54 protein-coding genes and 1 pseudogene (2 of these 55 cut by a window edge) are annotated in these 56,890 nt (G+C 57.8%); 13 read left to right on the top strand and 42 right to left on the bottom strand.

The annotated features are described in order from the left end of the window. From nuoJ to lrhA, 10 genes are all read right to left on the bottom strand, one after another. On the bottom strand, window positions 1-385 hold the 5' portion of the coding sequence (gene nuoJ / locus FS690_RS00555) for an NADH-quinone oxidoreductase subunit J (RefSeq protein ID WP_039385563.1). 167 nt of this gene lie to the left of the window's left edge; only the first 385 of its 552 coding nucleotides appear in the window; its start codon is at window positions 383-385; the stop codon falls past the left edge of the window. Window positions 386-395: 10 nt separating this feature from the next. Then, window positions 396-938, bottom strand: coding sequence for an NADH-quinone oxidoreductase subunit NuoI (gene nuoI, locus FS690_RS00550; protein ID WP_039385566.1), 543 nt, complete (start codon window positions 936-938; stop codon window positions 396-398). Window positions 939-949: 11 nt separating this feature from the next. Beyond that, window positions 950-1,927 (bottom strand): NADH-quinone oxidoreductase subunit NuoH, encoded by a 978-nt coding sequence (nuoH, locus tag FS690_RS00545; protein WP_039385568.1) that lies wholly within the window; start codon window positions 1,925-1,927, stop codon window positions 950-952. Beyond that, the gene (gene nuoG / locus FS690_RS00540; protein WP_145338919.1) at window positions 1,924-4,647 is read right to left on the bottom strand and encodes an NADH-quinone oxidoreductase subunit NuoG; all 2,724 of its coding nucleotides are present in this window, start codon (window positions 4,645-4,647) and stop codon (window positions 1,924-1,926) included. The genes nuoH and nuoG overlap by 4 nt, the downstream gene beginning before the upstream one ends. 112 nt (window positions 4,648-4,759) lie before the next feature. Next, window positions 4,760-6,100 (bottom strand): NADH-quinone oxidoreductase subunit NuoF, encoded by a 1,341-nt coding sequence (nuoF, locus tag FS690_RS00535; protein ID WP_039385572.1) that lies wholly within the window; start codon window positions 6,098-6,100, stop codon window positions 4,760-4,762. Further along, a complete protein-coding gene (gene nuoE, locus FS690_RS00530; RefSeq protein WP_039379025.1) occupies window positions 6,100-6,615 on the bottom strand; it encodes an NADH-quinone oxidoreductase subunit NuoE in 516 nt (171 codons plus the stop codon). Before nuoE ends, nuoF begins: the two co-directional genes overlap by 1 nt. A gap of 2 nt (window positions 6,616-6,617) precedes the next feature. After that, entirely contained in the window at window positions 6,618-8,417 is a 1,800-nt protein-coding gene (gene nuoC, locus FS690_RS00525; protein WP_039379028.1) for an NADH-quinone oxidoreductase subunit C/D, read from the bottom strand. 116 nt (window positions 8,418-8,533) lie between these two features. Further along, a complete protein-coding gene (locus tag FS690_RS00520; protein WP_039379030.1) occupies window positions 8,534-9,211 on the bottom strand; it encodes an NADH-quinone oxidoreductase subunit B family protein in 678 nt (225 codons plus the stop codon). A gap of 15 nt (window positions 9,212-9,226) precedes the next feature. Continuing rightward, window positions 9,227-9,670: an NADH-quinone oxidoreductase subunit A gene (locus FS690_RS00515; protein ID WP_039379033.1), complete on the bottom strand. Its 444-nt coding sequence runs from the start codon at window positions 9,668-9,670 to the stop codon at window positions 9,227-9,229. Window positions 9,671-10,318: 648 nt separating this feature from the next. After that, window positions 10,319-11,242, bottom strand: a complete 924-nt coding sequence (gene lrhA, locus FS690_RS00510) for a transcriptional regulator LrhA (RefSeq protein WP_039379035.1) — start codon at window positions 11,240-11,242, stop codon at window positions 10,319-10,321. A gap of 960 nt (window positions 11,243-12,202) precedes the next feature. On the opposite strand from lrhA, the gene FS690_RS00505 reads away from it, so the two are divergent. After that, entirely contained in the window at window positions 12,203-13,420 is a 1,218-nt protein-coding gene (locus FS690_RS00505; RefSeq protein ID WP_039379037.1) for a pyridoxal phosphate-dependent aminotransferase, read from the top strand. A 120-nt stretch (window positions 13,421-13,540) separates the two neighbouring features. Beyond that, window positions 13,541-14,140: a 5'-deoxynucleotidase gene (gene yfbR, locus FS690_RS00500; protein WP_039379039.1), complete on the top strand. Its 600-nt coding sequence runs from the start codon at window positions 13,541-13,543 to the stop codon at window positions 14,138-14,140. Between the two features lie 15 nt (window positions 14,141-14,155). On the opposite strand, the gene FS690_RS00495 is transcribed toward yfbR, so the two are convergent. The 3 genes from FS690_RS00495 to FS690_RS00485 are packed head-to-tail and all read right to left on the bottom strand — an operon-like array spanning window position 14,156 to window position 15,555. Next, window positions 14,156-14,815 (bottom strand): sugar phosphatase, encoded by a 660-nt coding sequence (locus FS690_RS00495; protein ID WP_071668057.1) that lies wholly within the window; start codon window positions 14,813-14,815, stop codon window positions 14,156-14,158. A gap of 28 nt (window positions 14,816-14,843) precedes the next feature. Further along, on the bottom strand, window positions 14,844-15,296 hold the full coding sequence (gene yfbV / locus FS690_RS00490; protein WP_039379043.1) for a terminus macrodomain insulation protein YfbV: 453 nt from the start codon (window positions 15,294-15,296) through the stop codon (window positions 14,844-14,846). Further along, complete coding sequence (locus tag FS690_RS00485; RefSeq protein ID WP_145338918.1) at window positions 15,286-15,555, bottom strand: hypothetical protein; 270 nt, start codon at window positions 15,553-15,555, stop codon at window positions 15,286-15,288. The genes yfbV and FS690_RS00485 overlap by 11 nt, the downstream gene beginning before the upstream one ends. Window positions 15,556-15,634: 79 nt before the next feature. Here FS690_RS00485 and ackA point away from each other — a divergent pair, with 79 nt between their 5' ends. Together ackA and pta are read left to right on the top strand one after the other, a co-directional pair. After that, on the top strand, window positions 15,635-16,837 hold the full coding sequence (gene ackA, locus FS690_RS00480; protein WP_094111120.1) for an acetate kinase: 1,203 nt from the start codon (window positions 15,635-15,637) through the stop codon (window positions 16,835-16,837). 69 nt (window positions 16,838-16,906) lie between these two features. Next, window positions 16,907-19,051: a phosphate acetyltransferase gene (gene pta, locus FS690_RS00475; RefSeq protein WP_169713301.1), complete on the top strand. Its 2,145-nt coding sequence runs from the start codon at window positions 16,907-16,909 to the stop codon at window positions 19,049-19,051. Window positions 19,052-19,129: 78 nt separating this feature from the next. Here pta and yfcD read toward each other — a convergent pair whose 3' ends face one another. Next, window positions 19,130-19,675 carry an NUDIX hydrolase YfcD gene (yfcD, locus tag FS690_RS00470; RefSeq protein ID WP_039379079.1) on the bottom strand — a complete coding sequence of 182 codons (546 nt, stop codon included), beginning with the start codon at window positions 19,673-19,675 and terminating at the stop codon, window positions 19,130-19,132. A 328-nt stretch (window positions 19,676-20,003) separates the two neighbouring features. Here yfcD and FS690_RS00465 point away from each other — a divergent pair, with 328 nt between their 5' ends. Next, window positions 20,004-20,915, top strand: a complete 912-nt coding sequence (locus FS690_RS00465) for a TIGR01777 family oxidoreductase (protein WP_039379083.1) — start codon at window positions 20,004-20,006, stop codon at window positions 20,913-20,915. 13 nt (window positions 20,916-20,928) lie between these two features. Here FS690_RS00465 and FS690_RS00460 read toward each other — a convergent pair. The 4 genes and pseudogenes from FS690_RS00460 to dalD form a co-directional block, all read right to left on the bottom strand. After that, window positions 20,929-21,162 (bottom strand): annotated as a pseudogene (locus tag FS690_RS00460) (SDR family oxidoreductase); the annotation flags it as partial. Window positions 21,163-21,397: 235 nt separating this feature from the next. Next, window positions 21,398-22,678 carry an MFS transporter gene (locus FS690_RS00455; protein WP_145338917.1) on the bottom strand — a complete coding sequence of 427 codons (1,281 nt, stop codon included), beginning with the start codon at window positions 22,676-22,678 and terminating at the stop codon, window positions 21,398-21,400. A 27-nt stretch (window positions 22,679-22,705) separates the two neighbouring features. Continuing rightward, entirely contained in the window at window positions 22,706-24,175 is a 1,470-nt protein-coding gene (xylB, locus tag FS690_RS00450; RefSeq protein WP_145338916.1) for a xylulokinase, read from the bottom strand. A gap of 10 nt (window positions 24,176-24,185) precedes the next feature. Then, a complete protein-coding gene (gene dalD, locus FS690_RS00445; RefSeq protein WP_145338915.1) occupies window positions 24,186-25,580 on the bottom strand; it encodes a D-arabinitol 4-dehydrogenase in 1,395 nt (464 codons plus the stop codon). 196 nt (window positions 25,581-25,776) lie between these two features. Here dalD and FS690_RS00440 point away from each other — a divergent pair, with 196 nt between their 5' ends. After that, complete coding sequence (locus FS690_RS00440) at window positions 25,777-26,724, top strand: sugar-binding transcriptional regulator (RefSeq protein ID WP_104085232.1); 948 nt, start codon at window positions 25,777-25,779, stop codon at window positions 26,722-26,724. A gap of 103 nt (window positions 26,725-26,827) precedes the next feature. On the opposite strand, the gene hisP is transcribed toward FS690_RS00440, so the two are convergent. The 15 genes from hisP to FS690_RS00365 all read right to left on the bottom strand — a co-directional run bounded on the left by hisP (window position 26,828) and on the right by FS690_RS00365 (window position 41,078). After that, complete coding sequence (hisP, locus tag FS690_RS00435; RefSeq protein WP_039379092.1) at window positions 26,828-27,601, bottom strand: histidine ABC transporter ATP-binding protein HisP; 774 nt, start codon at window positions 27,599-27,601, stop codon at window positions 26,828-26,830. 8 nt (window positions 27,602-27,609) lie between these two features. Continuing rightward, window positions 27,610-28,326 (bottom strand): ABC transporter permease, encoded by a 717-nt coding sequence (locus tag FS690_RS00430; RefSeq protein ID WP_039379094.1) that lies wholly within the window; start codon window positions 28,324-28,326, stop codon window positions 27,610-27,612. Continuing rightward, window positions 28,323-29,009 carry a histidine ABC transporter permease HisQ gene (locus FS690_RS00425; protein WP_039379095.1) on the bottom strand — a complete coding sequence of 229 codons (687 nt, stop codon included), beginning with the start codon at window positions 29,007-29,009 and terminating at the stop codon, window positions 28,323-28,325. The genes FS690_RS00430 and FS690_RS00425 overlap by 4 nt, the downstream gene beginning before the upstream one ends. 196 nt (window positions 29,010-29,205) lie before the next feature. After that, window positions 29,206-29,988 carry a lysine/arginine/ornithine ABC transporter substrate-binding protein ArgT gene (argT, locus tag FS690_RS00420; RefSeq protein ID WP_039379096.1) on the bottom strand — a complete coding sequence of 261 codons (783 nt, stop codon included), beginning with the start codon at window positions 29,986-29,988 and terminating at the stop codon, window positions 29,206-29,208. Between the two features lie 274 nt (window positions 29,989-30,262). Beyond that, entirely contained in the window at window positions 30,263-30,832 is a 570-nt protein-coding gene (locus FS690_RS00415) for a UbiX family flavin prenyltransferase (protein ID WP_039379099.1), read from the bottom strand. A 136-nt stretch (window positions 30,833-30,968) separates the two neighbouring features. Continuing rightward, complete coding sequence (purF, locus tag FS690_RS00410) at window positions 30,969-32,486, bottom strand: amidophosphoribosyltransferase (RefSeq protein ID WP_094111116.1); 1,518 nt, start codon at window positions 32,484-32,486, stop codon at window positions 30,969-30,971. Between the two features lie 36 nt (window positions 32,487-32,522). Continuing rightward, window positions 32,523-33,008, bottom strand: a complete 486-nt coding sequence (gene cvpA, locus FS690_RS00405) for a colicin V production protein (protein ID WP_039379104.1) — start codon at window positions 33,006-33,008, stop codon at window positions 32,523-32,525. A gap of 249 nt (window positions 33,009-33,257) precedes the next feature. Next, window positions 33,258-34,019: a cell division protein DedD gene (dedD, locus tag FS690_RS00400; RefSeq protein WP_145338914.1), complete on the bottom strand. Its 762-nt coding sequence runs from the start codon at window positions 34,017-34,019 to the stop codon at window positions 33,258-33,260. Continuing rightward, the gene (gene folC / locus FS690_RS00395) at window positions 34,009-35,277 is read right to left on the bottom strand and encodes a bifunctional tetrahydrofolate synthase/dihydrofolate synthase (protein WP_039379108.1); all 1,269 of its coding nucleotides are present in this window, start codon (window positions 35,275-35,277) and stop codon (window positions 34,009-34,011) included. The genes dedD and folC overlap by 11 nt, the downstream gene beginning before the upstream one ends. A gap of 171 nt (window positions 35,278-35,448) precedes the next feature. Then, window positions 35,449-36,357, bottom strand: coding sequence for an acetyl-CoA carboxylase, carboxyltransferase subunit beta (accD, locus tag FS690_RS00390; RefSeq protein ID WP_039379111.1), 909 nt, complete (start codon window positions 36,355-36,357; stop codon window positions 35,449-35,451). A gap of 132 nt (window positions 36,358-36,489) precedes the next feature. Then, a complete protein-coding gene (locus FS690_RS00385; protein ID WP_145338913.1) occupies window positions 36,490-37,152 on the bottom strand; it encodes a DedA family protein in 663 nt (220 codons plus the stop codon). A gap of 34 nt (window positions 37,153-37,186) precedes the next feature. After that, the gene (truA, locus tag FS690_RS00380; protein ID WP_145338912.1) at window positions 37,187-37,993 is read right to left on the bottom strand and encodes a tRNA pseudouridine(38-40) synthase TruA; all 807 of its coding nucleotides are present in this window, start codon (window positions 37,991-37,993) and stop codon (window positions 37,187-37,189) included. Further along, window positions 37,993-39,003, bottom strand: coding sequence for an aspartate-semialdehyde dehydrogenase (locus FS690_RS00375; protein ID WP_145338911.1), 1,011 nt, complete (start codon window positions 39,001-39,003; stop codon window positions 37,993-37,995). The genes truA and FS690_RS00375 overlap by 1 nt, the downstream gene beginning before the upstream one ends. A 92-nt stretch (window positions 39,004-39,095) precedes the next feature. Then, a complete protein-coding gene (pdxB, locus tag FS690_RS00370; RefSeq protein ID WP_104085236.1) occupies window positions 39,096-40,247 on the bottom strand; it encodes a 4-phosphoerythronate dehydrogenase PdxB in 1,152 nt (383 codons plus the stop codon). 57 nt (window positions 40,248-40,304) lie between these two features. Continuing rightward, window positions 40,305-41,078 carry a helix-turn-helix domain-containing protein gene (locus FS690_RS00365; RefSeq protein ID WP_104085237.1) on the bottom strand — a complete coding sequence of 258 codons (774 nt, stop codon included), beginning with the start codon at window positions 41,076-41,078 and terminating at the stop codon, window positions 40,305-40,307. A gap of 93 nt (window positions 41,079-41,171) precedes the next feature. On the opposite strand from FS690_RS00365, the gene FS690_RS00360 reads away from it, so the two are divergent. Continuing rightward, complete coding sequence (locus FS690_RS00360) at window positions 41,172-42,062, top strand: DMT family transporter (protein WP_145338910.1); 891 nt, start codon at window positions 41,172-41,174, stop codon at window positions 42,060-42,062. Here the strand turns inward: FS690_RS00360 and FS690_RS00355 are convergent. After that, window positions 42,049-43,425 (bottom strand): sensor histidine kinase, encoded by a 1,377-nt coding sequence (locus FS690_RS00355; RefSeq protein WP_104085239.1) that lies wholly within the window; start codon window positions 43,423-43,425, stop codon window positions 42,049-42,051. The two genes, FS690_RS00360 and FS690_RS00355, sit on opposite strands and share 14 nt — an antisense overlap. Continuing rightward, a complete protein-coding gene (gene tctD, locus FS690_RS00350; RefSeq protein ID WP_145338909.1) occupies window positions 43,416-44,087 on the bottom strand; it encodes a transcriptional regulator TctD in 672 nt (223 codons plus the stop codon). The genes FS690_RS00355 and tctD overlap by 10 nt, the downstream gene beginning before the upstream one ends. 120 nt (window positions 44,088-44,207) lie before the next feature. On the opposite strand from tctD, the gene FS690_RS00345 reads away from it, so the two are divergent. The 4 genes from FS690_RS00345 (at window position 44,208) to flk (ending at window position 48,300) form a co-directional block, all read left to right on the top strand. Further along, complete coding sequence (locus FS690_RS00345; RefSeq protein ID WP_039379130.1) at window positions 44,208-45,185, top strand: tripartite tricarboxylate transporter substrate binding protein; 978 nt, start codon at window positions 44,208-44,210, stop codon at window positions 45,183-45,185. Window positions 45,186-45,196: 11 nt separating this feature from the next. Further along, complete coding sequence (locus tag FS690_RS00340) at window positions 45,197-45,628, top strand: tripartite tricarboxylate transporter TctB family protein (protein ID WP_039379131.1); 432 nt, start codon at window positions 45,197-45,199, stop codon at window positions 45,626-45,628. A 12-nt stretch (window positions 45,629-45,640) separates the two neighbouring features. Then, window positions 45,641-47,149, top strand: a complete 1,509-nt coding sequence (locus FS690_RS00335; RefSeq protein WP_108569495.1) for a tripartite tricarboxylate transporter permease — start codon at window positions 45,641-45,643, stop codon at window positions 47,147-47,149. A 119-nt stretch (window positions 47,150-47,268) separates the two neighbouring features. Beyond that, window positions 47,269-48,300 carry a flagella biosynthesis regulator Flk gene (gene flk, locus FS690_RS00330; protein WP_108569494.1) on the top strand — a complete coding sequence of 344 codons (1,032 nt, stop codon included), beginning with the start codon at window positions 47,269-47,271 and terminating at the stop codon, window positions 48,298-48,300. A 1-nt stretch (window position 48,301) separates the two neighbouring features. Here flk and FS690_RS00325 read toward each other — a convergent pair whose 3' ends face one another. Continuing rightward, window positions 48,302-48,745: a rhodanese-like domain-containing protein gene (locus FS690_RS00325; RefSeq protein WP_108569493.1), complete on the bottom strand. Its 444-nt coding sequence runs from the start codon at window positions 48,743-48,745 to the stop codon at window positions 48,302-48,304. A gap of 86 nt (window positions 48,746-48,831) precedes the next feature. Between FS690_RS00325 and FS690_RS00320 the strand changes: the two genes are divergently transcribed. Next, window positions 48,832-50,268 carry a PLP-dependent aminotransferase family protein gene (locus FS690_RS00320; protein ID WP_145338908.1) on the top strand — a complete coding sequence of 479 codons (1,437 nt, stop codon included), beginning with the start codon at window positions 48,832-48,834 and terminating at the stop codon, window positions 50,266-50,268. Here the strand turns inward: FS690_RS00320 and FS690_RS00315 are convergent. Beyond that, window positions 50,231-51,403, bottom strand: coding sequence for an arabinose transporter (locus tag FS690_RS00315; RefSeq protein ID WP_145338907.1), 1,173 nt, complete (start codon window positions 51,401-51,403; stop codon window positions 50,231-50,233). The genes FS690_RS00320 and FS690_RS00315 overlap by 38 nt on opposite strands. A 175-nt stretch (window positions 51,404-51,578) precedes the next feature. After that, window positions 51,579-52,799, bottom strand: a complete 1,221-nt coding sequence (gene fabB / locus FS690_RS00310; RefSeq protein WP_104085244.1) for a beta-ketoacyl-ACP synthase I — start codon at window positions 52,797-52,799, stop codon at window positions 51,579-51,581. A gap of 156 nt (window positions 52,800-52,955) precedes the next feature. Here fabB and mnmC point away from each other — a divergent pair, with 156 nt between their 5' ends. Continuing rightward, window positions 52,956-54,968 (top strand): bifunctional tRNA (5-methylaminomethyl-2-thiouridine)(34)-methyltransferase MnmD/FAD-dependent 5-carboxymethylaminomethyl-2-thiouridine(34) oxidoreductase MnmC, encoded by a 2,013-nt coding sequence (gene mnmC, locus FS690_RS00305; RefSeq protein ID WP_145338906.1) that lies wholly within the window; start codon window positions 52,956-52,958, stop codon window positions 54,966-54,968. Between the two features lie 28 nt (window positions 54,969-54,996). On the opposite strand, the gene FS690_RS00300 is transcribed toward mnmC, so the two are convergent. From FS690_RS00300 to mepA, 4 genes are all read right to left on the bottom strand, one after another. Next, a complete protein-coding gene (locus FS690_RS00300) occupies window positions 54,997-55,278 on the bottom strand; it encodes a YfcL family protein (RefSeq protein WP_039379145.1) in 282 nt (93 codons plus the stop codon). A gap of 30 nt (window positions 55,279-55,308) precedes the next feature. Then, window positions 55,309-55,854: an elongation factor P hydroxylase gene (locus tag FS690_RS00295; RefSeq protein ID WP_039379147.1), complete on the bottom strand. Its 546-nt coding sequence runs from the start codon at window positions 55,852-55,854 to the stop codon at window positions 55,309-55,311. 64 nt (window positions 55,855-55,918) lie between these two features. Beyond that, entirely contained in the window at window positions 55,919-56,716 is a 798-nt protein-coding gene (locus tag FS690_RS00290; RefSeq protein WP_039379149.1) for a sulfite exporter TauE/SafE family protein, read from the bottom strand. A gap of 70 nt (window positions 56,717-56,786) precedes the next feature. Then, window positions 56,787-56,890: the end of a penicillin-insensitive murein endopeptidase gene (gene mepA, locus FS690_RS00285; RefSeq protein ID WP_145339313.1), read on the bottom strand. Its footprint extends 721 nt past the window's final position; 104 of the gene's 825 nt are visible here — the last part of the coding sequence; the start codon falls outside the window, past its right edge — the gene reads right to left on this strand; it ends in the stop codon at window positions 56,787-56,789.

Raw genomic sequence — 56,890 nt, 5'->3', positions numbered from 1 at the left:
CCGCTTTTGCATCGATAACCGTGCCATCAATACCCTGATCGGTGGCGGTGAGAATAGCGTAAACCATCACCACCAGCAGCAGCGCTGAAACGATGCCGGGTCCCACCCAGAGCGAGGGCTTAAGCCACTCGCGTTCCTGCTCCTGCTGCTGCTTGCCGAGATTAAGCATCATCACCACAAACACAAACAGCACCATAATGGCACCGGCGTATACGATAATTTCCAGCGCGCCTGCAAAGTAGGCACCCATGGCAAAAAACGCGCCGGCAATCGACAGCAGCGAAACAATCAGGTACAGCAGCGCGTGTACCGGGTTCGTATGCGTGATAACGCGCAGCGTCGTCAGCACCGCCACCAGTCCGCAAAGATAAAACGCAAATTCCATACCTGGCTCCTTAAGGTAGTAACCCTTTGACGTCGATCGGTTTGGCTTCGTTTTCCGCGTCGCCCTTCTCTTTTCCGTCGATCGCCATACCCGCCATACGATAGAAGTTGTATTCCGGGTATTTGCCGGGTCCCGAGATCAGCAGATCCTGCTTCTCATACACCAGGTCCTGACGCTTAAACTCACCCAGCTCAAAATCAGGGGTCAGCTGAATCGCAGTGGTCGGACAGGCTTCTTCACACAGGCCACAAAAAATGCAGCGTGAAAAGTTGATGCGAAAGAATTCCGGATACCAGCGGCCATCCTGCGTCTCTGCTTTCTGCAGCGAGATACAGCCGACCGGGCAGGCTACTGCGCAGAGGTTACAGGCAACGCAGCGCTCTTCACCGTCAGGATCGCGCGTCAGCACAATGCGACCACGATAGCGCGGCGGCAGATAGACCGGCTCTTCCGGATACATCTGCGTTTCGCGTTTGGCAAAGGCGTGCATGCCGATCATCCAGATACTGCGCACTGTCGTGCCGAAGCCAACGACAATATCTTTTAATGTCATCTCAATACCCCTTACTGCGCGTTGTACAGAATCACTGCGGCGGTCGCCAGCAGGTTCAACAGCGTCAACGGCAGACAAACTTTCCAGCCGAACGACAGCACCTGGTCATAGCGTGGACGCGGCAGCGCAGCACGGATCAGGATAAACATCACCATGAAGAACGCCGTTTTCAGGGCGAACCAGATGAATGGCGGCAGGAAAGGTCCATGCCAGCCGCCAAAGAACAGCGTGACAATCAGCGCGGAAACCGTGGTAATGGCGACATATTCACCCACAAAGAACAGACCGAACTTCATACCGGCATATTCAATATGGTAACCGTCAGCCAGCTCCTGTTCCGCTTCCGGCTGGTCAAACGGATGACGGTGACACACCGCTACCCCGGCAATACAGAAGGTCACAAAGCCAAAGAACTGCGGAATGATGTTCCAGAGGTGCGTCTGGTTTTCAACAATCGCATTCAGGTTAAACGATCCCGCCTGCGCCACTACGCCCATCAGCGACAGGCCAAGAAACACCTCATAGCTCAGCGTCTGCGCAGAGGCACGCATCGCACCCAGCAGCGAGTATTTGTTGTTACTCGACCAGCCGGCAAACAGCACGGCGTAGACGGCCAGACCCGCCATCATCAGGAAGAACAGCAGACCGATGTTCAGATCCGTGACCATCCAGGTGGGTGAAACCGGTACAATCGCAAAAGCCAGCAGCAGCGATACAAAAGCAATAACCGGTGCCAGAGTAAAGATGAAGCGGTCGGTAAACGGCGGTACCCAGTCCTCTTTAAAGAACATTTTGATCATATCCGCCGCCAGCTGGAGTGAACCGCCCCAGCCGACACGGTTAGGTCCGTAGCGGTTCTGCCATAAGCCGAGCAAACGACGCTCGGCAAAGCTCATGAACGCCCCGCAGGCTACCACGACCAGCAAAATTACAATCGCCTTAACCACCTGCAGAATGATGTCGATAACGTCCGATGTCAGCCAGCTCATTGCGCAGCCTCCTGCAGTTGATCAATTTGCGCATGCGCAAGGAACGGCGGCACACCCGGCATGCCGAGCGGCAGACCAATCTGACCCGGCTGCAGGAAAGCGGAGAAGCGTACCGGCAGGCGCAGTGTTTCGCCGGCGCAAACCAGCTCTGCGGCAGCGCCGTGATTGACGCCAAGCTTCTCTGCATCCGTTGGGTTAATCACCAGCTCAGCCGGCACCATACGCTTCTGGAACGTCGGAGAGCGCTGCGTCATCTCTTCACTGCCAAACAGCCGGTAGTAAGGCGCAACGCGGAAATGGCTGCCGCTGGCAAACCGCTCCGGCACGTTGCTAAACCACGGCAGTGAGCCTTCGCCCGCTTCAAACAGCCGGACACCCGGATCGCCATTCCGCAGTTTGCCGCCAACTTCATCCTGGAATTTGTTCCACGCCTGCGGTGAGTTCCAGCCCGGCGCCCAGGCAAAGGGGATCTGCGAGCGCGGTGCTTCAGGCTGGTTGTTCCCTTCCATTGAGAAGGCAAACATAGTGTCTTTATCCTGCGGCTGACGTGGCTCATGTACGCTGATATTGGCGCGGGCGGCAGTACGACCGCTGGCGCGATGCGGTGAACGCGCCAGCTTCTGACCGCGAATGCGGAAGCTGGCATCCGGTGCCGCATCTTTGATGCCTTTCAGCTGCGGCAGCGCAATAATCGCCGCATCAATCACGTGATCCAGCTGCGTCCAGTCGATATGACGGCTCTCCAGCGCGCTGTGCAGCGAATGCAGCCAGCGCCAGCTTTCCAGCATCACAATGCTGTTGTCATAGTAAGCGGGATCGTAAACCTGGAAGAAGCGCTGCGCGCGACCTTCATGGTTGATTGAGGTGCCGTCACTTTCAGCGAAGCTGGCCGCGGAGAGCACCATACCGGCTTTCTCCAGCGTTGCGGTCCGCTGGTGGTCAACCACAATTACGCCTGATGCCTTTTGCAGCGCAGCGTCGACGCGGTCTTTCGGCGCGTGGCGATAGAGATCGTTCTCCAGCACTACCAGCGCATCCGCTTCGCCGTTTGTCAGCTGCTCCAGTGCCGCATCCAGCGAGTGACCGCCCATCATGCCCAGGCCCATGCTGTTAGCCGCGCCGGCCAGCAGGGTGATCCCTACGTCGGCACCGCGGGCTTTCAGCGCTTTCGCCACGTTTGCAGCCGCCTCAATCATCGCGGTCGTGCCGGAGTGGGTGCCGGAGATAATCAGCGGCTTTTTCGCCCCTGCCAGCGCCTGCACTACCACATCAATTTTGCTGCTGAGTGACTTGTCGATATCACTCACCGCGGGTGCGCTCTCATCCAGCGCGCTGGCGATGGCAAACCCGAGGCGCGCCTGATCTTCTACCGGGGCGCGATAGCTCCACGCCGCAATATCATCCAGACGGGTTTCATCGACGTTAGTGACAAACAGCGGATGTTTCGCATGCTGACCGATATTCAGGATGGCGGCGATCTGCCAGTCTGCAACTTTCTGCGCGGCTGCCATCTCGCGTGCTTTGCCTTTTACGGCCTGGCGCACTGACAGCGCGACGCGCGCGCCCACCTGCGTCAGATCTTCGCCCAGCACCAGCACGGCATCGTAGCTCTCCATTTCGCGCAGTGAAGGCGTATAGATACCGCTGTTCTGCAGCACGTTCAGCATCAGTTCAACGCGCGCCTGCTCTCCTGCCGGCATGCCGGTTGAGAAGTTGCCGGCACCCACCAGCTCACGCAGGGCAAAGTTACTCTCGATGCTGGCGCGGGGTGAGCCGATACCGATCACGCGTTTCGCCTGACGCAGCATGTCAGCCGCAGCGTTAACCGCCTGCTCTGCGTTCAGCGTAATCGTATCGCTGCCGCGCAGCTGATGCGGGTGACGCGGACGATCTTTGCGGTTGACATAGCCATAGCCAAAACGACCGCGATCGCAGAGGAAGTAGTGGTTTACTGTACCGTTATAACGGTTTTCGATACGACGCAGCTCGCCATAGCGCTCGCCGGGACTGGTGTTACAGCCGACGCTGCACTGCTGGCAGATGCTGGGCGCAAACTGCATATCCCATTTACGGTTATAGCGCTCGGAGTGCGTTTTATCGGTGAAGACGCCGGTGGGGCAGATCTCAACCAGGTTACCCGAAAACTCGCTCTCCAGCGTGCCATCTTCCGGACGACCAAAATAGACGTTATCGTGTGCGCCATAAACGCCCAGATCTTTGCCGTCAGCATAATCTTTGTAATAGCGAACGCAGCGATAGCAGGCGATACAGCGGTTCATCTCATGGGAGATAAACGGACCGAGATCCTGATTCTGGTGCGTGCGCTTGGTAAAGCGATAACGACGGAAGCTGTGGCCCGTCATTACCGTCATATCCTGCAGATGACAGTTACCACCCTCTTCGCAGACCGGGCAGTCGTGCGGATGGTTGGTCATCAGCCACTCTACGACGCTTTCACGAAACTCTTTCGCTTCGCCATCATCAATAGAGATAAAAGTGCCATCCGATGCCGGTGTCATGCAGGACATAACGAGGCGGCCGCGGGTATCTTCGGCATTCTGGAATTGCTTCACCGCACACTGGCGGCAGGCGCCTACGCTGCCGAGCGCCGGATGCCAGCAAAAATAGGGAATATCAAGGCCCAGAGAGAGACACGCCTGTAGCAGGTTGTCCGCTCCGTTCACATCATATTCTTTACCGTCTACATGGATTGTAGCCATAGTGAACATGCTTCCGTAAGGCTCGTCCGGGGACGAGCGTTAAACATCAAATTCTGTTATCCCGCTTTTCAGCCGGACTGGCGTCTGGCGCCTTCCGTCTACGGTGGTCTGCTTACCAGCGCGTTTTCAGCAGGTTAGGCTGAATACCGCCGATAGAACGGGTATTGCCAAACACCTGCGGCGCAATGCCGGCTTCAAACTCTTCACGGAAATATTTAATTGCGCTCTGCAGAGGCTCAACCGCGCCTGGTGCATGCGCACAGAAGGTTTTACCCGGGCCCAGCTGACGGCAAAGCTGCAGCAGCGTTTCGATATCACCCGGCTGCCCCTGCTTCTGCTCCAGCGCGCGCAGGATCTTGACGCTCCACGGCAGGCCGTCGCGGCACGGCGTACACCATCCGCACGACTCACGGGCAAAAAACTCTTCCAGGTTACGCACCAGCGACACCATATTGATCTCGTGATCTACCGCCATCGCCAGCGCCGTACCCAGACGGCTGCCCGCTTTACCGATGCTGGCAAACTCCATTGGCAGATCGAGATGCTGGTCGGTCAGAAAATCGGTTCCGGCACCGCCTGGCTGCCACGCCTTAAACTTCAGGCCATCGCGCATACCGCCGGCATAATCTTCCAGAATCTCGCGGGCGGTGATGCCAAACGGCAGTTCCCAGACGCCAGGGTTTTTAACGCGGCCGGAGAAGCCCATCATTTTGGTGCCGGCATCTTCACTTTTAGACAGCCCTTTGTACCACTCCACGCCGTTCAGGAAGATAGCTGGCACGTTGGAGAGGGTCTCAACGTTGTTAACGCAGGTTGGCTTGCCCCAGACGCCGGCGCTGGCCGGGAACGGTGGCTTTGAGCGCGGGTTAGCACGACGCCCTTCCAGCGAGTTGATCAGCGCCGTCTCTTCACCGCAGATATAGCGGCCCGCGCCGGTGTGAACAAACAGTTCAAAATCAAAACCGGTGCCGAGAATATTTTTACCGAGATAGCCCGCTTCTGTAGCTTCGGCGATGGCGCGACGCAGGTTCTCTGCTGCTTCAACATATTCACCGCGCAGGAAGATGTAGCCGCGATAAGCTTTTAGCGCGAAAGCACTGATCAGCATGCCTTCCACCAACTGATGTGGCAGCTGCTCCATCAGCAGGCGGTCTTTATAGGTGCCTGGCTCCATCTCATCCGCGTTACACAGCAGATAACGGATATTCATGGACTCATCTTTTGGCATCAGACTCCACTTCAGGCCGGTGCTGAAGCCCGCACCGCCGCGCCCTTTCAGGCCAGAGTCTTTGACCGCCGTAACGATTTCATCCTGGCTCATGCCGTTCAGCGCTTTTTCGGCGCCAGCGTAGCCATTTTTGCTGCGGTACTCTTCCAGCCAGACCGGCTGTTTGTCGTCGCGCAGACGCCAGGTCAGCGGATGCGTTTCCGCAGCACGAATAATGGGTTTCATCATTGATACTGCTCCAGTAGCGAGGCGATACCTTCCGGCGTCAGGTGAACGTGCGTATCGTCATTCACCATCATGGTCGGCCCCTTATCGCAGTTGCCGAGGCAGCAGGTAGGCAGCAGCGTAAAGCGGCCGTCTGCCGTTGTCTGGCCGGGTTTAATATGAAGATTCTGTTCCAGCGCTGCCTGAATGCCCTGATAACCGGTAATGTGGCACACCACGCTGTCGCAGTAGCGGATCACGTGACGGCCAACAGGCGTACGGTAAATCTGGCTGTAGAACGTTGCCACGCCTTCGACATCGCTGGCCGGAATACCCAGCACATTAGCAATTGCGTGAATAGCGCCATCCGGCACCCAGCCCCGCTGTTTTTGCACGATCTTCAGCGCTTCAATTGAGGCTGCGCGCGCATCCTCGTAGTGATGTTTTTCATGCTCAATAGCGTGGTGCTCGGCCTCGCTCAGCACAAAGACCTCATTCGGGTCGATGGTTTGAATGGCAATTTTTTGATCGTGCATAATTAGCGGTCCACGTCTGACATAACAAAATCGATACTACCGAGGTAGACGATGAGATCGGATACCAGGCTGCCGCGGATCACTGACGGGATCTGCTGCAGGTGCGGGAAGCTTGGCGTGCGCACGCGGGTGCGGTAGCTCATGGTGCTGCCGTCGCTGGTCAGGTAGTAGCTGTTGATCCCTTTCGTCGCCTCAATCATCTGGAACGATTCATTGGCGGGCATCACCGGTCCCCAGGAGACCTGCAGGAAGTGGGTGATCAGGGTTTCAATGTGCTGCAGCGTACGCTCTTTCGGCGGCGGCGTGGTCAGCGGATGGTCCGCTTTGAACGGCCCTTCCGGCATATTGTTCAGGCACTGCTCCAGAATACGCAGCGACTGCCACATCTCTTCCATTTTCAGCTGTACGCGGGTGTAAGCATCGCTGATGCCTGCGCCAACCGGAATTTCAAAATCGAAGTTTTCGTAGCCTGAATAAGGACGCCACTTACGCACGTCAAAGTCGAGACCGGTTGCACGCAGACCCGCACCGGTTGTGCCCCACGCCAGCGCTTCATCCATATTGTAAGCGGCTACGCCCTGTGAGCGTCCCATCAGCACGGTGTTGCGCAGTGCCGCTTTGTCATACTCTTTCAGGCGTTTTGGCATCCAGTCGAGGAACTCACGCAGCAGACGCTCCCAGCCTTTCGGCAGATCGTGCGCCACACCACCGATACGGAACCAGGCGGGATGCATGCGGAAACCGGTAATCGCTTCCACGACATCATAAATTTTCTGACGATCGGTAAACGCAAAGAACACCGGCGTCATTGCGCCAACGTCCTGAATAAAGGTTGAGATGTAGAGCAGGTGGCTGTTGATACGGAACAGCTCAGAGAGCATCACGCGAATGACGTTAACGCGGTCTGGTACCGTGATCCCGGCCAGTTTCTCTACGGCGAGTACGTAAGGCATTTCATTAACACAGCCGCCCAGATACTCGATACGATCGGTATAGGGGATATAGCTGTGCCAGGACTGCCGCTCGCCCATCTTCTCGGCACCGCGATGGTGATAGCCAACGTCAGGTACGCAGTCGACAATCTCTTCACCGTCGAGCTGCAGGATGATACGGAAAGCACCGTGCGCAGAGGGGTGGTTCGGGCCAAGGTTAAGGAACATAAAGTCCTCATTGGCCGTGCTGCGTTTCATGCCCCACTCTTCTGGTTTGAACGTCAGCGACTCCATCTCCAGATCTTCTTTCTGCTTAGTCAGCGTAAAGGGATCGAACTCAGTCGCGCGCGCCGGATAATCTTTACGCAGCGGGTGCCCTTCCCAGGTCTGCGGCATCATAATGCGCGTCAGATGAGGATGCCCCTGGAACGTAATGCCAAACATCTCCCAGGTCTCGCGCTCATACCAGTTGGCGTTGGCGAAGATAGTGGTGATGGTTGGCACATTCAGATCGTTTTCAGATAACGCCACCTTGAGCATAATGTCGCGGTTACGTTCAATAGAAAGCAGATGATAGAAAACGGAAAAATCCGCAGCAGGCAGGCCTGCGCGGTGGGTACGTAAACGCTCATCAAAGCCATGCAGGTCATACAGCATGACATAGGGCTTAGGCAGCTTGCGCAGAAACGTTACAATTTCCAGCAGCTGTTCGCGCTTTACCCAGACTACAGGAATGCCGGTGCGGGTTGCCTGAACAGTAAAGGCGTCCGGCCCAAAACGATTACGCAGCTCGCCGATCACCGGGTCATCCAGGTGCTCACGGGTTTGCCATGCTGGCTGAGCGAGATCTTGCGTGGTCAAATCTGTCATACGTTACTCACCATTCCGGCCTGTTATCAGGCACTCAAAAGAAGGCGTCAGGATGGCGGCACACACTACGTTGTCATTTTCTGCTGTGGCCGTTACTCCATCCGTGTACGGGATACTTACACTTCGTCCGGGGTTCTCAGGTTAGTGACGGCAATGCGCTCGCCACGTTTCCTTTCACGTTCAGACTGCATGTTGGCGCGATATACACCCTGGTCACCGACTACCCATGAGAGTGGACGGCGCTCTTTACCGATCGACTCACGCAGCAGCAGCAGCGCCTGCATATAGGCTTCCGGACGCGGCGGGCAGCCCGGAATGTAAACATCCACCGGCAGAAATTTATCCACACCCTGTACGACAGAATAGATGTCATACATCCCGCCTGAGTTAGCGCAGGCACCCATAGAGATCACCCATTTAGGTTCCAGCATCTGATCGTACAAACGCTGAATAACGGGTGCCATTTTGGTAAAAGGCGTACCGGCAATAACCATAAAGTCAGCCTGGCGCGGCGAGGCGCGCATAACTTCAGCGCCAAAGCGTGCCACGTCATGCACCGCAGTAAATGACGTGGTCATTTCTACGTAGCAGCAGGAGAGGCCAAAGTTATAGGGCCAGAGAGAGTTCTTACGACCCCAGTTCACCATGTCATGCAGAGCGTGTTCCAGCTTGCCCATATAAACGCTACGGTGAACGTGCTGTTCCAGAGGATCGGTAACAATCTCCTGTTTCTGCAGAGGATAGCGATCGCCATCCCCGCCGTTCGGGTCTACGCGTGTCAGCGTGTAGTCCATCTTATTGCCTCGCTTTTACTGCTTATGAGGGTTGGTGTGACTGTGGCTGACCGGGCTTGATTTGACCACTACGCGACGACGCGCAGGAGCCCAATCCAGCGCGCCGATGCGAACCAGATAAACCAGGCCTGCCAGGAGCACCAAAATGAAAATTGCGGCTTCGACAAAGCCGACCCAGCCGCTTTCGCGAATGGAGGTCGACCAGGCGTATAAATAGAGGGCTTCCACGTCGAAAATAACGAAAAACATGGCAACCAGATAGAATTTTGCAGAGAGGCGGATGTGGGTATCGCCAACCGATTCAATACCAGACTCAAACGGGGTGTTTTTGTAACGCGCTTTAGCACGTCCACCAAGCAGCCAGCCGCCGGTTAACATAAAGGCACAAAGGCCAAATGCGATCACAATAAATACAATAAACGCCCAGTGATGAGCGATGACTTCGGTGGTTGTTGACATACGCTTTGCTTACTCATCAAAAGTGGCGATGGCATCCTGCACTGTTGCAGCAAACACACCACATCGATTCAAGGGAAGGATAAAAACCTTATAAACGTTGCTGTCTTTCCTGATTAGGCAGCAATTTTATGGGGTTTTTTACTCCTTTCTATAACCTTTTGTCAACTTTGACAAAAGTATCCAAACATTATTTTACACCCGCATCATATTATTAACATATACCCTCATCAGCGCCAGCTAAATCGCTTCAGTTTGTGCGGTTAATTTCAGTGCAGCGGGGTTTTACATGCATGGATCGTGCGTTTAACACTCACATTTTGACAGGTCTTCCGCAGATTTCCCTCTCCCTGACAGGGTTATTTTTTTGATCCAGAACACACTTCTGCGTTTTTAGCTCTAAAAAGCAGCGCATATGGCAGGATCGGTTAGAGCAAAGAAGGCATTTTTTGATAAAAAATTTCTAAAATGACGGGAACTGAAACAACTGCTCGTTTTTCGGAAAGCCTGATAATTATCGGCCATAAAAATGCTTATCTGGCCCCGGATAACAGGCAAAAAAAAAGCCTTAGTCGCAGTTACGCCGACTAAGGCTTTTTTATAGCAATTATACAGCGCGTAACGCGCGTATTACTGCAGTGTCGCTACGGCTTACTCTTCATCATCCAGCAGCAGTGAGCTATCCGGATTTGCACTGAGATTGTAAGGATCGTTCGTCGATTGCATGGCGTTGAAAATGGCCAGCGCCAGTTCATTATCGCTGTCAGCGTTACGGCACAGCAGGTATTGCGTATCCGGTAACACTGGCAAACCTTCGGCTGCGCCCATTACGCGCAACTCAGGACTCATCATTTCAACCGGACGTGCCGTTACGCCCAGACCGGCTTTAACGGCCGCGCGCACTGCTGCCAGCGTTGATGCCACGTAAGAGATACGCCATGGAATACCCGCTTCGTTCAGATGGTCTATCGCCATATCGCGATACGGGCTTGGTTCATCCAGCAGTACCAGAGGAATCGCTTCGCCGCGCTGGAAAATATAGTCAGCGGCACAGTACCAGAGCGTTGGTGAAGTACGCAGTACCTGATGCGTGAAGTTACCCGGGCTGGACGTGGTCACAACCAGATCGACTTCTCCCTGGTTCAGCATCTCCATCATAAACGGGTTACGTTTTACACGTACATCGATGGCGAGCTTTGGATAGACTGACGTCACCCGGTTCAGCAGGAAAGGCAGAATGGTATCTGACGTGTCATCAGAGGCTCCGATAGTCAGAACGCCCTGAATATTGCTGTACATGAGTGAGGTGCAGGCTTCGTCGTTAAAACGCAGGATTTTCCTGGCATAGCCAAGCAGCTGGATACCGTGCTCCGTCAGAAGTTTGTTACGTCCATGTCGGGCAAACAGCTCTTTACCTACCAGTTGCTCCAGACGTTGCATCTGCTGGCTTACCGCTGACTGGGTTCTGCACACGGCCGCCGCCGCCGCTGCAAACGTATTCAGGTCTGCAACAGCAACAAATGTACGCAGCAGATCGAGGTCGAGATTCAGTATCGGACGATTTGCATTAGTCATGATTTTTTTCTTCACTTTATAAGATTTTTAGAACTACTACCCTGGTGTATTGCCACAAAATCAAAGAGATAAGTGGCAATGGTGCTTACTGACAATCTCCAGAGGAGATCGTCTTAAAACCGAGTTCAGGCGGGTAATGACGAGCGTACGTTCTCTGGCAGCAGAGAGGCGGCGTCATTAGAGACAGAACAACTTCAGGGCCAAAGACAAGAGTCGTACCGGTGCTGGAAGCTGTGTAGTTGCCTGGTTGCCTGCATAAAAGGTTGCAGAGCAAAAAAAGAGATAACACGTTGTTATGTCGAAACGAAGCCATAAAGTGCTTCAAATAATAAATTATACTTAATCATTTTTACGCTTTAAAGGGAAATGTTTTCGTGCAAAACATCAAATTTTTTGCTTAATAAGCCCGTTTAGTCCCTCCGGCAACGCCAGGGTCAAATTTTGACCATCTGGTTTGTAAACTTATTTGGAGCGATAAAGTTACAGAAAAACGCTCATTGCCCGCCAGTATTGCGATCGTACCCGTTGCTATTCGCGCAATTTCTATGCTGAGACTGCGCATAAGAATGCAGATATTGCCGCTGCGCCATGCATGAGTTAACGCCAGCTGAATAAAACAGCATCATTTAGCAAGATACGCTTAACTATTTCATTGCGCAGCTAATCATTAGTATGGAAAGCATAACCCGGTTTTCTTATGACAGAGGGGCAGCTGGCGTAGCCGTTACAGGCAAATCGCATCGCTATTTACCAAAATAATAGTCTTGTAAATTAACCACAGGCAGTCATAAAACCCAATTTAACCGGCATATCACCATAATTACGCTACCCACACCGGGAATCTGTCTCAATCACGCCAAAAGCCGCTGCCACCCTTCTTTTGTTATCGGGAGAGGAGTAAATTGGGCAGGTTTTAACTGGGTGGCGGGTTAAAGGACTCTGCCCGAAAAGGCGGCAACGATGAATTTCCAAATTGATAAATCCGGTAAGCTGGAAAATGTCTGTTACGACATTCGCGGACCGGTACTAAAAGAAGCAAAGCGACTTGAAGAAGAAGGCAACAAGGTTCTCAAGCTGAATATTGGCAACCCAGCGCCGTTTGGTTTTGAAGCACCTGATGAAATTCTGGTCGACGTTATACGTAATCTGCCTGGCGCGCAGGGATACTGCGACTCCAAGGGGCTCTACTCTGCTCGTAAAGCCATTATGCAGCACTATCAGGCGCGTGATATGCGCGACGTTACCGTTGAAGATATCTATATCGGCAATGGGGTATCAGAGCTGATCGTGCAGGCGATGCAGGCGCTGCTCAATAGCGGCGATGAGATGCTGGTGCCGGCACCGGATTACCCACTGTGGACGGCAGCCGTTTCACTCTCCAGCGGCAAAGCTGTCCATTACCGATGCGATGAGTCAGCCGGCTGGTTTCCGGATCTGGATGATATCCGTAGCAAAATCACACCGCGCACGCGTGGAATTGTGATTATCAACCCCAATAACCCGACCGGCGCGGTTTACAGTAAAGAGCTGCTGCTGGAGGTGGTAGAAATAGCGCGTCAGCATAACCTGATCATCTTTGCTGATGAAATCTATGACAAAATCCTCTACGACGATGCGCAGCATCACTCCATTGCGGCGCTGGCACCCGATCTTCTGACGGTGACCTTTAACGGTTTGTCTAAAACCTATCGCGTGGCCGGTTTTCGTCAGGGCTGGATGGTGCTAAACGGGCCGAAAAAGCACGCCAAAGGCTATATTGAAGGCCTGGAAATGCTCGCCTCTATGCGCCTGTGTGCCAACGTGCCCGCTCAGCATGCGATTCAGACCGCGCTGGGAGGCTACCAGAGCATCAGCGAGTTTATCGCCCCTGGCGGACGGCTCTACGAGCAGCGCCAGCGCGCCTGGGAGCTGATTAACGATATTCCCGGCGTAAGCTGCGTTAAACCGCAGGGCGCGCTTTACATGTTCCCGCGCATCGATCCGAAAAAATTTAATATTTATGACGATCAGAAGATGGTGCTCGACTTCCTGCTGCAGGAAAAAGTGCTGCTGGTACAGGGCTCCGCCTTTAACTGGCCACATCCGGATCACGTGCGCATTGTTACTCTGCCGCGGGTAGACGATCTGGAGATGGCGATCGGCAAGTTTGGACGTTTTCTGCAGGGTTACCGGCAGTAAGTCACCTTCTGCTGCAGCCAGCCAGGCGCTTAACCTGTCATGTATCTGGCTGCAGTCAGGTATATACTGTATGCATTCCGGGGAGGGGTTTCCTCCCCGCTGTGCTGACAGGATGCTGTAATGACTCAAAGCCACTTTTTCGCTCACCTCTCCCGCCTGAAACTCATCAATCGCTGGCCGCTGATGCGCAATGTGCGTACAGAAAATGTCTCTGAACACAGCCTGCAGGTCGCGATGGTGGCGCATGCGCTGGCAGTGATCAAAAATCTGAAATTTGCAGGTGAACTCAATCCCGATCGTATTGCAATGCTGGCGCTCTATCATGATGCCAGTGAAGTGCTGACCGGCGATCTGCCAACGCCGGTTAAGTATTACAACGCGCAAATTGCGCATGAATACAAAAAGATTGAGAAAATTGCCCAGCAAAAGCTGATTGAAATGCTGCCGCCCGAATTGCAGGAAGCGTATCGGCCGCTGATTGATGAACACCACTATAGCGCGGCCGAACAGGCTGTGGTGAAACAGGCTGACGCTCTCTGCGCCTATCTGAAATGCCTTGAGGAGCTCTCTGCCGGCAACCATGAATTTTCACTGGCTAAAACACGGCTGGAGAAGACCCTGACCGAGCGGCGTTCACCTGAAATGGATTATTTTATGGAGGTGTTCGTCCCGAGCTTTACTCTGTCGCTTGATGAGATTTCACAGGAGACCCCGCTCTGAGCGAGCGGGTATCATTCAGGCGCGCAGGCTCAGCGAAAAGGCGCCGGTGTCGTTCTGCGTAATTTTCAGCGTGCTCAGATCGGGCAGATTAAACAGAACCTGGTTCAGACCAGGCGTATCTGCCGCTGGATCGATGGCGATCACTGCGCTGCCGGCCGCAAGGCCTGCCGCAATACCTGCGGGCGCATCTTCTACCACCACACATTCAGACGGATGCAGGCCCAGACGCTCAGCACCCAGTAAATAGGGTTCCGGATCGGGCTTGCCGCGCCGGATATCGTTAGCCGTAATAAACACCGCTGGCAAAGGGAGCTCAGCTGCGCGATGCCGGGCGTGGGCTACCGGCACCGAACCGGAGGTGACAATCGCCCAGGGGATGTTCTGTTCATTAAGCTGCGTCAGCAGCGCGCGCGCGCCGGCTATCTCCCGTATGCCCTGCGTATCCCGGGCTTCCTGCTGCTCCAGCCAGTGAAATTCCGCCTGGATGGCGGCCTCACTCTCGCCGCGCATGAAATGGCGCAGTGAATCGATAGCGGGTTTGCCGTGAATATAATCGAGTACCACCTCAGCGCTGAGCGCATGACGCTCGCCCCACTGCGTCCAGCAGCGGTTTACTGCCGGCAGTGAATCCACCAGCGTGCCATCCAGGTCAAACAGAAATCCTTTAAAATTCACCTGCTGCTCCTTATCCGATTGTGCAGAATTAAAGATCGTCCAGAAAGGTGCGATCCAGCTGTCTGAACGCCCGTTTAAGTACATCAGCCAGCGCCTGATAGGTGGGCTTTCCCTCTACCGGTGCAATCGCCTGCCCCGCCTCTTCCAGTTTGCTGCGGACTTCGTTGAACCACTGCAGCAGCGCAGGCGGCAGCGGCGTACCGGCTCGTTTACCCAGCCACCACAATCCCTGCATCGGCAGGCTGCAGGCAAACAGCGCGGTGGCGATGGCTGGCCCCAGCTGCCCGCCCAGCGCTATCTGCCACGTCAGGGTAAATACGGCCAGCGGCGGCATAAAACGGATGGCAAAGCGGGTCGCCGTAACGACCCGGTTTTCCGGAAACACTGGCGCCAGACGTTTATCCGCAGGCCAGGTTTTCATGTAGTGTTGTCCGCGCTGAAATAAGCCAAACCAGCCCGGATTACCTGCGTCATTCGCCATTATGCACCTCAACTAATACTGCATTATTTAAAATAAATTTGTAACTACACAACTTTACGTGACATCCTTCAAAACATTTTGTTTTTGCAGGTGACAGTGGGTATTCTGACGCCGTTTTCAGTAACATTACCGGAAGCTGCCGCCTGATTAAAGCACAGCCAGAGCCAGGTATTGCTACAACGCTTTCAAAAATTTGCGTAAAATTACCGAATTTTTTTGCGTGTCGTTTTCTTTTTAGCTGGCGCATGATGTTAATCATAAATCGCCCCGCTCTCATGGGCTACGCTGTTAGTCTGATTGCGTTATTTTTAGCCACTATTTAACAAATAGGTACTTCCATGTCGACGAAGTTAGTACTGGTTCTGAACTGCGGCAGTTCTTCTCTTAAATTTGCTATCCTCAATCCAGCTACCGGCGATGAGTACCTGTCGGGACTGGCTGAATGTTTCCACCTGCCGGAAGCGCGGATTAAATGGAAGCTGGAAGGCAGCAAGCAGGAAGCCCCATTGGGTGCGGGCGCAGCCCACAGCGAAGCGCTGAACTTCATCGTTAAATCTATTCTGGCACAAAAACCAGAGCTTTCGGCACAAATCGCTGCAATCGGCCACCGTATCGTACATGGCGGTGAGCGACTGACCCAGTCCGTCATCATTGATGAGGCGGTCATTCAGGGTATTAAAGATGCCTCTTCTTTTGCACCGCTGCACAATCCGGCGCATTTAATCGGCATTGATGAAGCCATGAAAAATTTCCCGCATCTCTCTGATAAGAATGTGGCGGTTTTTGATACGGCTTTCCATCAGACAATGCCTGAAGAATCGTATCTCTACGCCCTGCCTTATCATCTCTATCGCGAGCATGGCGTACGCCGCTACGGCGCTCACGGCACCAGCCACTACTATGTGACGCAGGAAGCGGCAAAAATGCTGAACAAGCCAGTCAGCGAGCTGAACATCATCACCTGTCATCTTGGTAACGGCGGCTCCGTGTCTGCTATTCGTAACGGCCAGTGCGTTGATACCTCGATGGGCCTGACGCCGCTGGAAGGGTTAGTTATGGGCACCCGCAGCGGCGACATCGATCCGGCCATTGTTTTCTTCCTGCATGACGCTCTGGGTATGAGCGTTGATGCCATCAACAAGCTGCTGACCAAAGAGTCGGGACTGCTGGGTCTGACGGAAGTGACCAGCGACTGCCGCTATGTTGAAGATAATTATGCAACCAAAGAAGATGCAAAACGTGCGATGGATGTCTTCTGCCACCGGCTGGCCAAATATATCGGCAGCTATACGGCGCTCATGGATGGCCGTCTGGATGCCGTCATCTTTACCGGCGGTATTGGCGAAAATGCGGCTCTGGTACGTGAGCTGGCGCTGGGCAAACTGGGCCTGCTGGGCTTTGACCTTGACCATGAGCGCAATCTGGCTGCCCGTTTTGGCAAATCCGGTTTTATCAATAAAGAGGGTACCCGCCCTGCACTCGTCATCCCGACCAATGAAGAGCTGGTGATCGCGCAGGATGCCGCGCGCCTGACGGCCTGATCCCTTTCTCCGTCGGCTCAGGCTGACGGAGCGTTTTTTGACACCCTGTAACACCGCGAGGTTTTTAACGTGTCACGTACAATTATGCTTATCCCTACCGGCACCAGCGTCGGCCTGACCAGCGTCAGCCTTGGCGTAATCCGCGCAATGGAGCGCAAAGGCGTACGCCTGAGCGTCTTCAAGCCGATTGCACAGCCGCGCGCCGGGGGCGACCGACCGGACCAGACAACCACCATTATCCGCAAAAACTCCGCCATTCCTGCTGCTGAACCGCTGCAGATGTCGCGCGTTGAGTCACTGCTGGGTTCAAACCAGCAGGATGTGCTGATGGAGGAGATCATTGCCAACTACCACGCTACGGCCAGAGAAGCAGAGGTGGTGCTGGTCGAGGGTCTGGTACCGACACGCAAGCATCAGTTCGCTTCGGCGCTCAACTACGAGATCGCCAAGACGCTCAATGCAGAGATTGTTTTTGTAATGGCGCTGGGCAATGACTCCCCTGCTCAGTTGAAAGAGCGTATTGAGCTAAGCCAGAGCAGCTTTGGCGGCAGTAAAAACAAAAACATCACGGGCGTTATTATTAACAAACTGAATGCGCCGGTTGATGAGCAGGGGCGTACCCGCCCCGATCTCTCAGAGATCTTCGATGACTCCTCTAAAGCCAGCGTAGCCAACATCGATCCGAAACAGCTGTTTGCCAACAGCCCGCTGCCGGTGCTGGGCTGTGTGCCGTGGAGCTTTGACCTGATCGCCACGCGCGCTATCGATATGTGCCGCCACCTCAACGCGGAAATCATCAACGAAGGTGAAATCGAGACGCGCCGCGTTAAATCTGTGACCTTCTGCGCACGCAGCATCCCGCACATGCTGGAGCATTTCCGTCCCGGCTCGCTGCTGGTGACCTCGGCCGATCGCCCTGACGTGCTGGTTGCTGCCTGTCTGGCAGCGATGAACGGTATTGAAATTGGTGCCATTCTGCTGACCGGTGGCTATCAGATCGAAGCGCCTATTGCCCGTCTGTGCGAGCGCGCTTTCCAGACCGGCCTGCCGGTGTTTATGGTGAAAACCAACACCTGGCAGACGTCGCTGAGCCTGCAGAGCTTCAACCTGGAAGTACCGGCTGACGATACGCAGCGTATTGAAAAAGTGCAGGAGTATGTTGCCGGCTTTATCAACGCCGACTGGGTTGAGTCGCTGACCGCCACTTCCGAACGCAGTCGTCGCCTGTCGCCTCCTGCTTTCCGCTATCAGTTGACCGAACTTGCACGTAAAGCGGGCAAACGCATTGTCCTGCCGGAAGGCGACGAACCGCGCACGGTTAAAGCGGCGGCAATCTGCGCCGAACGCGGCATTGCCACCTGCGTCCTGCTGGGGGATCCGGATGAGATCCAGCGCGTGGCGGCGGCTCAGGGCGTGGAGCTGGGCACCGGCATTGAGATTGTCGATCCGAAAGTTGTGCGCGGAAACTATGTGCCGCGCCTGGTTGAGCTGCGCAAAAGCAAAGGCATGACGGAAGTCGTGGCGGAGGAGCAGCTGGAAGACAATGTGGTGCTGGGTACCATGATGCTGGAGAGCGGAGAAGTGGATGGCCTGGTCTCTGGCGCGGTGCACACCACTGCCAATACCATTCGTCCGCCGCTGCAGCTGATCAAAACTGCGCCCGGCAGCTCGCTGGTTTCATCCGTGTTCTTTATGCTGCTGCCGGAACAGGTACTGGTTTACGGCGACTGCGCCATCAACCCCGATCCTAACCCGGAGCAGCTGGCTGAAATCGCGATTCAGTCTGCAGATTCCGCCAGCGCCTTTGGTATCGATCCGCGCGTAGCGATGATCTCTTACTCAACCGGCAACTCCGGTGCGGGCAGCGACGTTGAGAAAGTGCGCGAAGCCACCCGCATTGCGCAGGAGAAGCGCCCCGATCTGGTTATTGATGGTCCGCTGCAATATGACGCGGCCATTATGGAAGATGTTGCCAGGTCCAAAGCGCCCAATTCGGCGGTTGCCGGACGCGCCACGGTCTTTATCTTCCCGGATCTCAATACCGGTAACACTACGTACAAAGCGGTGCAGCGCTCTGCCGATCTGATCTCTATCGGCCCGATGCTGCAGGGCATGCGTAAACCGGTCAATGACCTGTCACGCGGCGCGCTGGTCGATGATATCGTCTACACCATCGCCCTGACGGCCATTCAGTCGCAGCAGGCGGAAGGATAAGCTCTCCTCCCCTGCTCAGGTATAAAAAAAGCATGCGCCAGGCGCATGCTTTTTTTTCGCGTCGTGCAGATACAGCGGTCAGCTTTCGCTGTTCTGCTTGCTGCGTGCTGCATCGCTATTACGGCTCAGCCACAGCGAGAGCGCTTTCAGTGAATCGTCGGTAAACTCATCGCAGCGCGCCGTGATCTCTTCTGGCGTCATCCAGAAAATCTCATCAACTTCACTCTCCTGCATCGCAAACGGACCGTGAGAAACACAGCTGAACAGCCCGCCCCAGACGCGGCAGTGCTGATCTTCAAAGTAGAATTTGCCGTGTTCAGCGAAGGGTACTGCCGCGATCCCCAGCTCCTCTTCCGCTTCGCGCCGTGCAGATTCGAGCATCTCTTCACCGCTCTGCACCACGCCACCCGCGGTGGCATCCAGCATACCGGGCATGAAATCTTTGGTTTCTGTGCGACGCTGTACCAGGATCTTGCCCATACCATCATGAACCACGATATAGGTGGCGCGATGGCGCAGACACTGTGCCCGCATCTGTGCCCGGCTGGCCTGCGCAATCACTTCGTTCTCTTCGCTGACGATATCCACCCACTCAATAGCGTCATCTGCCGTTTGATCCACCATCCGTAACCCTTTTGACGTTTCAGCGTGCGCGGCACGCGTCGGTTTTTTTATTGCTTTATCAGAATGCGCGTAAGGTAAAGCGTTCTTATCACTGTCGCAAGCGCTTAGCGTGCTTTGCCCGATCCCGCCAGCCTCAGCATAAGCAGCCGGGGTGCCACATCTTTACCGGCTTTTTTCACCTAAGGCAATAATCTGCTGGTCGGATCTTTGCCTCTCCGGCAGCGTCAGGGCCGCTTTTTCCCTCACGCTGCAGGCGCTGTCACACTCACTCTCCGCTTCTCTTCTATGCTCAATGCTGAGCAGATAATAATTTACAGGGAGGCTCACGATGCAATTACTGATTACCGGCGGCACCGGGTTGATTGGCCGCCACCTGATCCCGCGACTGCTGCAGCTCGGGCATCAGGTGAATGTAGTGACGCGTGACGTGGCAGCCGCGCGGGAAAAACTCGATGAGCGCGTCAGGCTCTGGTCCGGACTCGATCAGCAGTCCGACCTTAATGGCATAGAGGGCATTATAAATCTGGCTGGCGAACCTATCGCTGATAAGCGCTGGAGCGCCAGCCAGAAGCAGCAGCTGTGCGAAAGCCGCTGGCAAATCACTGAACAGCTGGTTTCACTGATCCACGCCAGCAGTACTCCTCCCGCGTTTCTAATCTCTGGTTCAGCTACTGGCTTCTATGGCGACAGCGGCGAGGTCATTGTGACCGAAGAGGATCCCGGTCAGGATGAATTTACCCATACGCTGTGCGCGCGCTGGGAACAGCTGGCGCTCAAGGCCGAGAGCGAGCAAACCCGGGTCTGCCTGCTGCGTACCGGCGTTGTGCTGGCGCGTGAGGGCGGTGCGCTGGAAAAGATGAAACTGCCTTTTCGTCTTGGCGTGGGCGGGCCGATTGGCAGCGGCAAACAGTATCTGCCGTGGATCCATATTGATGACATGATCGATGCCATCATCTGGCTGATGGATCACCCGTCGCTGCGCGGTCCGTTCAACATGGTTGCCCCCTATCCGGTGCGTAACGAACAGTTTGCCGCGACGCTGGGACAGGTCATGCACCGGCCCGCTTTTATGCGCACGCCGGCGGCCGCCATCAAACTGATGATGGGTGAATCAGCAGTGCTGGTGCTGGGCGGTCAGCATGTGCTGCCCAAACGGCTGGAGGCGTCCGGCTTTACCTTTCGCTGGTATGATTTACAGCAGGCGCTGCAGGATGTGGCGGGATCACCGCCCCGTCCATAACCATCGAAGCGGCTCAGGCCTGCTTCGGCTGGCTATTCGACGCCGTCAGACCTCCGTCGACCGGCAGGTTAACGCCGGTGATATAACGCGCGTCATCGCTGGCGATAAAAGCAGTTGCGCTAGCGGTATCTTACGGCTCACCAGCGCGGCGCTGCAGAATGCGATCATAGAAGCGTTAATGCAGCGCCTCATCTCTTTTTATCTCTTCGGTAAGATCGGTGAGAGCAAAGCCAGGGCAAACGGCGTTGTTAACCAGCATATCGACGCGCCCATATTGCCGCTGCGGCACCCATGCCGGCTCCGGTGATCACCACCACTTACTCTGCAAAGCGCGACATCTTTCCTCCGGGTTATTTCGCGGTTGACACGGCTAAGCCTGACAGCCAGTACGCTGAGTTCAAGCGAAGCCTGCAGATTTAACGTGCCGCTTAGCTGAGGCAATAACCTGCGGATATTCAAATAGTGCACTTTTTCGTACAGTCTCAACTGCGCTGCTGCGCGATACGTGATTTCACTGCGGATGCTTCCCGGGTGTGTCCCGGTTGCGGCACGCGAATAATAAACGTCAGCACGCCGGCAAACACATACAGCCCGGTGTACGCCCATACCACGCCGACGATATCGAAGAACGGCAACATAACTGAAGCAATCGCCGGTGCCACAAAGTTGCTGAGGCCTGCCGACAGATTGTAAATCGAAACGGCTGCGCCTTTATGATGCGGTTCAAGCGTCGGGAACACGGCGGTCATTGGCACAAATGCCGCGACAAAAATCCCCAGCATCACCGCCGGAATCAGCGCGACCCAGAAATTGTGGCCGGCATACAGCGGCAGGTAGTAAAACGCCAGGCTGGAGATCGCCATACCGAGGCAGCCATACCAGCGCACCTGGCGGATCCAGCCAATTTTCTCGCCGATGATGCCCCAGAAGATGTTGGTGAAAATGGTGACAAAAAAGAACACTGCCCAAATCTGCAACCATTCAGAGATGGTAAAGCCGAGACGATCAACAAACAGCAGCGGCATGATAATCGCAAAACCAAACAACGATAGCGTATTGATGATGCGAATCAGACAGGCGTAAAACACGTGCTGGTTGGTGAACAGAATGGTCACTGCGCGTGACATTTCGGTCATTTTGTCACGCAGCGGCAGATTCACACGCGAACGGTCCACCGGCACATTGCGCAGGCTGAAAAAGGCCAGTATGCCGCCTGCCGCTACCCAGCCAATCGCCAGCCACAGCGTGCCGGTTTCACCCAGCATCGGGATAGTCAGGCTGGGCAGATAGCTGCCGACCACGCCAATGCCGACCGAATACATCGCCCAGAACCATCCGGTGGCGGCAGCCAGTTTCTCGCGCGGCAGTACCTGCACCAGCATCATCATGAAGGAGTAGATGAACAGCGGATAAGCCAGCCCGCGAATGCCGTAAAACAGCACCATCAGCGGATAATTACGCAGGCCAAGACCGAGCGACATAAACAGCGTGTGCATCACTATCCATAGCACAAAGCCAATCAGCATTGCACGTTGCGGGGTAATCAACTCCGCAACCACGCCGGACGCCCAGGCCGCCAGCGCCGCCGCCAGTCCGTAAAAGGTAAACACCAGCGCCGACTGGCCTGGCGTGAAGCCCATGTCAGTAATATGGCGGGAGAGAAACGCCATTTCGAAGCCGTCGCCCGCCATAAAAATGGCAATCGCGAGGAAGCCCCGGAACATTTTTTTCGGTAAGCCAAACCAGTAATCGTTCGCGTGCATCACCATCTTCCTCTGTTCAGTAAGCCATCAGGCAGGCAGCAGCGCGCGTGCCTGCTGTTGTTGAGCGTAGAGTTCGCGGAACAGGCGCAGGCGCTGCTGCAGCACCGCACCGCGTGCCGCATCGGGCTGGTAACGCGCCTGAACCGGCGGTTTCAGGCATACCTGCTGCTCGTTGCCGCCGGCACTGAGCCAGGCCAGACGCGCGGCCCCGAGAGCGCCCGAGGCGCTGGCTGGATGAGTGACGATCGGCAGCTGCAGCACATCCGCAATCAGCTGTGCCCACAGCGTGCTGCGCGCGCCGCCGCCGGTCAGGCTGCACTGGGTAATTTGTCGCTGCGCATCGCCCAGCACCGCCAGTCCGTCCGCCAGGCCAAACGCTACGCCTTCAATCACCGCATAGCCCAGCAGCGCACGCGGCGTTTCGTGGCGCAGATTGAAGAAAGCGCCTGAGGCATCAGGATCGTTGTGCGGTGTGCGTTCACCCGAGAGATAGGGCAAAAACAGCGGTGCGCGGCGGCACTGCTCCGTGCTCAGTTCTGCCATCTCTGCCATTAGCTGGTTCTCGCTCACCGATAACAGCTGGCACAGCCAGCGCAGACAGCTGGCAGCACTTAGCATCACGCTCATCTGATGCCAGCGCCCCGGCAGCGCGTGGCAAAAAGCGTGCACGCCGGATTGTGGATCGGCCTGCAGGCGGTCGTTAACCACGAAGATCACGCCGGATGTGCCGAGTGAGATAAACGCATCGCCGGGATTAACCGCGCCAACGCCTACCGCAGAGGCCGCGTTATCACCGCCGCCGCCTGCCACGCTTACCGTAGCGGACAAGCTCCAGGCGCGGGCAACATCTTCACGCAGTGTGCCGCTGACGGCACTTCCCTCCACCAGCGTGGGCAGTTGCGCGCGCGTCAGTCCGCTTATCGCCAGCAGTTCATCTGACCAGTCGCGCTGTGCCACATCCAGCCACAGCGTGCCCGCCGCATCGGACGGCTCGCTGACGAATGCTCCGGTGAGCCGCCAGCGCAGATAATCTTTCGGCAGCAGCACTTTCGCGATGCGCCGGAAGATTGCGGGTTCATGCTCAGCCACCCAGTGCAGTTTGGGGGCGGTAAAGCCCGGCATGATCATGTTACCGCTGATGTGCATCATCTGCGGATGTCGGGTGCGCAGCGTCTCGCACTCGGCGGCGCTGCGCGTGTCGTTCCACAGTATGCACGGGCGCAATACCTGGCCTTCGGCATCCAGCAGCACTGCGCCGTGCATCTGGCCGGAGAGACCAATGGCGCGGATGGCGTGCCAGGCATCCGGCACCTGTTGTCGCAGTGCGGCCAGCACCTGTTCGCACGCCTGCCACCAGCTTTCCGGATCCTGCTCAGCCCAGTGCGGATGTGGACGCTGCACGCTAAGCGTGGCATGGCTGGAAGCCACAATGTCGCCCTGCGCGTTGACGATCAGCGCTTTGAGTTCGGAGGTGCCAATATCAATGCCGAGATACATCACACGCTCCTTATACCGCTGCCAGCATCTGTTCAGGCTGTTTCAGCCAGCGCTGCAGATCCGCCACCGTACGGTGCATCAGCGTGTGAAATGCCGCATCATCCGCCAGTTCAGCAAACAGCGCTTTGTCGCGGATAAACACGTCCAGCGCATCGGCGGCCGCAAATTGCTGACGCAATGCCTCTGCCTGCAACGCGCCATCCTGATAGGTATAAGGCAGATCGTCAGCGGCCCAGCGCTGCAGAAACAGGAAGAACAGCGCCGGCAATACCGCCGTGGCGGCGGGTTCCACGCCGCGCTGCCAGGTCTCCCGCAGCGTCGGCGTTACCATGCCAGGGATTTTTGACAGGCCATCCGCGCCGACGCGCTGGTTGGTGTCTTTAATGTACGGATTACCGAAGCGCGCCAGTACCACATCGCGGTAATCGGCGAGATCGAGCGGACACGGCGTGAGCGACGGAATAACATCCTGAGTGATGTAGTCGTGCGCCAGCTGATAAATCGCCGGCTGGCGCGTGCTGTCGTCAATGTAGTTCAGTCCGGTAAGCGTGCCCGCCCAGGCAATCGCCGCGTGCGTGGCGTTGAGAATGCGGATTTTCGCCTCTTCCCACGGTAACACCGTGTCCACCAGCTCAACGCCCACTCTCTCCAGCGCCGGGCGACCGGCGATGAAATTGTCTTCGATTACCCATTGAATGAAGGATTCAGCCATCACGGCCGCGCCATCCTCCTTACCGGTAGCGGCCCTGACGCGTTCCGCTACATCAGCTGTCGGGCGCGGTGTGATGCGGTCTACCATGGTGTCAGGCGACGTGGTGTTATCACGCACCCAGGCCGCCAGCGCGATATCGCCTTTCGCCGCCAGGAAGGAGAGAAAGCCGTGGCGGAAACGCTCTCCGTTGTGGCGCAGGTTATCGCAGCTCAGCAGCGTAACCGCTGCGCCGCCGCTGGCCATACGCTGCTGCAGAATCCGCGTCAGCGCGCCGTACAGCGTGCGGATTTCACCGTGAATATCGGCCTGTACGTCCGGCTGCGCCAGGTCCAGCTCATGCTCTGGCGTCAGGTAGTAACCGGCTTCGGTCACGGTGAAGCTGATCACGCGGGTGTGCGCTTCTGCGCCCTGGGCGACCAGCGCACTGATGTCACTGTCCCACGGCAGGATTTTGCGCAGCGAGGTGATGGTTTCATACGCGCGCTCGCCCTCTGGCGTGACAGTCTCCAGCACATATTCACCGTTCTGCGCCTGCAGCTGATTAAGCAGTGCTGCTGCATCATTGCGGATGTTGCCCAGCGCAATGCTCCAGCTCTCATCACCCTGCTCACGTAGCTTGTGCAGATACCACGCCTGATGGGCACGGTGGAAGGAGCCTGCACCGATGTGCATCCATACCAAATTCGTTGTCATAATCGCCTCAAAGTAAACTTTTGCCACTGCGAAGGGCATTTGCCCGATGCGACGTAGCATAGTCGGCGGCTAACATTTGGTTCTGCGAGATGCATCACAATTAATACATTTGCTCTCATTTAGGGCTTTTGCCCGATTAGCGCTTGCGTCTGATTCCGCGATAAACTGACGCTTCAGTTTTCGACGGAAGCGCGTGATGAGCAGAGAAGAGAAAAAACAGGAGCTGGCGGCGCGAGCGGCATGGATGTATTACGTCGCTGGCGTAACACAGCAGGAGATTGCGCGCGCGCTCGGCTTATCGCGTCAGGTGGCGCAGCGGCTGGTGTCCAGCGCACGGGAAATGGGCATGGTCAGCGTCAAAATCGATCATCCGGTTACCCACTGTCTGCAACTGGCGCACGAGGTGCAGACGAAATTTGGTCTTGAGCTGTGTCGGGTGGTGCCTTCTGCCCGCCTGGAGGATGACGCTATTCAGCAGATGCTGGCCGTTGAAGGGGCCTCAGTGATGAGCCAGTTTATCAGCGAGGAGCAGCCGCAGGTGTTCGGCATTGGATCCGGCAAAACGCTGCGTTCGATGATCGACGCGCTGCCGTGGATTGAACGACCACAGCATCAGTGCGTGTCGATGATTGGTGCGATTGCGCGCGATGATTCCGGTACGCGTTACGACGTGCCGCTAAAGATGGCTGAGAAAATGCAGGGCAAATATTTTTTTATCCCCGCGCCGCTCTATGCCGACACGCCAGAAGACAAAACCATGTGGGTGCAGCATCAGGTCTATCAGCGCGTGACGCAGCGTGCCCTGCAGGCAGACGTTGCGTTTGTTGGCATTGGTGAAGTGCAGCCGGGCTGTCCGCTAAATGCCGAAGGCTTTATTACCGATGTGCAGGTCAGAGAGCTTAACACGCGTGGCGTGGTGGGTGAGATGCTTGGCCATTTCTTTAATCAGCAGGGCGAGCGGGTGTGGGGCGAAACCGATGCGCTGCTCACCAGCGTGCTGCTGGAGAGCCAGACGCAGCGGAAGATTATCGGCTTTGCCGGCAGCGCACGGAAATATCCGGCCATTCGCGCCGCGCTATTGGGTGGGTGGATCTCCGGGCTAGTGACCGACGAAGACACGGCGCTGAAGTTGCTTGGCGGGTGATTAAAACGCTTCTGCAATACGTAGCGGCGCGATTTATCGCGCCGGGTTAATCGCAAAATGGCAAACAAGCGCGCCATGAATTGCGCCGTTACGGCTCAGCAGCCTATTTTAACGAGCCTTTCAGGAACTGCTGCAGGCGCGGACTCTTTGGATTGCCAAACAGCTCATCGGGCGTCCCCTCTTCCTCAATTTTTCCCTGATGCAGGAAAATCACATGGTTTGAGACGTGGCGGGCAAATTCCATCTCGTGCGTGACCACGACCATGGTTTTTCCCTCTTCCGCCAGCTTCTGCATAATACGCAGGACTTCGCCTACCAGCTCGGGATCGAGCGCTGAGGTCGGTTCATCAAACAGCAGCACTTCCGGTTCCATTGCCAGCGCACGGGCAATGGAGACGCGCTGCTGCTGGCCGCCAGAGAGATGTACCGGATATTTTGCCCGCGCGCGCGCATCAATCCCGACTTTATCCAGATATTTGATCGCCCGTTCGCGCGCTTCCGCCTTGCTCAGACCGAGCACCTGAATGGGTGCTTCCGTCACGTTATCCAGCACCGTCATATGACTCCAGAGGTTGAAGTGCTGAAACACCATGGTGAGGCGCGTGCGCAGCGAGCGCAGCTGCTCCTTGTTCGCCACTTTCAGCTGGCCGTCGGTATCGCGCACCAGCGCAATCTGTTCGTTATTAACGGCGATAGCCCCTTCGCTCGGCTTTTCGAGGAAGTTAATGCAGCGTAAAAACGTACTTTTCCCGGAGCCGGAAGAGCCAATGATGCTAATCACATCGCCGGCATTGGCGCGCAGTGAGACGCCTTTCAGAACTTCATGTTCACCGTAACGTTTGTGCAGTTCGGCAACCTGTAATTTATTTTCAGCCATAGTGATACTCAGTGCGACGAAGAGGGTTTCACATGTGCCAGAAAGCGGCGCTCCGCAAGGCGGAACAGACTAATCAGCACATAAGAGATAATCAGATAGAGCACGGCAGCGAGCCCAAACGCGGTAAACGGCTGATAGGTAGCCGAGTTAATATCACGCGCGATTTTCAGCAGATCCGGCACGGTCGCAGTAAACGCCAGCGCGGTGGAGTGCAGCATCAGGATCACTTCATTGCTGTATGCGGGCAGCGCGGTACGCAGCGCGGAGGGCAAAATGATGCAGCGGTAAAGCTTTACGGTTGAAAAACCGTAGGCGCGCGCCGCTTCAATTTCGCCATGTGGCACAGCGCGGATGGCGCCCGCAAAGATTTCAGTGGTGTAGGCGCAGGTATTCAGCGTAAATGCCAGCAGCGTACAGTTCAGACCGCTGCGAAAAAAGGCGTTCAGCAGCTCAGATCCTTTCACCACTTCCAGCGTATACATGCCGGAGTAGAACACCAGCAGCTGGACGTAGAGCGGCGTGCCGCGAAACACATAGGTAAACAGCCAGACCGGGGTTGAGATAAACCGGTTGGGTGATACGCGGGCGATGGCCAGGATCACAGCCAGACAGCCGCCGAGCACGACCGAAAGAATAAGCAGCCACAGCGTGATCGCTACGCCGGTGAAGCGATAGCCATCGGTCCAGAGCAGTTGTTTCCAGTACTCCTGAATAATCTCAATCATAATTCTGCCCTTTTTACCCCGACCGAGTAGCGGCGCTCAAGCCACCACAGCACGCCATTAGAAAGCGTGGTAAACACCAGATAGATCACCCCTGCCACAATGGCAAAGTAGAACGGCTGCCAGGTACTCTTGCCCGCCAGCTGCGTCGCTTTGACCACATCCTCCAGCCCCAGCAGCGACACCAGTGCGGTAGCCTTGAGGATCACCTGCCAGTTGTTTCCGATGCCGGGCAGCGCAAAACGCATCATGGCCGGAAACAGAATGCGCCGGAACGTCTGCGAGCCGGTAAAACCAAAGGCGGTAGCGGCTTCAATCTGTCCCTTCGGCACCGCCAGAAACGCGCCGCGAAAGGTTTCAGTAAAATAGGCGCCGTAGATAAACCCGAGGGTAATGATACCGGCCACCATCGGGTCGATATCAAACTGCGCCAGGCCCAGCGCGTCAGTTACCGCGTTGAGCGCAATCTGCAGCCCGTAAAAGATCAGCAGCATCAGCACCAGATCGGGCACGCCGCGGATCAGGGTGGTGTACCCCTCCGCAATGATGGCCAGCGGCCGGCTGCGCGACAGTTTGGCACCCGCCCCGAGCAGGCCGAGGATAACCGCCAGCAGCACGGCGCTCAGCGCCAGCTCCAGCGTCACCAGCGTGCCTTTGAGAATGACTTCAGAATAGCCGTACAACATGATTTCGATCCTGTCGTGAGAGGAAAATAACACACGCTGCCCGGGAAATAGCGGACAGTCCTGACCAGGGATATGAATCACGGAAGGATAGCGGCAAGCGTATGAACCCCGGGAGTTTACATAAGTAAGCGCCCGGAGTGAATAGTTATGGCCCCGGTTCCTGTCACTCAACCCGCAGTATCAGGAAACAGGTCGATCAGTCACCGTAGACGTTGAAATCGAAATATTTTTTCGCAATCTTGTCGTAGGTGCCATCTTTGCGCATCTCATTAAACGCCTTATCGATGGCGGCTTTAAGATCGCTGTCATCTTTGCGCAGGCCCATGCCGGTGCCTACACCAAAGATTTTGTCATCTTTCACCGCCGGGCCAGCAAACGCATAGTTTTTGCCTACCGGCTGCTTCAGAAAGCCTTCGCTCGCCTGCACTTCATCCTGGAAAGCGGCATCAATGCGTCCGGCGTTCAGGTCCTGATAGACCAGATCCTGATTTGCATAAGGCGTCACGGTAACGCCCTTCGGCCGCCAGTATTGATTCGCATAGGTTTCCTGCGTGGTACCCTGCAGCAGACCGATATTTTTGCCCTTCAGTGATTCAATCGTTGGCTGCAGCGGAGAGCCTTTTGCCGCCACCAGACGGGCGTTAGCCGCATAGAGTTTTTCCGAGAAGCCAATCTCCTCCTGACGCTTTTCGGTGATAGAGAGCGACGAAATAATGGCATCAATTTTTTTCGCTTTCAGCGACGGAATAAGCGCATCGAAATCACTTTCCACATAGGTACATTTGGCCTGAATGCGTTTGCAAATCTCATTGGCAAGGTCGATATCAAACCCCACCAGCTGGCCCTGGGCATTTTTTGACTCAAACGGCGGGTAAGTTGGATCGGTCCCGATACGCAGCGACTGCGGTACTGCGGCAAAAACGCTGGCGGTGCCGGTCATTGCCAGCAGCAGGGATAGAGCCAGAACTCGCTTTTTCATAGTTTACCCTCAAGTGACGTGCTTATTGTTATGTGGTGTGATGTGTGTTTTGCGCTGAATGGATTGCAGTTTTCATGCCAGGTCTCAGAGCTGGCGATGCAGCATGCAGGCGCGCTAACGAGAGCGTCGTAACGGGACGCAGAGAGTTCGTTATGAAGGGAATATAACAGCGGGATGCAGAAGAAAAAGCGAGTTTGCTAACTTTTAGTGCAGATTATGCACGAAGAGTGATCGACACCGCGAATTTGCACATCCATTGTGCAGCGCGCAACGTTTATGCGCCATTCCAGCGCATGAACAGATCTTCCGGTAGCGTGATATCAAACTGATCCACCACGCGATTAACCGTCTGGTCGACCAAATCCTCAATACGCTGCGGCCGGTGATAGAAAGCCGGCACCGGCGGCATGATCATCGCGCCCAGTTCAGCCGCCGTGGTCATCATACGCAGATGACCGACGTGCAGCGGGGTTTCGCGTACGCAGAGCACCAGGCGGCGCTGCTCTTTCAGCACGACGTCAGCGGCGCGCGTCAGCAGGCTGTCGCTGTAGCTGTGTACAATGCCGGAGAGCGTTTTCATTGAGCACGGCAGGATCACCATACCCAGTGTTTTAAATGAGCCAGAAGAGATGCTTGCCCCGATATCCCGCACGTCATGCACCACGCTGGCAAGCGCCTGCACATCCCGCACGCTGTAGTCAGTTTCCAGCGCCAGCGTCTGGCGCGCTGCCGGGCTCATCACCAGATGGGTTTCCACTTCCGGCACCGATTGCAGCACCTGCAGCAGCCGCACGCCGTAAATTGCGCCGCTGGCGCCGGAAAGACCCACGATGAGACGTTTCATAACTCTGCCTTACTCTGTTCAGAATCGGCAATGATAGCCTGCCACAGGCAAAAATGCGCTGGCGCCCGGTGAAAAAGCGCAAAACAGACGGGGCAGACTTTCGCCTGCCCCGCGGGAGTGCCGGATAAAAGCTCAATCAGCCTTCGTTATGGATCTCCAGCCCTTCCACTTCGTTCTGACGCTGCAGCGCTTTGGCGTCGTCGTTACGCAGCGACTGCAGATACTCGAGGTATTGCTGATCCACATCCTTAGTGACGTAAACGCCGTTGAAGACGGAGCACTCAAACTGCTCAATGTCCGGATTCTCTTCGCGTACCGCTTCGATCAGATCGTTCAGATCCTGGAAGATCAGCGCATCCGCCTTAATCAGCTTGCGGATCTCCTCCACCTCACGGCCATGGGCAATCAGCTCGGTAGCGCTTGGCATGTCGATGCCATAGACGTTTGGAAAGCGGATCTCCGGTGCAGCCGACGCGAGATAAACCCGTTTAGCACCCGCCTCGCGCGCCATCTCGATAATCTGTTCAGAGGTCGTACCGCGCACGATAGAGTCATCCACCAGCAGCACATTTTTATCGCGGAACTCTGCACGGTTGGCGTTGAGCTTACGGCGAACGGCGCTGCGGCGCAGATGCTGGCCCGGCATGATAAAGGTGCGGCCCACATAGCGGTTTTTCACAAATCCCTGCCGGTAGGGCTTGTTCAGGATGCGCGCAATCTCCAGCGCGGTATCGGTCGAGGTTTCCGGAATCGGAATCACCACGTCGATATCGAGATCTTCCCACTCCCGGGCAATTTTTTCCCCGAGCTTGGTGCCCATGCGCACGCGCGCGCTATAGACGGAAATCTTATCCAGGAAAGAGTCCGGGCGGGCAAAATAGACATATTCAAACAGGCAGGGATTACTTTTCGGGTCCTCTGAACACTGGCGGGTCGAAAGCTGGCCCTGTTCAGTGATATAGACCGCTTCACCCGGCGCAACGTCACGAATGAACTCAAATCCCAGCGTATCCAGCGCCACGCTCTCCGAGGCAACCATATACTCTGTGCGGCCATCCTGCATGTCGCGCTTGCCGAGCACCAGTGGACGAATCCCGTTCGGATCGCGAAACGCCACCATACCGTGTCCGATAATCATCGCCACCACGGCATAAGCGCCACGCACCTGCTGATGCACTGCCGCTACCGCGGCAAAAATGGTTTCCGCATCGAGCGGATAGTGCTGAAAGCGATCCAGCTCCTGCGCAAAAATGTTGAGCAGGATCTCTGAATCGGAGGTGGTATTAACGTGACGGCGACCGGTCTCAAACAGCTGTTTGCGCAGCTCATGCGCATTGGTGAGATTGCCGTTATGCGCCAGCGTAATACCATAAGGGGAGTTAACGTAAAATGGCTGCGCTTCAGAGGCGCTGGAGCTGCCGGCGGTAGGGTAACGCACGTGGCCGATACCGATATTGCCCTGCAAACGCTGCATGTGGCGCGCTTCAAACACGTCGCTGACCAGACCATTTGCTTTGCGCAGACGGAAGCAGTTCAGCGCATCGATAGTACAAATGCCGGCGGCATCCTGTCCGCGGTGCTGCAGCACCGTTAACGCGTCATAGATCGACTGGTTTACTGGCATAAAACCGGTGATACCAACAATACCGCACATATTGTCATTTCCTCATTAGCCGCACTCCCGATGGTGTCACCGGGGTAAAAAACTTGACGTGCTTTTCAGGTAATCAAAAAACCACCTGATGATATAACTGAACTGGGGAATGAGCTGAGACTGTTGCCAGTCCGGGCTTTTTGAAAAGCCGGTGAATGTATCAAGGAAGAAAAGAATGGCGGAAACAATCAGCACGCCACGCAACGCCCCGAAACAGACCCCCAACACCCTGTCGGTTCCCGACAAGCCGGTTTTCTCAACCAGCGAGCCGATCACATAGTTCACGATGGCACCCACAATCAGGGTGGCAACGAATAACACCGCAATTGCGATGCCGTTGCGAACCAGTTCGTCGTTAAAACCTGTAAACCAGACTGCCAGGTAGGCGTAGTAATGACTGGCGACAAAAAACGCGCATCCCCAGGTAACAAGAGATAAGGCTTCCCGGACAAACCCGCGAATCAGGCTGACCAGAGCCGAAAAACCAACTACCGCAATAATGACGTAATCAATCCAGATCATGAACGCTTCCAGTACAGTGCTTCGCACCCCTGCATCCAGTTCGGGGCGCATTCTAACAGAAAAAGAAAACGTTTGCGTAGCCTTTTCCCGTTCGCGGTGATGAAAAAGGGCGAGGAAAAATAATTCCTTCGCCCGTTACTATCAGCAATATTTAAATAGCTGATTTTAAAGTTAATTAACTGCTTTAACCCGGCATTTACGCGCTATAAGCCACGCCTGTTACTGCTATCGGCGTGGCTTATCAGCCTGTCAGCGCACGCTATAGGGTTTCACCACGCCGCCCAGTCCGGAAACGCTCTGCAGCTCGCTCAGCGAACTTTGCAGCTTCGCTTTAGAGGCGTCAGGTCCGACGTAGATACGGGTGATTTGCCCCTGCACCGGCGATGACGGCACGGTAAAGGCGCGGTAGCCAGAGAGCCGCAGCTTCGCCACAATCTCGTCCACTTTCGCAGCGTTCTTCAGTGCGCCAAGCTGTACCACATACGCCTGCCCCGCTGGCGCGCTGGCTGGCTTCGACGTTTCTGCCGGCTTGCTCTGCTCCGCTGCTTTTGGCTGCTCTGCGGGTTTTTGCGTCTCCACCGGCTTCGGCTTCGGTTGCTCTGCCGGCTTCGGCCTGCTCTGCTCGGTGGTTTTAGGTTTCGTCTGCTCAGCCGGTTTCTGCTGGGTTCTGGGCTGCGTCTGCTGATGCACCGCCGGTGGCGTGACTACGCTCGGCTGGCTGTTCTGCACCGGCTGCGCGCTGCCGCTGACGGCCGGATTTTGCGTGGCCTGAATGGTCGCTGACTGCTGCGCAGCACCGGCGCCTTCCGGCGGCTGCGACGGCAGCGGCTGCGTGACCGGCGGCACCATTTCGCTATCCTGCTGATCGTCAGGTTTTGGCACCAGCGGAATCGCTGCAAACTCTTCCTTATAATGCTTTTTCTTACCGTCCAGCAGGCCCGGCAGCACAATGACACCAATCGCCACCAGGATCACCGTGCCCACTAACCGATTTTGAAACTTACTCGCCACTGCCGTTCTCCGCTGCCATCGATTCCATAACCTGTGCTACGGTGTGAAATGACCCACACACCAGAATCACATCCTGCCGGCTGGCCTGCGCACGCGCCGCCCGCCACGCCGCATCAACGCTGGTATACGCCGTACCGCTCTCCAGATGCGCAAGCAGCTCCTCTGCCGATGCGCCACGCGGACCCGCCAGCGGCGCGCAGTACCAGTGCGTCACCTGCGGCGCCAGCGCAGCGAGCGTACCGGCAATATCTTTGTCGTGCAGCATACCCGCTACCGCATGAACCGTTCCGCCCGCGGGCAGCGCTGCCAGACGCGACGCCAGCCAGGCAGCCGCGTGCGGGTTGTGCGCGACGTCCAGAATCACCTGCGGCGCATGGCTTATGGTCTGGAAACGCCCTGCCAGTACCGCCTGCGGCAGATGCGCGCGGATAATGGCGTCAGGCACCTGCAGACCCGATGCGCGTAACGCAGCCAGCGCCGTGGCCGCATTCGGCAGCGGCACCTGCGGCAGCGGCAGATCGCGCAGCTCACCCTGCGCATCCTGCAGCATCCAGCTATCACTACCGCCCTGCCACTGCCAGTCGCGATTGACCTGATGCAGCACGGCACCGGTCTCTGCTGCCACCGCAGCGATGCTTGCCGGCATCTCCGCTTCGCCCACTACGGCAGGTTTACCGGCGCGGAAAATACCCGCTTTCTCCCGCCCGATACTCTCGCGGTCGGGGCCAAGCCAGTCCGTGTGATCGAGTGCGATACTGGTGATCACCGCCACATCACTGGCAACAATATTGGTGGCATCAAGACGGCCACCCAGTCCGACTTCGAGGATCACCACGTCAAGATTCGCCTGGCGGAACAGATTAAGCGCAGAGAGCGTGCCAAATTCAAAATAGGTGAGCGAGGTATCACCACGCCCCGCCTCGATTTCAGCAAAGCTGGCGCTGTGCTGCGCCTCCGGCAGCTCCGCACCCTGCACGCGTACGCGCTCGGTGTAGCGCACCAGATGCGGCGAACTGTAGACGCCCGTACGGTAGCCTGCTGCCATCAGCAGCGTTTCCAGCGTGCGGCAGGTGGTGCCTTTGCCGTTGGTGCCGGCGACGGTAAAGATAAAGGGAGCGGGTTTCAGCAGGTCAAGCTGCGCGGCAACGCGCTGAATACGATCCAGACCCAGTTCAATCGCCTGTGAGTGAAGATGCTCAAGATAGTGAAGCCACGTGGCCAGCGGCGACGTGCCCTGAGGAGGCTGATGCGTGTTCATGAGTCCCGTCTGTTGCGTAGTACAGCTCATCGTTCAGCGCAGCGGCGGAAAGAGAGGCCTGCGCGCGGCTGATGGCTATCAACAGGCAGGAACCGGCACGGCTGCTCACTGAATCATGGGATGTACGGAATGAAAGTAAAAAGGCGCATCGCTGCGCCTTTCGGTTGCCTGTCAGGCGTCGTTGCTTTCTGGTTCCACCACCACCGGTGGCTCGCCATCCAGCTGCGGAGCCGGCAGGTTCATCATTTTTGCCAGCAGGCTGGCCAGCTTAAAGCGCATTTCCGGACGACGGATGATCATGTCGATCGCGCCTTTTTCAATCAGGAACTCACTGCGCTGGAAGCCCGGCGGCAGCTTTTCACGTACCGTCTGCTCAATCACGCGTGGACCGGCAAAACCGATCAGCGCTTTTGGCTCCGCCACGTTGAGATCGCCCAGCATCGCAAAGCTGGCAGAAACGCCACCCATGGTCGGGTCAGTCAGCACGGAGATATAAGGCAGACCGCGCTCCTGCATTTTCGCCAGGGCCGCACTGGTTTTTGCCATCTGCATCAGCGACTGCAGCGCTTCCTGCATACGTGCACCGCCGCTGGCCGAGAAGCAGATCAGCGGGCAGTTATCTTCCAGCGCCTGCTCTACGGCACGCACAAAGCGCGCGCCCACGACTGAGCCCATCGAGCCGCCCATAAAGGCAAACTCAAACGCCGCCGCCACAACCGGCATGCCGTGCAGCTGGCCTTTCATGACGATCAGCGCATCTTTTTCGCCGGTGTCTTTCTGGGCCGCTACCAGACGATCCTTATACTTTTTGGAGTCGCGGAACTTGAGCAGATCTTTTGGCTCCAGCTCGCTTCCCAGCTCAACCATCGACCCTTCATCCATCAGGCTATGCAGACGCTCGCGCGCGTGCATACGCATGTGGTGGTCGCACTTCGGGCAGACCTCAAGGTTGCGCTCCAGCTCGGCGCGGTAGAGCACCTGACCACAGCTGTCGCACTTGGTCCACACCCCTTCCGGGATGCTGGCTTTGCGCGTAGGCGTCGTGGTGCTTTTATTCAGTATGCGTTCAATCCAGCTCATTGATGACCTTTCTGTTTAATGCTGACCTGGTCCAGTCTTTTCGTTACTGCTGAAATCACCTTCAGCAGGCCGTAAATGTCGCTCATTAAACCACAACCTGTTCACGCTGTGGATAAAAATCTGGTGACGGGCTTACTGCGATTTCTGCTGACGCGGCTGACGGCGATGACGCCATACTTCAATCACGCCTGGCAGTATCGATACCACGATAATGCCAACAATCAGCAGCTTGAGGTTCTCCTGCACCACCGGCAGATCGCCAAACAGATAGCCAGCATAGGAGAACAGCAGTACCCACAACAGCGCGCCCGTAACGTTGAAGAGCGCAAAGTGGCGATAGGACATATGCCCCATACCCGCCACGAAGGGGGCAAAGGTTCGCACGATTGGCACAAAGCGCGCAAGTATAATGGTTTTACCGCCGTGGCGATCGTAGAACGCATGGGTTTTATCAAGATAGCTGCGGCGGAAGATTTTAGACTGCGGATTACTGAACAGCTTCTCACCAAACAGGCGGCCAATGGTGTAGTTCACCGCATCGCCGAGGATAGCAGCGATAACCAGCAGCGTGACCATCAGATGCACGTTTAAGTCGTTGCCCGGTAAGGCAGCAAGCGCGCCTGCCACAAACAGCAGCGAATCACCCGGCAGGAATGGCGTTACTACCAGACCGGTTTCGCAAAACAGGATCAGGAACAGGATGGCGTAGATCCAGATGCCATACTGCGCCACCAGTTCGGCCAGGTGCACATCAATGTGCAGAATAAAATCGACAACAAAATGGATAAACTCCATACCAGCTAACTCCCTGACACCCTACGGTTAAAAATTAATCTGCGAGGAACAGTGGTCCCGGCGCAGGCTGAGGTAACGCAAAATGGGACGGGTAATCCACCGCCACCAGATATAATCCTTCCGCTTTCGCGGTTGCCGCTGCCAGCGTGCGATCTTTCGCCGCCAGCAGATCCGCTATCCAGCTCTCCGGCTGATTGCCATTGCCAACCTCTATCAGGCTGCCGACGATGTTACGCACCATATGGTGCACGAAGGCGTTAGCTTTGATATCGACAATAACAAATGCCCCCTGACGTATGACGTTCAGATGGATCACGTTACGCCACGGCGTACGCGACTGGCACTGAACGGCACGAAACGAGGTGAAGTCGTTCTCACCCAGCAGATGCTGGCCGGCACGCTGCATTTTTTCGGCGTCCAGCGGATGGTAGTAGTGCGTCAGCCCGTTGCCGAGAATAGCCGGGCGCAGCCGCTGATTATAAATCACATAGCGATAGCGCCGTGCGGTCGCGCTAAAGCGCGCGTGAAAGCTCTCCGGCACTGCTTTTACCCAGCGCACGGCGATATCGTCCGGCAGATTGGCATTGACGCCCAGCGTCCAGGCGCTGTCGGCGCGCTTGGAGGTGGTTTCAAAATGCACCACCTGACCGGTGCCGTGTACGCCTGCGTCTGTCCGGCCGGCACAAAACACGCTGACGTCATGGTTCGCCACTTTTGCCAGCGCTTTCTCCAGCTTTTCCTGTACGCTGCGAACGTCATTTTGCCGCTGCCAGCCATAATAGCGGCTGCCGTCATACTCAATGCCCAGCGCCAGCTTCAGGGTTGTCGCCTCCGCCTGCATCAGTAGAAATACTCCTGCACCAGCTTCTCCGCCGTTTTCACTGCCATCAGCGCGCCACCGAAGCGCACGTTATCCGCCACCGACCAGAACTGCAGCAGCTCCGGAATGCCGTAGTCGTTGCGCAGACTGCCGATGCTCAGCACTTCATTACCGGAGGCGTCACCCACCTGCGTCGGGTAATCACCCTCTTCACTCAGGCTGATATCTTCCGCACGCGACAGTTCGTCACGCGCCTCTTCAGCGGAGAGCGGACGCAGATTTTCCAGATAGACGATCTGCGCATTGCCATAAAATACCGGCGCCTGCACGCTGCTGACGGCAATCGGCAGTCCCTCATCCTGCAGCACTTTACGCACCTGCTCCACGACGCGACGCTCGCTTGCCACGCTGCCGCTGCTGTCCGCCTGCTGCGGCAGCAGGTTAAACGCCAGCTGACGACCAAAATAGTGCTCGTCAGGCGGAATGCCATTCAGCAGGCGCGCACTCTCACCGGCCAGACCATCCACCGCGGCTTTGCCCTGGCTGGATACTGACAGCAGGTTGGTCACCTGAATACGGCTCAGCCCGGCGGTTTCAACCAGCGGCTTAATCGCGCATAACAGCTGGCTCACCAGCGCATCCGCCACGCTGATAATATTACGGTTACGGTAGTCCGCCAGCACCTGCGGGTTCACATCCGGCACCACCAGCGGGACATCCGGCTCCAGTGCGAACAGATCGCTGCTGTCGATCACCAGGCATCCCTGGCTCGCCGCCTCTTCTGCGTAGCGGGCGGACGCCTCGCGACCGGCGGCGAAAAACGCCAGCTGCGCCTGGGTCCAGTCAAACTCAGCTGCATCCTGTACGCGCAGCGAGCGGCTGGCAAAACGCAGCGTTTCACCCGCGCTGTTTTCGCTTGCCAGCAGATGGATCTCACCAACCGGGAACTGGCGCTCCGCCAGCAGTTCCAGTACAGCGTTTCCTGTGGCGCCTGTTGCGCCCAGTAGCGCAATATTCCAGCCGTCAGACATGTTGGTTTACTCCAGACAATGACATAAAAACAGAAGGCGGTAATGATACCGCCTCATAATTCAGATTCGTTCCCGCTGTGCGCCGTGGCGCATCATTCCGGGAGAGAGGATGGCTGCCCCTGCAGGCTGACGCGAAAGCCCAGCTGCTTCAGCATGCTGGCGCTGGCAGCGTTGTCGCAGATCACCTGCAGCGAAGACCACTCACGGCGCTCTTCGTACTGCCGGCGCAGCCGGTCAAACTCGCCCGGCTGGCCTGCGGCTTTACGCAGCGGCGCGTCGTCGCGGCGCACATCATACACCAGGTGTGCCAGTCGTTTCAGCGTTGCCTGATCGAGTTCACCGTGCAGCGTGATGCTGCTGAACTCCGGCGGCGGCAGCAGACTCTCCAGCGCCACCTGCTGCGGCTGGCCGATAAACGCGCTCCAGGCTTCAAAGACCTGCGTCGTGCCACGCGCTTTACCCTCCAGCGTGTAGCCTGCGATATGGGCGGTGGCGATATCCACGCGCGCCAGCAAATCGAGACTGAGATCGGGTTCCGGCTCCCATACATCCAGTACCACGCGCAGATCGCCACGCATTTTCAGCACTTCCAGCAGCGCAGCGTTGTCAACCACCGGACCGCGGCAGGCGTTAATCAGAATGGTATCGGGCCGCAGCGCCATCAGCAGCGCCGCATCCGCCAGGTGCCAGCTTTTATAGCGCCCCTCTTTGTTGAGCGGCGTATGAAAAGTCAGGATATCCGCCTGTGCCACCAGCGTTTCCAGCGTATGAAACGGTCCGGTATCGCCACGATCGGCACGGGGCGGATCGCACAGCAGCGTTTTAACGCCCCAGGCTTCCAGTCGCGCCTGCAGACGGCTGCCGACGTTACCCACGCCCACGATGCCCACGGTGCGATCGCGTAGCGCAAAGCCGTCACGTTCAGCCAGCAGCAGCAGCGCAGAGAAGACATATTCCACCACGGCGATAGCATTGCAGCCTGGTGCGGCAGAGAAGCCGATGCCGGCTGCCTGTAGCGAGGCCTGATCCACGTGATCGGTGCCCGCGGTGGCAGTGCCGACAAATTTTACCGGCGTGTCCGCCAGCAGCGCCGCATTGACCGGGGTGACCGAGCGCACCATCAGCGCGCTGGCATCGCGCAGCTCCGCTTCAGGCAGCGGACGGCCCGGTACGGCAACCACCTCACCGGTGCGGCTGAAGAGTTCACGGGCATAGGGCATGTTTTCATCAACGAGAATTTTCACGGCGGTGGTCCTGTCTGCGGGAAATGAACGCCGGCTAGTGTGCCACAAAGGCGGCTGTTAGCCTAACCGGCTGCGATAGCGTTCCGGGGAGGTGCCCGCCTGCTGCTGAAACATAACAATCAGCGCCGAGGCGGAGCTATAGCCGAGTTCATGAGCGATAGCCTGCACGCTCTTGCCCTGCTCCAGCAGCGCAAGCGTGCGCAGAAAACGCAGCCGCTGCCGCCACTCGCTAAAGGACATTTTCAGCTGCTGCTGGCAGCGCCGCGCCAGCGTACGTTCTGTGGTAAACACGCGCTGCGCCCACTGCGCCAGCGTGGTGTTATCGCCGGGATTGGCCTCCAGCGCACGCAGTACCGGCGCAAGAAACTTATCATCTGAGGCGGGCAGATAGCTGGTATGCGCGGGTGCCTGGCGCAGGCGATCCAGCAGCACATCACACAGGCGCCACTCCGCCTCGCTCTGCGGCTGCGCCAGCGCGCGCTGCGCGAACTCATTCATAATCGCATGCGTTATCGCATCCGCCGTCAGCAGGCAGGCGCGCGTTGGCAGGCCGTGACACAGTTCTGCTGCCAGATTCAGGGTACGAAACTGTGCCTGACAGTGGTTATAGCTGCTGTGTCGCTGGCCGGGAGGGATCCATACCGGCATCTCAGCCGGGGCCAGCAGGCGCTCGCCTTCAATGTCCAGCTCCAGCACGTGGCGGGTAACAAAAATCGCCTGGCCCCACGCATGCTGATGCGGCAGATATTCGGTGCGCGCATGCGTCTGTTCGTAACGCATAAAAATGCGCGGCGCGTCAGCGGGCGGGCAATAGGCAACCTGAATAGTCATTCTGTCCGGTCATTAACAAATATTGTCCGATTTTAACTATCTGTTTTAAACCGGTCAAACGTATGCTGGCGGCACTTTTTTACGGAGCCTGTTATGAATCTGCTGTTCCCTCTCATTGCGGTGCTGATCTGGTCAGTCAACACCATCGTCAGCAAACTCTCGGCTGACGCTATCGATCCTGCTGCGATCTCTTTTTATCGCTGGCTGCTGGCGCTGCTGGTGCTGACCCCGTTCTGCCTGCCCGGCGCATGGCGGCACCGGCGCACAATAAAAAGTCACCTCGGTCAGCTGCTGCTGCTGGGGCTGCTTGGCATGGTGCTCTACCAGAGCCTTGCCTACTATGCGGCACACAGCGTGTCGGCGGTGATGATGGGCATACTCGGCGCCACCATTCCGCTGCTGACGATTCTGCTCAGCCTGCTGGTGCTGCGCCTGGCCCCCACGCGCGGTATTCTGCTGGGCGGGATTCTCTCATTTATCGGGCTGGTCTGGCTGGTCAGCGCCGGCAATCCGGCCCAGCTGCTGGCGCAGCGACCCGGCAATGGCGAAGTGATGATGCTGGCGGCCTCCACCTCTTATGCGCTCTATGGCGTACTGACCAAACGCTGGGCGATCCCACTCCCCACCTGGCAAAGCCTCTATGTGCAGATTTTCTTCGGTGTTGTGCTGCTGCTGCCGGGCTTTCTGCTCGCGCCGGAGGTCGCGCTGACGCAGCAGAACCTGCCGCTGGTGCTGTTTGCCGGGCTGTTTGCCTCGATCGTGGCGCCCTTTTTGTGGATCCTTGGCGTGCAGCGGCTGGGCGCCAGCACCACCAGTATCTTTATGAACGTGGTGCCGGTATTTACAGCGCTTATTGCGGTGCTGTTTCTGCATGAGCAGCTGCACAGCTATCACTGGATTGGCGGCGGTATTACGCTTACCGGCGTGATCCTGGCGCAGCGGCTGAAGACGCCGCTGCGCCAGCCGGCCATCAGGGAAAGCTGACGGTGACCCGCAGTCCGCCCAGCTGCGGGCTGCGATCGAGACGCAGCCGCGCGCCGTGCCAGGCGCAGATATCTTTCACCAGCGCCAGCCCGATACCCGCACCAGGCTGCCCGCTGGGATCGAGACGTGCAAACGGCTGGAGCGCCTGCTGCTGCTGCGCAGCGTCTATACCGGGGCCGCTGTCTTCAATCTCCAGCTGATGCCCCTGCAGCCGTGCCGTTACCGTTCCCTGCGCCGGCGTATATTTAATCGCATTATCCAGCAGGTTGGCGCACAGTTCAGCCAGCAGCAGCGCGTCTCCCTGTACGCGACACGCCTCTTCGCCCTCGAAACCTAAATCAATCTGCTTGTGCCGCGCGGCGGTATAGCCGCTCAGGCACGCCTGCTGCACAATCTGACTGAGATCAACGCGGGTAAAGGGTTTATCTTCGCCGTGGCGCGCCTTGATCTGCGCCAGCTGCAGCAGCCGGTCAGTCAGCTCTACGGTATCGTTCAGCGTGTGGCGCATGCCCTGCAGGCTCTCACGCCACTGCTGCGGATCGTCACTGCTGAGCGCCACGCTGACCTGGGTTTTCAAAATGGTCAGCGGCGTACGCAGCTGGTGCGACACATCGGCGCTGAAGCGCTCCTGCCGCGCCAGCAGCCCGCGCAGCCGCTCCAGATGCCGGTTAAATGCCACAATCAGCGGCTGCAGTTCTGACCAGGGTACCAGCGACGGCAAGGGCGTCAGCTCTCCTGGCGCACGGCGCAGCATAATCCGCGACAGCCGGCGCAGCGGCCGCAGCACCCGGCGCAGCAACATCCCCGCCAGCAGCAGCGTGATCAGCACCAGGAAACTCTGGCTGATCAGCGCCGTACGCAGCAGGCTGTCGGCAAAGGCGTGCCGGGAGTTAAGCGTCTCCGCCACCAGTACCAGCGCCATGCCCTCTACCCCCTCTTCATTCACCGGCTGCCACAGCGCCGCCACGCGAATCGGCTGCCTGCGGTAGTGCGCGTCATAAAAGTGCACCAGCGCCGGGTAAGCCTCAGAGAGCGGCGCGTTACGCGGCAGCAGCGGCAGATCGGGGTAGCCGGAGAGCGTATTTCCCTGCGGTGAAATAACCTGATAGAAGAGCTGATCGTTCATATTGCGTTCAAAGCTGTCCAGCACCACCCAGGGCACATCCACTTCCAGATGGCGCTGGCGCACCGCCAGCCTTTCCGCCACGGTGCGCGCTGACGCCAGCAGTGAGCGGTCATAAGCCTGATTCGCTGCCTGCAGCGCGCTCTGATAATGGGTATAAACCGACAGCGCCCACAGCAGCAGCAGCGGTGCGCCCAGCCACAGCAGCAGCTCACCACGCAGCGAGTGCATCAGCCGCACGGCTGCTGCTCCAGGCTGTAGCCGAGCCCGCGCAGCGTCACAATCGCCACATCGCTGCCGGAGAGCTTTTTACGCACCCGATGCACATAGAGCTCAATGCTCTCCGGACTGGCGTCGTCGGCCAGCGTAAACGTCTGCTCATAAAGATGCTGGCGCGATACCGGTCGTCCCGGCCGCTGCATCAGCGTGGAGAGCACGCTCGATTCGCGCGGCGTCAGCGACAGCGGCTTATGATTCAGCAGGAAATAGCCTTCGCTGTCGCGCTCCAGCTGTCCGAGCCGCTGGGTCTGCGCCGTCTGGCCGTGGCTGCGGCGCAGCAGCGCGCGCAGTCGCGCATCCAGCTCATCCAGCTCAAACGGCTTGGTCAGATAGTCATCGGCGCCGCAGTTTAAGCCCTGCACCCGCTGCGCCAGGGTACTTTGCGCCGTCAGCAGCAGCACCGGCACGTTCTGTCCGCGTTTGCGCAGCCGCGCCAGTACCGCCAGGCCATCCAGCCGCGGCAACGATACATCGAGCACCACCAGCGCGTAGTCCTCGCTCTGCAATATATGATCGGCGGCCAGCCCGTCAGCGACCCAGTCAACGGCAAATCCTTTTTGCGTGAGCGCCTTTTGCAGCCACGTGGCCAGTTCAGTGGTGTCTTCCACCAGTAAGAGACGCATATCACATCCTGTCATTTTTGCTGATAGCTGAAAGGTAAATGAAAGGTTACTCCTTTAACAATTCAGCAACCGAAAATGTTCGGTAGCAATCACAATCTGGAAGAATGACTGGAGCGAACCATGAAAAAAACAGGCCTTCTCGTCCTCGCCTCATCCCTGCTGGCTTTTTCAGTAACCTCTGCGCTGGCAGAGGTACCACAGCGCACCGAGTGTATCGCCCCGGCCAAACCCGGCGGCGGCTTTGACCTGACCTGTAAGCTGATCCAGGTCTCCATGCAGGAGACCGGCCAGCTCACCTCGCCCATGCGCGTAACCTATATGCCAGGCGGCGTCGGCGCAGTGGCCTATAACGCCATCATTGCGCAGCGCCCGGCCGAAGCGGGTACGCTGGTAGCCTTCTCCGGCGGGTCGCTGCTTAATCTGTCACAGGGCAAATTTGGCCGCTATTCCGTGGACGACGTGAAGTGGCTGGCCGCCGTCGGCACTGACTACGGCATGGTGGCGGTACGCGCCGACGCGCCGTGGAAAACGCTGGGCGAGCTGATGGAGGCGATGAAAAACGATCCTAATAAAGTCGTCGTAGGCGCCGGCGCCTCCATCGGCAGTCAGGACTGGATGAAAACCGCGCTGCTGGCGCGTGAAGCCGGTATCGATCCGCGCAAAATGCGCTATGTCGCCTTTGAAGGTGGCGGCGAGCCGGTGACCGCGCTGCTTGGCAACCATATTCAGGTGGTATCCGGTGATATGAGTGAAATGGTGCCACACCTGCAGGGCGGCAAAATGCGCGTGCTGGCGGTGATGAGCGACAAACGTCTGCCGGGAAATCTGGCCGATATCCCCACCGCTAAAGAGCAGGGCTTTAACGTTGAATGGCCGGTGATCCGGGGTTATTACCTGGGTCCTAAAGTCAGCGATGCGGAGTACCAGTGGTGGGAAGATTCGTTTAAAAAACTGGTTGCCACCAAAGAGTTTCAGCAGCAGCGCGACGCGCGCGGCCTGTTTGAATTCAACATGTTTGGCAGCGAGCTGGATGCTTACGTGAAAAAACAGGTTGCTGACTATCGTGAAAAAGCGAAATCGTTCGGGCTGGCGAAATAGCGGAGGCGATAATGAGCGATCGTATTTTTGCCGCCATCTGGCTGGCGCTCTGTATTGCCGGCCTGTTTATCGGCTGGCAGATCCAGAGTGAATATAGCTATGAGCCGGTCGGTCCGCGCCCTTTCCCGCTGCTGCTGCTCGGGCTGATGGCGATCTGCGCCGTCATGATGCTGCTGCGCAAGCCTGATGTCATACAGTGGCCCTCAGCCACCACGTTTAAAAAACTGATTGTCCTGTGCATTCTGCTGATGGCGTATGGCTGGCAGTTCGAACATCTGGGCTTTCCGCTCTGCACGACCCTGCTGACCTTTGGTATCGGCCTGCTGTTTGGCGCGCGCTGGTGGGCGGCGGCGATCTCTGGCGTGGTGATGGGCGTGGCGCTGTTTTACGCCTTCGACCGGCTGCTTGACGTAACGCTGCCGATGGGCAGCTGGCTGAGTTAACAGGAGTCAATAATGGATACCTGGTCTTTTCTGATGCAGGGCTTCGCCGTCGCTATGACGCCGGAGAACCTGATGATCGCCCTGATCGGCTGCTTTATCGGCACCATTGTCGGCTTACTGCCGGGGCTGGGCCCGATTAACGGCGTGGCGATCCTGATGCCGCTGGCGTTTGCTCTGCACCTGCCGGCTGAATCAGCGCTGATCCTGCTGGCTACTGTCTATATCGGCTGTGAATATGGCGGACGTATCTCTTCAATTCTGCTGAATGTGCCGGGTGACGCAGGTGCTATCATGACCGCACTGGATGGCTATCCGATGGCGCAGCAGGGTAAAGCGGGCGTAGCGCTCTCTATCTCCGCCGTCAGCTCGTTTGTTGGCTCCACCATCGCCATCATCGGCATCATTCTGTTTGCCCCGATTCTGGCGAACTGGTCGCTGGCATTTGGTCCGGCGGAATATTTTGCCCTGATGGTGTTTGCCATCGCCTGCCTCGGCAGCATGATGAGCCACAACCCGCTGAAATCGTTCCTGGCCGCCCTGATCGGTCTGAGCATGGCTACCGTGGGCGTCGATGCGAATACCGGTGTTTATCGTTTTACCTTCGACAGCATTCACCTTTCCGACGGCATTCAGTTTGTGGTGGTGGTGATTGGCCTGTTCTCGGTCAGTGAGATTCTGCTGATGCTGGAGTCTACCAGCGGCGGTCAGAAAGTCGTACGCGCCAGTGGCCGCATGATGTTCAATATGAAAGAAGCGGCCCAGGCAACCGGCGCCACGCTGCGCTCCTCCTTTCTGGGCTTTTTCGTTGGCGTGCTGCCGGGTGCGGGTGCCACTATCGCCAGCGCTATCGCCTATATGACGGAGAAGAAGATTAGCGGCAGTGACCAGTTCGGCAAGGGGGATATTCGCGGCGTGGCAGCACCGGAAGCAGCAAATAATGCCTCGGCGTGTGGATCATTTATTCCGATGCTGACGCTGGGCATTCCGGGTTCCGGTACCACGGCGGTGATGGTAGGCGCGCTGACGCTTTATAACATTACGCCGGGTCCGGCGATGTTTATCGAACAGCCTGACATTGTCTGGGGCCTGATTGCCGCACTGCTGATCGGCAACGTGATGCTGCTGATCATGAATATCCCGATGATCAATATCTTTGCCCGTATGCTGACCATCCCGCTCTGGTTCCTGGTACCTGCGATCGCCGCCATTTCCGCCGTCGGCGTGTATGCGGTGCACAGCACAACCTTCGACCTGCTGCTGATGGTGGGACTGGGCATCTTCGGCTATATCCTGCGCAAGATGGATTTCCCGATGTCGCCGCTGATCCTCGGCTTTGTGCTGGGGGAAATGCTGGAGCAGAACCTGCGCCGTGCGCTTTCAATCAGTAACGGCAACCTGCCTATTCTGTGGGAGAGTCTCATCTGCAAAGTGCTGCTGGTGCTGGCGGTCGCGGTCCTGGTGGTGCCATTCGTCTGGAAACGCTGGCGTCGCAGCCGCTTCAGAGCGGCAGAGGCGGAATAAATCCGCATCTTCTCGCTTTTCTGATACCAGCCCCCGTGGATTTCCCGGGGGCTTTTGCTATCATATGCCCCTCTTTTTCCGGCGCACCCGGATCTGACTCGTTTTTCAAGGATTCCGCCATGCAACCTCTCAGCGGTCCCGGTGTGCCCGCGGGCGATCGTTCTGCGCTTACCGGTGTTTCCGGCCCGGCCCGCCCCGGCGGTCCGGCTGGCGAACAGCCTCTCTCTCCGGCGCAGCGCACCACGCTGGAACGGCTCATTGTACGCATTATGTCTCTCAGCACCCTGAAAGCGCCTGAGCTGTGGGCGGGCGTACGCCATGAAGTGGGCGTGAAGAGCGATGCTGACTTTCAGTCGCGCCATTTTCCGGCTGCTGAACAGCACCTTAATCGTCGTCTGAGTCAGGTGCAGGACAGTCACGCCACGCGCCAGCTGCTCCAGCAGCTGCAGGATAAGCTGCCGCAGGGCAACAACCGTCAGGCGGTAAGCGACTTTATCCGCCAGCAGTTTAACCAGACGGTGCTGAGTGCGCTGAGCCAGGATCAGCTGCGGCAGGTGCTGACCATGCTGCAGAACGGCCAGATGGCGATCCCGCAGCCGCAGCAGAGCCGCAGTACCGATCGCACGCTGCTGCCGGCAGAGCAGCAGGCGCTGAACCAGCAGGTGACGCGGCTGGCGGCCACGACCGGCGAGTCGCCGGTAAAACTGCTGACCGACGCGCTGAAGCTGGTAAATCTTAAAAGCGGCGATCCGGTGCCGTCGCGGCACTTCCCGCTGCTGACGCAGTATCTGCAGGTGCGCCAGACGCTGGGGCAGCATAGCGCACCCACGCTGCAGCTGCTGGAAAGCTCGCTGAAGCAGCCGCTGAATCGTGATGAACAGCAGCTGCTGCAGGATTATAGCCAGCAGCGTTTTCAGGCGACGCCGCAAACCGTGCTGACCGCCGCGCAGTGTCAGGATCTGCTGAATCAGCTTTTCAGCCGCCGGGCTGAGCGCGGTGAAACGCTGCCGCTGACGGACAGCGTGCGCCAGCCACAACCTATCTGGGCACCGTTTACAGAGATCCTGCCGCGCCCGCTGGCGCAGCGCCCGGCGCTGTCGCTGATAATCGCAGTAGCGGTGGTGCTGTTTCTGCTCTGGCTGCTGGCCTGAGTCAGCAGCCGCACCCGGCCGCAGCGCTGTGCTGTGGCCACTCTCCCGCGTCGGTTCCCCACGTCAGCGGATGCCCGTCGCGCTTCCAGAAATCCAGCCCGCCAATAAGCTCCTTAACCTGAAACCCCAGTGCCGCCAGTTTCAGCGCCGCTTTGGTTGAGCCATTGCAGCCGATGCCATCACAGTAGGTGATATAGACCTTGCTGCGATCGAACGCCGCCGTGCTCTGCGCACTGATGGTACGGTGAGGAAACGAATGCGCGCCGCAGATATGTCCTGCAGCATAGTGTTCAGGGCTGCGGGCATCAAAAACAACAATGGCAGCCTCGCCGCGTGCCAGGTCTTCTGCCAGATCCCAGGCATCGGTGTAATAACTCAGCTTCTGCTGCAGATAGGCGTAACTCTCTTCCGCACTGGCGGCGGGATAGTGTAAGACAGCGGACATACTCTTCTCCTGTTGCGATGTGCACCCACTTTACGGCAAATTGGTCTCTGCAATGAGACCCTTTCTGTCAGAGTAATAAGACCATTATGTATCAGGAACTGGCCACGCTTTTTCAGCAGCAGGCGCAGGGTGGACGACGCGAGCGCCTCTGTCGCGCCCTGCGGCAGGCGATCGTCAGCGGCCAGCTGCGCCACGGTGAGAAGCTTCCCTCCAGCCGTCAGCTGGCCGCAGAGCTGTCAGTCGCGCGCGTAACCGCGGAAGCGGCCTACGCGCAGCTGGAAAGCGAAGGTTATCTGCAGCGCCACACCGGACGCGGTACTTTTGTCGCGATTACGCTGGCTCCGCCGCCAGATACGCCGTCAACCCGCCGGGCACCGCACTTCTCGCAGCGTGGCCTGCAGCTGCTGGCGACCGGCGGCTGTCAGGATCCGCCCTTCCCCGCCGCGTTTGCCGCCGGATCGCCTGATTTACGGGCTTTCCCGCATACGCAGTGGCGGCGCATCAGCAGCAACGTGCAGCGCCGGCTCGGCAGCCGCGTAATGGGCTACGGCGATCCGCTCGGCTACCTGCCGCTGCGCGAGGCGGTCTCGGAGTATCGGAGCCTGTCGCGCGGTATGCGCTGTCGTCCGGAACAGGTCATCATCCTGACCAGCTCGCAGCAGGCGCTGCAGCTGCTGGCGCTGCTGCTGCTGGATCCGGATGATGAGGTGTGGCTGGAGGATCCCGGCTATCCGGGGGCGCGTAACGCCTTTCTTGCCGCAGGCGCGCACTGCCGTGCGATGCCGCTGGATGAGCATGGTGCGGTCCCGCTCTCCGGTCGCGCCCGGCTGGTTTACCTGACGCCCGGGCATCACTATCCAACCGGTATAGCGATGAGTCTGGCACGGCGGCTGCAGTGGCTGGCGTGGGCGCAGCAGCATAACAGCTGGCTGATTGAAGATGATTACGACAGCGAATTTCATTACGGTGATCGGCCTGCTCCGGCGCTGCAGGGCATGACGCGCGACAGCAGGGTTATCTCACTGGGGACCTTTTCCAAAACCCTGTTTCCCTCCCTGCGCCTGGCGTGGATGGTGGTACCACCGCAGCTGACTGAGCCGCTGGGCCGGGCGCGCAGCGTGCTGGATGGGCATAGCGCGCTGCTGCCGCAGGCTATCACCGCTGAATTTCTGCAGCAGGGCCATTTTGCCAGCCATCTGCGGCTGATGCGGCAGCTCTATCACTACCGGCGCAACCGGCTTCTGGAAGAGATTCATAGCCGTATGCAGCCGTGGCTGCGCCCGCTTCCGGCAAACGGTGGTCTGCAACTGGCCGTCTCGCTGCTGCAGGGCAATGAGGCAGCGCTGACACAGCGGGCAGCGGCAGCGGGTCTGCTGCTGCCGCCTCTCTCACCGCTCTGCCATACAGCTGCACCGCAGCCCGGCTGGCTGCTCGGCTTTGCAGCGCTGACGCCGGCTGAGATCGCCGGCGCCTGCGATAAGCTGGTTATGCTGCTGGCGCGCGAAGCACGCAGCACCAGGTGATAACGGAACCGGCCACGGCACAGAGCGCGCCCGCCAGATAGACGGCGCCATAGCCAGACGCCGTCGCCAGCAGTCCGGTTAGCGGGCCGCTGATCCCATAGGCGATATCCTGAAAGGCAGAGAAAGCGCCCAGGGCAGTACCGCGTATCTGCGGCGCGACGCGACGCACCACTTCAACCCCCAGCGCTGGAAAGATCAGCGAGCAGCCACAGCCGGTGAGGGCCGCCCCCGCCAGCGCCAGCCAGCCTGAGGTGGCAACGGCAAGCAGCAGCAGACCCAGCGCTTCCACCAGCAGTGACACCAGCGCGACCCGGCTCCCGCCATAGCGATCCGGCAGATGACCAAAGAGGATCCGCACCCCGGTAAAAGCGCAGCCAAAGGCGGTGAGCGCAAAGCCGGCGTGTCCCCACGCCTGAGCAGCAAAATAGAGCGAGGTAAAGGTGCCGATTACGGCGAAACCGGCGCCCTGCAGCGCCAGCACCAGCCCCGGTGAAAAAATGGCGCTGATAACGCTCCACAGCGACGGCCGCGTACCGCCGGCAACCGGCACCGCACGGATCCAGCCGTTAACCAGCAGAGCCAGCAGCGGCAGCAGCAGCGCCGCACCGCTGATAGCCAGCAGCCCGCCATGCTGATACATCAGCACTCCCAGCGGAGCGCCTGCCGCCAGCGCGCCATAAATCGCCATTCCGTTCCAGGACATGACCAGACCAGAGCGCCTGGCCCCCGCCAGCCCCAGCCCCCAGGTCAGGTTACCGGTCAGCAGCAGGCTTTCCCCTGCGCCCAGCAGCAGACGCGCCACTATCAGCAGCATAAAGCGCACGCCGGGTGCGACCGGCAGCAACACGGCAGCGGCATAGGCAGCCCCTGTCAGCGCAATCGTCAGCATACCGTAGCGGGTGGTAGCGCGTGCTCCCTGCTGATCCGCACGCCGGCCGGCAAAACCGCGCGTCAGCAGGGTGGCAATAAACTGACTGCCGGTTGCAATGCCCACCATCAGGTTACTCATGCCAAGCTCCTGATGCACATACAGCGGGATCACCGGCAGTGCCAGTCCGGCGATCAGATAGCTGAGAAACACGGCAAACGAGGTACAGGCGAGCGGCAATACGGACGCGTTAGCGTGAGCGGTCATGTTTGCGCACTCCTTGTCAGCGACGATAGCGCAGGGAAATTACGGGAAGGTAAAACAGGAGTGTATGCAGGTCAAAGCGGGGTTGTCAAAACGGCTCAGGCTGAGCAGAGAAAGCCAGGCTGCCATCGCGGCAGCCTGTGATATCCCGTCAGGGGGCGACGGGACGCGGGCAGATTCAGCCCTGATATTTACGCATGGTCAGCGTGGCGTTGGTGCCGCCAAAGCCGAAGCTGTTGGACATGACCGTGGTCAGCGCTTTTTCCGTTGGCTGCGTCACGATGTTCATCCCTGCTGCGGCCTCGTCCAGATCGTCGATGTTGATGCTCGGCGCGATAAAGCTGTGCTCCAGCATCAGCAGGGTGTAGATCGCTTCCTGCACGCCCGCTGCACCCAGAGAGTGACCGGTCATGGCTTTGGTCGCTGAAATGTACGGGGTGTTGTCACCAAACACTTCACGGATTGCGCCCAGCTCTTTCACATCGCCAACCGGCGTGGAGGTGCCATGCGTGTTCAGATAGTCGATCGGTGCATCGAGGCCCTGCATCGCCATCTTCATGCAGCGCACCGCGCCTTCACCTGACGGTGCAACCATGTCAGCGCCATCAGACGTTGCGCCATAGCCAACAATCTCAGCATAGATATGCGCACCGCGTGCCAGCGCATGCTCCAGCTCTTCAACCACAACCATGCCACCGCCGCCGGCGATAACAAAACCGTCACGGTTAGCATCATAGGTGCGCGAGGCTTTCTCAGGCGCATCGTTATATTTGGTCGAAAGTGCGCCCATCGCGTCAAACTCGCAGGACATTTCCCAGGTCAGCTCTTCACCGCCACCGGCAAAGACCACATCCTGTTTGCCCAGCTGAATCTGCTCAACGGCGTTGCCGATGCAGTGTGCTGAGGTGGCACAGGCGGAGCTGATGGAGTAGTTCACGCCATGAATTTTAAACGGGGTCGCGAGGCAGGCAGATACACCTGAGGCCATGGCTTTGGTCACTACATAAGGACCCACGCCTTTCAGGCCGCGCGGACCGCGCATAGCGTCAGCACCGAACACCTGATAGCGCGGTGAACCACCGCCGGAACCGGCGATCAGACCCACGCGCGGATTGTTCTGATACTGCTCGTCAGTCAGGCCTGAATCTTTGACCGCTTCCGCCATAGAAAGATAGGCGTAAACAGAGGCATCACTCATGAAACGCACGATTTTGCGATCGATGAGCCCGTTGGTATCCAGTTTGACGTTGCCCCACACGTGGCTGCGCATACCGGCTTCTTTCATCTCTTCAGAGAAAGTGATACCGGAACGGCCTTCACGCAGAGAAGCCAGCACTTCCTGCTGGTTATTACCAATGCTGGAAACGATACCCAGGCCAGTAATCACTGCACGTTTCATTCAATAGTCCTCATTCCACATCTTTTTGGATTGACGTGCACTCTAGCGTACAGTTGTACGCCGAACAAGTCCGATCAGCCATTTCCTTTTGTAAATTTGCGTCATGTGACGCCACTCGCTAAAATCGCGCCACTGCCTGAAAAATGAGCCTTTCCCGTGAAATTATCCCCGGTTGAACACGCGCAATTAACCTGGAACGATCAGGGTACACCTGTTTCCCGAGCGTTCGATGATGTCTACTTCTCTAACGATAATGGACTGGAAGAGACCCGCTATGTGTTTCTCGGCGGTAATCAGCTGCCGCAGCGTTTCAGCACGCATACGCGCGATCTGTTTATTGTGGCGGAGAGCGGCTTTGGCACCGGTCTGAACTTTCTCACGTTATGGCAGGCGTTCGATCAGTTTCGCGCGCAGCAGCCTGCTGCGACGCTGCAGCGGCTGCACTTTATCAGCTGTGAAAAGTATCCGCTAACGCAGGCCGATCTCGCTGCCGCGCAGGCGCGCTGGCCGGAGCTGGCGCCGTGGGCAACGCAGCTGCAGCAGCAGTGGCCATCGGCGCTGCCCGGCTGTCAGCGGCTGCTGTTTGACGGTGGACGGGTTACGCTTGATCTCTGGTTTGGCGACATTAATACGCTGATAACAGAGTTTGATGAGAGCCTGCAGGGTCAGGTTGACGCCTGGTTCCTGGACGGCTTTGCGCCGTCTAAAAATCCGGATATGTGGACCCCGGCGCTGTTCAGCGCTCTGGCACGGCTGGCACGTGACGGAGGAACGCTGGCGACCTTTACCGCTGCGGGTTTTGTCAGGCGTGGCCTGCAGGAAGCGGGATTTACCATCAGTAAACGTAAAGGCTTTGCGCATAAGCGCGAAATGCTGACCGGCACGCTGGCGCATGCGGTGCCGCTGCCAGCCGTGCAGCCGTGGTATGCGCGGCCTGCAGCAGCGGGCCAGGATGTCGCCATCATTGGCGGCGGCGTCGCCAGTGCGCTGCTGGCGCTGGCATTACTGCGCCGCGGCTGGCGCGTGACGCTCTACTGCGCCGATGAGGCCCCGGCACTGGGTGCATCCGGCAACCGTCAGGCAGCGCTCTACCCCTTACTGAACCAGCACGATCCCGCGCTGGCGCAGTTTTTCCCCGCCGCTTTCAGCTTCGCGCGTCGTCTTTACGATAGCCTGCCGGAGCGTGCTGAACAGAGCTGGTGCGGAGTGCTGCAGCTGGCGTGGGATGAAAAAAGCGCCGATAAGATTGCGCAGATGCTGGCCCTGGCGCTGCCGGCGGAGATCGCTTACGGCGTCTCACCGGCCGAGGCGGAGCAGCTGGCGGGCGTTGCGCTGGGTATGGGCGGCATCTGCTATCCGCGTGGCGGATGGATCTCCCCTTCCCAGCTTACCAGCAACCTGCTGGATCAGGCGCAGACGCAGGGTCTGCACCAGCACTGGCTGCACCGGGTTACGCAGCTGACGCCGCATGAAAACGGCTGGACGCTGCACTTTTCCGACCGGGCTGATGTGCAGCATCAGAATGTCGTACTGGCCAACGGGCATGCGCTGCGGACGCTGGAACAGAGCCAGGATCTACCGGTCTACCCGGTCGCAGGCCAGGTAAGCCATGCGCCCTCATCAGCCGCGCTGGCAAACCTGCAGAGCGTGCTCTGTTACGATGGTTATCTGACGCCCGTCAGCCCGACGTTTGGCACCCACTGCATCGGCGCCAGCTATCATCGCGGTGACACCGCGACCGCTTTTCGTGCCGATGATCAGCAGAGCAACCGTCAGCGTCTGATGGCGTGCCTGCCGCAGGCCGCCTGGCCGCAGCAGGTTGATCTCAGTGATAACGAGGCGCGGACTGGCGTGCGCTGCGCCACGCGCGATCATCTGCCCATGAGCGGCGGCCTGCCAGACTACGCTGCCACGCTGGCGCAGTATGCTGACCTGCCGGGACAGCGCGCCCGCGGGGAGAAGATTGCTGAAGCCCCGCACTATCACGGGCTGTTCGTGCTGGGGGCGCTGGGATCGCGCGGGCTCTGCAGCGCGCCGCTGGCAGCTGAAGTGCTGGCGGCACAAATGAGCGGTGAGCCGCAGCCGCTCGATGCCGCAACGCTGGCGGCGCTGAATCCGAACCGCTACTGGGTGCGTAAATTGCTGAAGGGAAAAAAGGCGGGGCGCTGAGAGCCGGGGCGAAAAGTCGCCCCGCGCATCAGGCGGTCTGACGTGCCTGACTAAACAGGTTATCCCACATGCCGACCACCAGCGCCTGATCGCGTGGCGAGAGTTCACCGGCGGCGATAGCATTCTGCAGGCTCCGGGAGACGACAATCTGCAGCGCTTCCGGCGTGTGTTCGCCGCTCTGCTCAATTTCCGCAACCGCCAGCGTCAGATGGCCGCGCAGATAACCGCTGGCAAACAGCTCATCATCACTGGCGTGATCGACCATATCGTCAATCAGCGCCAGAATGCGGGACTCAAATTCTACGATCATCTCTCATTCCTTTCATTTTAAGCAGGCGAATTAAAGCGTTTCCGGCCACGGAAACTGCGCTGCAGTGAGCGCTGGCGTACCATAATAGCGGTTCAGCGCCGCAATAAACTGTGCCGGGCGAGCCGGGATCCCCTGCTCCAGATAGTGCATCACCTGGGCATGGACCCGGCGCTGAAACGCAATGCGATCGGGTTCACAATCGCCTTCGAGATTGTCACAGCTGACATTAAAGGGGAAGTCCGCCGCAACGCAGAATAGCCACTCCAGCGCCTGCGGTTTTACTTCAACCGCTTCAAACTGGCTCTGCGTCTGCGCATCACGCCCGTCGGGGCAGTACCAGTAGCCAAAATCAACCTGCTGCCGACGCGCGTCGCCCGCAATACACCAGTGCGAAATTTCATGCAGCGCGCTGGCGTAAAATCCATGGGCAAAAACTACGCGGTGCCAGGGTGATTCCGCATCTGCCGGAAGATAAATCGGTTCATCATCGCCTTTAATTAGACGTGTCTTAAAAGTCTCAGCAAAGCAGCCGTCGAAGATGTCGATCAGCTGCTGATAGTGGTGTTCTGTCGGCATAGTCATCTGTCAGTTAATCATCTGGCGCCATTGTCGCACCGGCGGCACGATTTGACGAGTCGGTTTATCCTGCGGCAAACCAGGCCAGTAGCTCAGCCCCGTGGCTGTCCCACAGCAGTTTGGCGCTCATGACCGCAGAAACGGTCACAACCATCGGGCGGATCAGCCGCTGGCCACGGCTCAGCACCAGCCGCGCACCCAGCCGCGCCCCGATAAATGCGCCGAGCAGCATCACTACGCCGGTTCCCCACACCAGTTTGCCGCCGAACATAAAGAACAGCAGGCTGGCGAAGTTGGAGGTGAAATTCAGCACCTTGGCATGCGCCGTCGCTTTGGCGAGATTGAAACCGCAAAGCGTGACAAAGGCGAGCGCATAGAAGGAGCCGGCTCCCGGACCGAAGAATCCATCATAGAAGCCCACACAGCCGCCGCCCACCAGCGCAAACGCCACGCCCTGCAGACGATGCTCGCGATCCACCTCTCCCAGACGCGGCATCAGCAGGAACCAGAGTCCGATGGCGATAAGCAGCAGCGGCAGGATCTGACGCAGAATATCCGCCTGAATATGCTGGATCAGCAGCGTGCCGCCGACCGCGCCGAGAAACGTCATCGCGATGTTCAGCCGCTGGTCACGCAGGTTTACGGCGCCACGGCGGACAAAATAGAGGCTGGCGGAGAAAGAGCCGCCAACCGACTGCAGCTTGTTGGTCGCCAGCGCCTGTGCCGGTGACAGCCCGGCCGCCAGCAGCGAAGGAACGGTCAGCAGTCCACCGCCGCCGGCAATGGAGTCGATAAAAGCGGCCAGTATGGCAACAAAAAACAGTACGCCAAGGATAAGCGGGCTGACGATAAAAAGGTCCATTTCACTTCTCGCAGCAGGTAGCAGACAAGCCCGGCGCGGGGCAATAGCCGTTGCGCGCCGGGAGAGGTACTCAGAGCCGGTGGTTATCCAGCAGCGCCTGGCAGGATGGCGGCAGCGGCGGCGGGGCTTTTTTTACCGGTGGCGTGCTGCCGGGCTTTTTCGGCAGGAACCAGC

Origin of the sequence: Pantoea sp. PSNIH1, assembly GCF_007680655.1 — a bacterium.
Taxonomy (GTDB): domain Bacteria; phylum Pseudomonadota; class Gammaproteobacteria; order Enterobacterales; family Enterobacteriaceae; genus Pantoea; species Pantoea eucrina.
This window is presented reverse-complemented; position numbering and strand designations above follow the sequence as displayed.

Bases quoted from the DNA above. Each gene is read 5' to 3' on its own strand.
- nuoI (WP_039385566.1), bottom strand. From the start codon at position 938: ATGACATTAAAAGATATTGTCGTTGGCTTCGGCACGACAGTGCGCAGT.
- nuoH (WP_039385568.1), bottom strand. From the start codon at position 1,927: ATGAGCTGGCTGACATCGGACGTTATCGACATCATTCTGCAGGTGGTT.
- nuoG (WP_145338919.1), bottom strand. From the start codon at position 4,647: ATGGCTACAATCCATGTAGACGGTAAAGAATATGATGTGAACGGAGCG.
- nuoF (WP_039385572.1), bottom strand. From the start codon at position 6,100: ATGAAACCCATTATTCGTGCTGCGGAAACGCATCCGCTGACCTGGCGT.
- nuoE (WP_039379025.1), bottom strand. From the start codon at position 6,615: ATGCACGATCAAAAAATTGCCATTCAAACCATCGACCCGAATGAGGTC.
- nuoC (WP_039379028.1), bottom strand. From the start codon at position 8,417: ATGACAGATTTGACCACGCAAGATCTCGCTCAGCCAGCATGGCAAACC.
- FS690_RS00520 (WP_039379030.1), bottom strand. From the start codon at position 9,211: ATGGACTACACGCTGACACGCGTAGACCCGAACGGCGGGGATGGCGAT.
- FS690_RS00515 (WP_039379033.1), bottom strand. From the start codon at position 9,670: ATGTCAACAACCACCGAAGTCATCGCTCATCACTGGGCGTTTATTGTA.
- lrhA (WP_039379035.1), bottom strand. From the start codon at position 11,242: ATGACTAATGCAAATCGTCCGATACTGAATCTCGACCTCGATCTGCTG.
- FS690_RS00505 (WP_039379037.1), top strand. From the start codon at position 12,203: ATGAATTTCCAAATTGATAAATCCGGTAAGCTGGAAAATGTCTGTTAC.
- yfbR (WP_039379039.1), top strand. From the start codon at position 13,541: ATGACTCAAAGCCACTTTTTCGCTCACCTCTCCCGCCTGAAACTCATC.
- yfbV (WP_039379043.1), bottom strand. From the start codon at position 15,296: ATGGCGAATGACGCAGGTAATCCGGGCTGGTTTGGCTTATTTCAGCGC.
- FS690_RS00485 (WP_145338918.1), bottom strand. From the start codon at position 15,555: ATGATTAACATCATGCGCCAGCTAAAAAGAAAACGACACGCAAAAAAA.
- ackA (WP_094111120.1), top strand. From the start codon at position 15,635: ATGTCGACGAAGTTAGTACTGGTTCTGAACTGCGGCAGTTCTTCTCTT.
- yfcD (WP_039379079.1), bottom strand. From the start codon at position 19,675: ATGGTGGATCAAACGGCAGATGACGCTATTGAGTGGGTGGATATCGTC.
- FS690_RS00465 (WP_039379083.1), top strand. From the start codon at position 20,004: ATGCAATTACTGATTACCGGCGGCACCGGGTTGATTGGCCGCCACCTG.
- FS690_RS00455 (WP_145338917.1), bottom strand. From the start codon at position 22,678: ATGCACGCGAACGATTACTGGTTTGGCTTACCGAAAAAAATGTTCCGG.
- xylB (WP_145338916.1), bottom strand. From the start codon at position 24,175: ATGTATCTCGGCATTGATATTGGCACCTCCGAACTCAAAGCGCTGATC.
- dalD (WP_145338915.1), bottom strand. From the start codon at position 25,580: ATGACAACGAATTTGGTATGGATGCACATCGGTGCAGGCTCCTTCCAC.
- FS690_RS00440 (WP_104085232.1), top strand. From the start codon at position 25,777: ATGAGCAGAGAAGAGAAAAAACAGGAGCTGGCGGCGCGAGCGGCATGG.
- hisP (WP_039379092.1), bottom strand. From the start codon at position 27,601: ATGGCTGAAAATAAATTACAGGTTGCCGAACTGCACAAACGTTACGGT.
- FS690_RS00430 (WP_039379094.1), bottom strand. From the start codon at position 28,326: ATGATTGAGATTATTCAGGAGTACTGGAAACAACTGCTCTGGACCGAT.
- FS690_RS00425 (WP_039379095.1), bottom strand. From the start codon at position 29,009: ATGTTGTACGGCTATTCTGAAGTCATTCTCAAAGGCACGCTGGTGACG.
- argT (WP_039379096.1), bottom strand. From the start codon at position 29,988: ATGAAAAAGCGAGTTCTGGCTCTATCCCTGCTGCTGGCAATGACCGGC.
- FS690_RS00415 (WP_039379099.1), bottom strand. From the start codon at position 30,832: ATGAAACGTCTCATCGTGGGTCTTTCCGGCGCCAGCGGCGCAATTTAC.
- purF (WP_094111116.1), bottom strand. From the start codon at position 32,486: ATGTGCGGTATTGTTGGTATCACCGGTTTTATGCCAGTAAACCAGTCG.
- cvpA (WP_039379104.1), bottom strand. From the start codon at position 33,008: ATGATCTGGATTGATTACGTCATTATTGCGGTAGTTGGTTTTTCGGCT.
- folC (WP_039379108.1), bottom strand. From the start codon at position 35,277: ATGAACACGCATCAGCCTCCTCAGGGCACGTCGCCGCTGGCCACGTGG.
- accD (WP_039379111.1), bottom strand. From the start codon at position 36,357: ATGAGCTGGATTGAACGCATACTGAATAAAAGCACCACGACGCCTACG.
- FS690_RS00385 (WP_145338913.1), bottom strand. From the start codon at position 37,152: ATGGAGTTTATCCATTTTGTTGTCGATTTTATTCTGCACATTGATGTG.
- truA (WP_145338912.1), bottom strand. From the start codon at position 37,993: ATGCAGGCGGAGGCGACAACCCTGAAGCTGGCGCTGGGCATTGAGTAT.
- FS690_RS00375 (WP_145338911.1), bottom strand. From the start codon at position 39,003: ATGTCTGACGGCTGGAATATTGCGCTACTGGGCGCAACAGGCGCCACA.
- FS690_RS00365 (WP_104085237.1), bottom strand. From the start codon at position 41,078: ATGACTATTCAGGTTGCCTATTGCCCGCCCGCTGACGCGCCGCGCATT.
- FS690_RS00360 (WP_145338910.1), top strand. From the start codon at position 41,172: ATGAATCTGCTGTTCCCTCTCATTGCGGTGCTGATCTGGTCAGTCAAC.
- tctD (WP_145338909.1), bottom strand. From the start codon at position 44,087: ATGCGTCTCTTACTGGTGGAAGACACCACTGAACTGGCCACGTGGCTG.
- FS690_RS00345 (WP_039379130.1), top strand. From the start codon at position 44,208: ATGAAAAAAACAGGCCTTCTCGTCCTCGCCTCATCCCTGCTGGCTTTT.
- FS690_RS00340 (WP_039379131.1), top strand. From the start codon at position 45,197: ATGAGCGATCGTATTTTTGCCGCCATCTGGCTGGCGCTCTGTATTGCC.
- FS690_RS00335 (WP_108569495.1), top strand. From the start codon at position 45,641: ATGGATACCTGGTCTTTTCTGATGCAGGGCTTCGCCGTCGCTATGACG.
- flk (WP_108569494.1), top strand. From the start codon at position 47,269: ATGCAACCTCTCAGCGGTCCCGGTGTGCCCGCGGGCGATCGTTCTGCG.
- FS690_RS00325 (WP_108569493.1), bottom strand. From the start codon at position 48,745: ATGTCCGCTGTCTTACACTATCCCGCCGCCAGTGCGGAAGAGAGTTAC.
- FS690_RS00320 (WP_145338908.1), top strand. From the start codon at position 48,832: ATGTATCAGGAACTGGCCACGCTTTTTCAGCAGCAGGCGCAGGGTGGA.
- FS690_RS00315 (WP_145338907.1), bottom strand. From the start codon at position 51,403: ATGACCGCTCACGCTAACGCGTCCGTATTGCCGCTCGCCTGTACCTCG.
- fabB (WP_104085244.1), bottom strand. From the start codon at position 52,799: ATGAAACGTGCAGTGATTACTGGCCTGGGTATCGTTTCCAGCATTGGT.
- FS690_RS00300 (WP_039379145.1), bottom strand. From the start codon at position 55,278: ATGATCGTAGAATTTGAGTCCCGCATTCTGGCGCTGATTGACGATATG.
- FS690_RS00295 (WP_039379147.1), bottom strand. From the start codon at position 55,854: ATGCCGACAGAACACCACTATCAGCAGCTGATCGACATCTTCGACGGC.
- FS690_RS00290 (WP_039379149.1), bottom strand. From the start codon at position 56,716: ATGGACCTTTTTATCGTCAGCCCGCTTATCCTTGGCGTACTGTTTTTT.